The following is a 56,181-nucleotide window of genomic DNA, read 5'->3' as shown; positions in this document are numbered from 1 at the left end:
GATTATCATGCTGGAAGTTGAAGGTTATGTGGAAGTCCGTAAAGGCTCGGGTATTCATGTGATGTCAAATCAGCAGCGCCATCTGGTGGTGTCTGATAATGGCACAGAGTTTGGAACCGCCGGGCCGTTTGAGCTGCTTCAGGCACGCCAACTGATTGAAAGCAATATCGCTGAGTTCGCTGCGACGCAGATCACCAAGCAGGACATCATGAGCCTGATGAAAATCCAGGAGCACGCCCGCCAGGAGGATCGTTTCCGTGATTCAGAATGGGATTTGAAATTCCATGTGCAGGTGGCGCAGGCCACGCAGAATAATGCGTTGTCGACAATCGTTGAAAAAATGTGGAGCCAGCGGTTACACAACCCTTACTGGCATAAACTGCATGAACACATCGACGAAAGGTCGATCGAAAGCTGGTGTGAGGATCACGACCTTATCCTTAAAGCGCTGATTCGCCGGGATCCGTATGCGTCGAAACTCGCCATGTGGCAGCATCTGGAAAACACTAAACAAATGCTTTTCCGCGCGACAAGTGATGATTTCGAATTTAACGTAGACCGTTATCTCTATTCAGAAAACCCAGTAGTGCATCTGGATCCATCGCTGCTCAATACCAAATAACGGGTATATTCCCCTTAGTTATCCACTGACAGGCATGTTTTTCGGCGGTGCTAATCGGGAACGGCGTTTTAGCAGAGAACCTTGCGTTATGGTCTTTCCCTCGTAGCCGTTTAAATAAACGGCTGAAAGTGTGCTCGCCATAGCTGAAAACTGTGGCTTTTGTCGGTTGGGCAAGCCTAGCGCCGACCGGAAAAAACACCGCGCAAACGTTTATTGCTGCAGCCTTTAGCGATTATCAAACGTGTCGTTGCTACTATCATTATTCCCGGCAACGGAGATTTGTACCTCGCTAAAATTCAGGCCGTTAACTGCCACAATCCGGCCAAATTCGCTGGCTGCTATCCGACACTGCGAGAAGCTGACGTTTTGCATCGGTTTTTCAGTAAACGCCACCAAATCGAAAGCGCGGGAGGTCAGAGCATAATCTTTATCCAGCGTAGCCTCTACGTGGCAGACCCTGATATTGCGCACCTGTGTCATTTGCAGATGTGCCGGGATCTGTTTTGCTACCGCCTGCCAGGCCTCTGGTAGCGCCTCAATGCTGTCTACCTGTTTGCGGTTGTAAGCGTTATGCCAGTCCATGATCCACGAGAACGGGAACTGCACATTACGCATTCGCAGGTTTTCGACGTGGATATCTTCGATAATACCTCCGCGCTCTTTCGACGATTTCATACGCAGACCGCAGGCGGCATTTTCAAAGTCGATATCGTGAATACGCACGTTGCGGATCCCGCCACTGACCTCGCTTCCCAGCGTGATACCATAGCCTGACTTGACTGTGCAGCGGTCGATTTCTATATGTTCCGCTATTCTGCCAACCCGTAGGCCGTCACCGTCACGGCCCGATTTGATCGCGATGCCGTCATCTCCACAGGAGATATAACATCTGGTAACGCGAACGTGAGTCGAAGAATCAATATCAATCCCGTCCGTGCTGGGGCCGTGGTTATCACAAATTTTGACATTGCTAATTGACACATTGTCGGAGTAGACGATCTGCATATTCCAGAAACCTGCCTGCTGAAAGGTCAGATCCGCAATTTTGCTGTTTTTTGTGTTGTGGAGCAGGCAGGAGCGAGGGCGCTTAATCAGATAATCGGCAATCCAGCGCAGCCCCTGGCGGTCATACTCCTGGCGCAACCCACCCTTTTGATCCTCTCCCCAGTAGAGATTCCACCAGTACGGCCCCTGACCATTGATGACACCGTGACCGGCGATCTCAATATCCTGCACGTCGATGGCGTTGATGATCGCGGCGGGCCAATGCATCTCCACGCCAGCAACTCGGCTGTAAATTTCGGGGAAATCGCTGATGTCGGTGGAGCCAAGAAGCGTGGCACCCTCTTCAAAGCGCAGGCGGCTCCCGGATCTCAAGAACAGAGATCCGGTCAGATAGGTTCCGGTGGGAATAACGATTGTCAGTCCACGTTCGGCTCCCCGATTGATGGCCTGCTGAATCGCTGTTGTATCCTTGTGCCGGCCGTCACCCTTAGCGCCAAGAGCTTTTATATTCAGATGATCAGCGATCATGCTTGTTATCCTGTTGTTGTATTTCGGCAGATTGATTCTAAGAAGAAAGTTCACTATCGACCTTCATTCGAGTGACAGGACATTGCCGGGCGTGGCGCAGAGATTAAGATGATGGCGTAAGAGGTCACAGTCTGTGTTTTGGCGAGCTGTAGCTGTAGTGTCAATACCAACTGAATTCTGCCTCACTTTGCTAAAGCAAAACTTACCCTGTGCGACTGATTAAAATGCTGTCGTTGGGTTACCTCTTCGATATCCCCTCCGAGCACCGCCTCATGAAGAAGATGGCGATGTTTTATCTGCTGCTATTGGTGGGATAGGTGTGGATAAGGTACAGGGGACATTGGAGAAGGGCATTGAACGTGGTAATGGGCTGAAGGAAAAAATATCGCGCTTGCGGCCAGCGCTCGCGGATAAAGATAAAACAGAACCCCCACGAAAAAGCGAGTGGTTTGCCAGCACTCTGACAAGGGCCAGCAAGCTGGCCCTTTTGTACATTTATCGTCGGTTAGAACAGCTCATGGCTTTCGCCGCCGGGATCGGTCAGCGTGGTGCCGGCATCGTGCGTCGGGTACTCCGTTGGCTGAGTGCCTTCGATAAAGTACTCGGAACGGCTGCCGCCGCCACCGTTAGAAAGCTTGCCGCTGCTCTTGTCGATGGTGACGCTGATAATGCCTGGCGGCGGCGTAACTTTCTGCTCCGGAATGCCTTCCAGCGCGACTTTCATAAAGTCATCCCATGCCGGCTGGGCGCTTTTCGCCCCGCCTTCACCGCCGGCGATCTGATCTTCAATCGCGCCGGACGATGATGAACGGCCCAGGTTACGCCGGTGATCGTCAAAACCAATCCATACCGAGGTGGCCGTTTCGGGGCCATAGCCAGAGAACCAGGCGTCTTTGGAACTGTTGGTGGTGCCGGTCTTGCCGCCGATATCATGGCGCTTCAGATCGCGCCCGGCGCGCCAGCCCGTCCCCATCCAACCCGGTTCGCCGAAGATGTTGCTGTTCAGCGCATCGTGCATCAGGAACGCCAGCGGGGTGCTGATCACGTGCGGCGCGTACTGCTGATCGCCATCCTGTTGCAACTGTGCTGGGGTAACCTGTTCAAGCTGCGGCATGGGCACGCTGTTGTTGCTTTCCTGCGAGACCGCCACGTTTTCCACGTTATCGTCGGACAGCACCGCTGAGCGGTGGGTATCGCCGTAAATCACCGGCAGGTTGCAACTGTCGCAGACAATTTTGGGCTTGGCCTCAAACACCGCATTGCCGCTTTCGTCTTCAATCCGGGTGATAAAGTAAGGATCAACCAGGTAGCCGCCATTGGCGAACACGGCATAACCGCGCACCACTTGCAGTGGGGTGAAGGAGGCTGAACCTAACGCCAGCGATTCGGAGTGCACGATATTCTGCGCCGGGAAACCAAAACGCTGCAGGTATTCCGCCGCATAATCGATGCCCATGGCGCGCATGGCGCGGACCATCATCACGTTTTTGGATTGCCCCAGGCCCTGGCGCAGACGCAGCGGGCCGTCGTAGGTTGGCGGTGAGTTTTTCGGCCGCCAGTCGGTGCCGGCGCCGGCATCCCAACGGGTGATTGGCAGATCGTTCAGGATAGAGGCCAGAGTCAGCCCTTTATCCATTGCCGCGGTGTACAGGAACGGCTTGATATTGGAGCCCACCTGGCGCAGCGCCTGGGTCACGCGGTTGAACTTGCTCTGGTTGAAATCAAAACCGCCCACCAGCGCTTTAATGGCGCCGTCGTGCGGGTTGATAGACACCAACGCTGAGTTGACGTCCGGCACCTGTGCCAGCCACCAGTCTTCGTTCACTTTGCGCACCCACACTTGCTGGCCGGCCTGCACCACGTCGGTCACTCGTTTTGGCGTTGGGCCTTGCAGATTGTCGGATTTGTACGGCCGCGCCCAGCGCATACCGGCCATCGGCAGGGCGACGCTGCTGCCGTCGGCCAGCATGGCGGTGGCCTGTTCGGCATTGGCATCGGTGATCACCGCGGGCGCCAGTGGGCCATAGTTAGGCAGATTCTTTAATGAATCAACAATCTGTTTCTGGTTCCAGGCCGCTTCACCCACCTTCCACAGCACGTTCGACGGGCCGCGGTAGCCGTGGCGCATATCGTAGTTCAATACGTTATTGCGCACCGATTCTTGCGCCGCCAACTGCAACTTTTTGGTGATGGTGGTGTAAACCTTGTAGCCATCGGTATAGGCGTTTTCACCATAGCGCTTAATCATCTCCTGGCGCACCATTTCGGCAAGATACGGCGCGGAGAAGCTGATTTCCGGGGCGTGGTAGTTGGCGACCAGCGGCTCGCTGCGCGCCTGATCGTACTGCGCCTGAGTGATGTAGTGCTCGTCCAGCATGCGTGAGAGCACCACATTACGCCGGGCCACGGCGCGATCGTGGGAGTAGAGCGGGTTATACAGCGATGGGGCTTTTGGCAGGCCGGCAATGGTCGCCATTTCGCTCAGCGTTAACTGGCTGACGTCTTTGCCGAAGTAGACCTGTGCCGCAGCGCCAACGCCATAAGCGCGGTAACCGAGATAGATCTTGTTGAGATACAGCTCCAGAATTTCATCCTTGGACAGCATCTGTTCGATGCGCACCGCCAGGAAGGCTTCCTTGATTTTACGCATCAGCGTGCGTTCTGGGCTGAGGAAAAAGTTTCTCGCCAACTGTTGGGTTATGGTGCTCGCCCCTTGTGACGCATGGCCAGAGACCAGCGCAATCGAAGCCGCACGGAAAATACCCACCGGATCAACACCGTGGTGCTCATAGAAACGGCTATCTTCGGTGGCGATGAATGCGTGCACCATCACCGGCGGAACTTGCGCTAACTGTAGAGGAATACGGCGTTTTTCACCATATTGGGCGATCAGTTCGCCATCGGCGCTGTAAACCTGCATCGGGATTTGCAGCCGCACATCTTTCAGCGTTGCGACGTCGGGCAGCTGTGGCTCGACATATTTGTACAAGCCAAAAATCGAGGCTGCTCCCAGCACGATGCAACACACTGTAAGGATTAAAAAATACTTTACGAACTTCACCTTAAATTTCCCATTTCATGTCATTTGGGCAGTTTATAAACAACCGCGCAGTAGTATAAAGGCAAGCCTGCGACATGGATATGTTCTTTTATCATCTTGGCTACATGGAGGGCGGCGAAATGCGGTTGTCTCAAGTATGGCAGGTGGGGCTGGATATACAGCAAAACAGCGTGTGTGCCCTGGCGGCTTTGCGGCGGCGCGGCGGTTGGCAACTGCGCCACTGGTGGCAGCAACCGTTAGCGCAGCCGGTGTTGCGCGATGGTTATCTCGACCATCCGCAGGTGCTTATCGCGGCGCTTCGGCAATGGCGGGTGCGGTTGCCAAAACATATTTCGTTACGCATTGCTTTGCCTGCCCAGCGCATTTTGCAGCAGGCCATGCCGGTGCCGGATGTGCGTCTGCGTGAGCCGGTGCGCCATGACTATATTACCGCGCAAGGGGGCAAGCGTTTTCCGCTCGATCGTGAAATGCTCGCCCTGGATTATCGCCCGGCGGCGGCCCAGGCAACGTCGCTCCTGCTGACGGCGGCACGCCAGCAGGAGTTGCAGCAGTGGTTGCATTGCCTGCAGGCGGCGGGGCTGCATCCTGATGTGGTGGATATTACGCCCTGTGCGCTCGCCAGCGTGGCGGCCGCCTGTGGGCTGGCGCCGGAGGCGGGTCTGCTGCATCACCTGGAACAGGCGTGGTTATGGGTAGGGCCGCGCAGCGCACCTTTTACCTACGGCGTGCTGCGGGCCAGCGAGTGCCATCACGCGGAGCAGGCGTTGGCGGTGATGCGTCAGCACTGCCCCGCGCTTGGGGAAAAAGAGGTGTATTACAGCAGTATGTTGGCGGAAGGTCTGCCCGAAGGGGCGCTGTCCTGGTCGCCTTTTACCGCCTTTGCGCAGTTGTCGCCGCCGTTACCGGCCCTTACCGGCGCATTTGTGTTGGCCGCCGGGCTGGCGCTGCGCGAGGAGGATAGCTGATGTTTCGGGTGAACTTTCTGCCGTGGCGTGAGCGGGCGCAATGGCGGCGTTATCGTTTCTGGCGCGCGGTTTTCGCCGGCCAGGGGGGATTGGCGTTGGTGGCAGCCATCGCATTATTTGCCTTTTTGCACCAGCAACAGGTGCAGCAGGGCAAGGCGCTGGCACTGTTGGCGCAGCATAAAAGTGAACTGGCGCAGCGCTATCAACAGGTTCAACAGGCGATGGCGCGCTTAGCGCAACAGGCTGCTCGCGCGGCGCAGCTGGCACGCAATGGCGAACAAAACCGGCGCTATCTGCAACTGCTGCAGTATTGTTCCACGCTGGCGCCCGCGCCGTTATGGCTGGTGGCGCTGGAAGGAAACCCCCAGGGGCTGGTGCTGCGTGGCATGAGCTACCGCTATTTAGCCATTGCGCAGTTTGGCCACAAATTAGCCGCTTTATCCTTGCTGCAACAGCAACGCCTGGAGGAGGTGGTGCAACGTGACGATGGGCCGCTGTCATTTACGCTGAAAGCGCAATGGAGGGGGAATGGCTAAGCCTTTACCCCTTTGGCTGCAGGCCTGGTTGGCGCGGCCTGGATGGCAGTGGCTGATTGCGCAATGGGGGCTGCTTGGCCTCTGTCTGTTGCCGGGCGCATTGATGCTGCGCAATGAATGGCTGGCGTGCCGCGAACAGCAGGCGCAGCAGCGGCAACTGGCTACGCAGCTTAGCGAATTGCGCCAGCAATTGGCGCCGTTGCCCGCGTTAGCCGAGCTGGAAGCCCGCTTGCAATCATCGGCGGAACAGGGCGCTCCCGCCGATGTGGGCGAGTTGTTGCTAGACGCTGGCGGTACCCTGCAACGCTGGCAGCGGGGGGAGCCGGGCCGGCAACGTCTGCATCTGTTGATCGATTATTCCGGCTTGTTGCAACTGCTGGAAAACATCCCGGTGCAGTGGGGGATTGGCCAATTAACCATACAGGCGCATGGCGATGAACTGGCGGTACAGATGCTGCTGCAGGATAGCCTCGGGGAGCCGCATGATTAATCGCCTTGGGTTAGGGGTGCTGATGGCGCTCTGGGCGTGGCCTGCGGTTGCCGCAAATGTGCGCAACCCGTTCCAACCGCCGCTGGTGGCGGCGTGTGAGCAAACCGGCAGCACCCTGCAAGGTTGGCAACTAAAAGGGATTATCGGCAATGATGCCGCGCGTCATGCCTGGTTGGTGGCGCCCGATACGGGCTGGTTCCGTCTGGTGCCGGCGCAAATGCTGTTAGCCGGGCGCTGGCAGGTGCAGGCAATCGAACGGCGCCAGATCGCGCTGGGCCCTGCTACGGCAGAGGCCGCCTGCGCGCCTGCACCTGCCGGTGTGGTTTTGGCGCTGGGCAAATAATAAGGAAAGAAACATCGATGAAAGGATTCGCTTGGGCAGCCCTGCTGCTATGGAGCCTGTGCGCGCCGGCCGTGGCGGTGGTGCAGGAAGATATGCCCATCTCCATGGCGTTCCAGGATGCTCCGGTTAGCGTGGTGTTGCAGGCGTTGGCCGATTTCCAGCAGTTGAATCTGGTGACGGCGCAGGGCGTGGCCGGGAATTTGACGTTGCGGCTGGATAACGTGCCCTGGCAGCAGGCGCTGGCCGTCATTTTACGGATGGGCAAGTTGAGCATGACGATGGATGGCAATGTCATGATGGTGCTTCCCGAGCCGGATGAGCAGGAAAAACTGCGCCGGGCGCAGGCCGCGGTGCAGCAGCAACCCTTGCAAAGCATGGCGTTGGCGCTGAACCATGCCGATGCGGAACAAACCGCCCAAAGCCTTAATGCCCAGTTCGGCACGTTACTGAGCGAGCGCGGCAGCGTGCTGGCGGATAAACGCACCAATACGTTGATGATCCGCGATACGCCGCCAAGGCTGGCGGTATTAAAACGCTGGGTTGTTGCGATGGACGCGCCGCTTGAACAGGTTCAACTGGCCGCGCATATCGTGACCATCAGCAGTGATAGCCTGCGGGCGTTGGGCGTGCGCTGGGGCCTGGCTGCCGATGAGCGCCCGGCGAAAACCCTGCGTATCGACAGCTTCAACGTTGGGCTGCCGTTGGATTACAGCGCCGCCAACGTCGGGTTCCACCTGGCCCGTATCAGTGGGCGTTTGCTGGATCTGGAGCTCACCGCGCTTGAGCAGGAAAATGAGGTGGAGATCATCGCCAGCCCCCGGTTGTTGACGGCCAACCAGCAAACGGCGAGCATCAAGCAGGGCACCGAGATCCCCTATGCGGTGTCCAGCGGCGCCAGTGGCGCAACGTCGATCGAGTTTAGGGAAGCGGTGTTGGGGATGGAAGTCACGCCCAAGATCTTGCCGAACGGCCGTATCACCCTCACGTTGCAAATCAGCCAAAACATGCCCGGCCGTTCTATCGCGCAGGCCGAGGGTGAGATATTGACGATCGACAAACAGGAGATCAAAACCCAGGTCACGGTAACAAATGGCGAAACCATCGTGCTGGGGGGAATATTCCAGCGGGAGAACGCCAAAACCGCCGAAAAGGTACCGCTTCTTGGGGATGTCCCCTTATTGGGCGGTTTGTTCCGGCAGAGCACTCGGCAGCATAAAAAGCGTGAACTGGTGATCTTCATTACGCCGACGCTGATCAAGACATGAAGCGCTAAAAGTTGATACAGAGATACACTTTTTTCTCGCCAGAGGGGCATCTGCGTTTGACGCTGCGGCCGATTTAGCTTACAAGGGTTACCGAATTAGGCTCCGGGGTTTTTTTTATTAATGCCAAGACGCCGTTAAAAACATATGGTTTCCCTCCCGCGGCGTGGGCAGCAATTTATTCGGTTGCCAAACTACCAAGAGTGTTGAGATAATTTTCCGTCTGATCTCGCACTATCGCTCATGAGGTTTCAGTTTAGGTCCCGCCGCTAATTTGATTGGCGGGGCGGGTTATCATTAACGAATTGTCTTAGTAATACCGAAAAACATGGCAGAGAAACGCAATATCTTTCTGGTTGGGCCGATGGGTGCTGGCAAAAGCACTATTGGCCGTCAGTTAGCTCAGCAACTCAATATGGAGTTCTTCGACTCCGATCAAGAAATTGAGCGACGTACCGGAGCTGACGTGGGCTGGGTATTCGACGTAGAAGGCGAAGATGGCTTCCGCGATCGTGAAGAAAAAGTCATTAATGAACTGACGGAAAAACAAGGGATTGTGTTGGCGACCGGCGGTGGCTCGGTAAAGTCGCGTGAAACGCGTAACCGCCTGTCGGCTCGGGGTGTCGTAGTCTATTTAGAAACCACTATAGAGAAGCAGTTGGCGCGCACCCAGCGCGATAAAAAACGCCCGCTGTTGCAGGTGGATGCTCCTCCGCGTGAAGTACTGGAAGCGTTGGCGAAAGAGCGTAATCCGTTGTACGAAGAAATTGCGGATGTGACTATCCGCACCGACGATCAAAGCGCTAAAGTGGTTGCCAACCAGATCATTAATCTGCTGGAAAGCAACTGATTGCGGTTTCCGCATTAGCACCTGGCTAATGCGGTAAGACTGATTGTATTCCTTGTCAGGGCAAGGAAAAAAGAGGGCACTGGGCGGGCATGGAGAGAATTACCGTAACGCTTGGGGAGCGCAGCTACCCGATTACCATTGATGCCGGGTTGTTTAACGATCCGGCTTCTTTTATGCCGCTGAAGGCGGGTGAACAAGCGATGCTGGTCACCAACGAAACTTTGGCGCCGCTGTATCTGGCGCGCGTTCGGCGCGTGTTGGAGCAGGCAGGGGTAATAGTGGATCAGGTGATTTTACCTGATGGTGAGCAGTACAAATCTCTTGCCGTGCTCGAACAGGTGTTCTCGGCGTTGCTGGAAAAACCCCACGGTCGCGATACCACGCTGGTTGCCCTTGGCGGCGGCGTGATTGGCGATCTGGCGGGGTTTGCCGCGGCGTGCTACCAGCGCGGCGTGCGTTTTATTCAGGTGCCCACTTCACTGCTCGCGCAGGTTGATTCGTCCGTTGGCGGCAAAACGGCCGTCAACCACCCCTTGGGTAAAAACATGATTGGCGCGTTCTATCAGCCAGCCTCGGTGGTGGTGGATCTGGATTGCCTGCAAACCCTGCCCGCGCGCGAATTATCCTCCGGTCTGGCTGAAGTGATCAAATACGGGATTATTCTTGATGCGGATTTCTTCGTCTGGCTGGAAAATAACATTGATGCGTTAAGAGCGCTGGATATGGATGCCCTTGGGTACTGTATCCGCCGCTGCTGCGAACTGAAAGCCGAGGTGGTGGCCGCTGATGAACGCGAAAGCGGGCAGCGCGCCTTGCTGAACCTGGGCCATACCTACGGCCATGCTATCGAAGCGGAAATGGGCTATGGTGTATGGTTGCACGGCGAGGGTGTGGCGGCCGGCATGGTGATGGCCGCGCAAGCTGCCCGGCGCCTTGGCCAATTTTCCGCTCAAAACGTGGAGCGTATTAAGGCATTGTTGGTGCGTGCCGGGCTGCCGGTTACCGGGCCGCAGGAAATGGCGCCGCAAGCTTATCTGCCGCATATGATGCGTGATAAGAAAGTGCTGGCGGGCGAGCTGCGGCTGGTGTTGCCGAAAGCCATTGGTGAAGCGGAAGTCCGCGGCGGTGTGGCGCATGACCTTGTGCTGGCTTCGATCGCCGATTGCCTGCCGCAGTAGAATAAATGAAAAAATTTAGCTAATTAACAGTGGCTTAGAACTGATTTGCATCTATATTAATTAAGGTGCGGATGGGTTCGGCACATTGTTACTATTTCAGGTTAATGAGCTCTTGGCGCATCATATCGGCGTGGCGGGCTTTTACCTCTAGTTGGAGGGTTTCAGATGGATGAATTTAAACCGGAAGACGATTTAAGACCAGACAGCAGCGATCGCCCCACGCGTTCGCGCAAGCCGGCGCCATCAGGGCCGCGTTTCGCTGTTTCACGCCAGCATCTGATGATCGGCATAGGCATTCTGGTGCTGTTGTTGATTGTGATTGGTATCGGCGCCGCGCTGAAGGCCCCCACCAAGCATGAGGAAAATCAGGCGCAGCCTGGCGCATCCCGCGACATTAACCTGGCGGGATCATCTTCGCTGACCACCGCGAATCAGGGGGTTCCCGGCGGCACAACGGATACTCATGACGCGAATGGCGTCAGCACGTCCTCCCAGCCGCAGAATATCAGCGTGCCGCCGATCGCCAGCACCCCGACGGAAGCACAGCCTCTTCCCCCACAGGGCGGTGCGCAGCAGCGCGTTGAACTGCCAGGCAACATGACCGATGCCTTGTCCCAGCAGCAAGGGGCGGTTGATAGCGCGGCGCAAGGTGTCGTTTCCACGCTGCCGACCGCACCGGCGACGGTGATGAGCGGTGCCGCCGCGCGTGAAGCCACGCGCCCTGTTCATAGCAATGTGCCGCCACAGCCGCACAAGGCGCCGGCGAAGCCTGCCGGCAAGCCAGCGCAGGCCGCTGCGCCGCACCGGGCACCGGCAACGGTGGTGAATGCTCCAGCGCCAGCCCGTAAGCCGGCGCCTACGGTTGCCAGCACTGGCGGTAATGGTACGATCCAGTCCGCGCCAGGCAGCCACTTTACCCTGCAACTGAGCAGTGCATCACGCTCTGATACGCTGAACGCTTTTGCTCGCCAGCAGAAGCTGAAAAACTATCTGGTGTATGAAACCCAGCGTAATGGTAAACCGTGGTATGTGTTGGTGAACGGTGTCTATGCTTCTTCTGCGGATGCGAAGCGCGCTGTTGCGGCGCTGCCGGCGGATGTTCAGGCCCAAAAACCCTGGGCGCGGCCAATACGTCAGGTGCAGCAAGACATTAAAAAATAAATCATTTAACTTTGTGCGCTGATGTGCTGTCTGAAACAGAGTACAATCCGCCGCTCTGAATTCAATAAGTAGCTAACGACGGCATGAAGAAAAACCGCGCTTTTTTAAAATGGGCTGGTGGTAAATACCCGCTGGTGGACGAGATACGTCGTCACCTGCCAGCGGGGGACTGCTTAATCGAGCCTTTCGTGGGTGCGGGTTCAGTATTCCTCAATACGGATTACGAGTCCTACATTCTCGCCGACATCAACAGCGATCTTATCAACCTGTATAACATCGTTAAGCAGCGCACCGATGATTTTGTGCGCGATGCCCGCATCCTGTTCACCGACGAATTCAACAACGCCGATCAATTTTATCTGCTGCGCCAGGCGTTTAATGCGAGCCGTGAGCCTTACCAGCGCGCTCTGTTGTTTCTGTACCTGAACCGCCACTGTTACAACGGCCTCTGCCGGTATAATCTTAGCGGCGAATTTAACGTGCCGTTCGGGCGTTATAAAAAGCCCTACTTCCCAGAGGAAGAGCTGTATTGGTTCGCGGAGAAATCAAGCAACGCCACTTTTGTCTGTGAACATTACCGCGATACCATGTTGAAAGCGGCATCGGGCGCCGTGGTGTATTGCGATCCGCCCTATGCGCCGCTTTCGGCGACGGCCAACTTTACGGCTTATCACACCAACAGTTTCAGCATTGCCGATCAGCAAGGCTTGGCGCAAATTGCGCACCAGCTGGCGGTGGAAAGCCAAGTGCCGGTGCTGATATCCAACCATGATACCGAACTGACGCGCGACTGGTATCAGCATGCCTCGTTGTTTGTGGTGAAGGCGCGCCGCACCATTAGCCGCAATATACTTGGCCGCAGCAAAGTGAACGAACTTTTGGCGTTGTATCGATAATCTGGATCACGATCCATGGCGGGGCACCGCCTGTAAAGCCCCGGCATAGACAACCTCAAACCCTATGTTTGGAGAAGCGGATGAAACAGTTTTTGATTGCCCCATCCATCCTGTCAGCGGACTTCGCCCGTTTAGGTGAGGACACCGCCAAGGTTCTGGCCGCCGGCGGCGATGTGGTGCACTTTGACGTGATGGACAATCACTACGTGCCAAATCTAACCATTGGCCCGATGGTGTGCCAGGCGCTGCGTGATTACGGCATCACCGCACCGATCGACGTGCACCTGATGGTGAAGCCGGTTGACCGTATCGTGCCGGATTTCGCCAAGGCCGGCGCCAGCTATATCTCCTTTCATCCCGAAGCCTCTGAGCATGTCGATCGTACCCTGCAACTGATTAAAGAACAGGGCTGCAAGGCCGGGCTGGTGTTCAACCCGGCCACCCCGCTGAGCTATCTGGATTACGTGATGGATAAGGTCGATGTGATCCTGCTGATGTCCGTTAACCCCGGCTTTGGCGGCCAGTCATTTATCCCGGCCACGCTGGATAAGCTGCGCCAGGTGCGCAAGCTGATCGACGCCAGCGGCCGTGATATTCGCCTGGAAGTGGATGGTGGGGTGAAAGTGGAGAATATCGGCGCAATTGCGGCGGCGGGCGCGGATATGTTCGTTGCCGGCTCGGCGATTTTCGGCCAGCCGGACTATCGCGCCGTTATCGACCAAATGCGCAGCGAACTGGCGAAGGTGACCCATGGCTGATTTCAGCGCTGTTCGCGCTCTGGCTTTTGATCTTGATGGCACGCTGGTTGATAGTGTGCCGGGGCTGGCGGCGGCGCTCGATCGGGCTTTAGTGGAAATGGGCCTGCCGGCGGCTGGGGAAGCGCACGTGAGCACTTGGATCGGCAACGGCGCCGATATGCTGGTGCAGCGTGCGCTGCACTGGGCCGGGGTGGAAGCCACCCCGGCCCAGTGCCAGCAAACGCGCGGGCGGTTCGACCATTTCTATGCGCAAACCGTTGATAGCGGCAGCCGGCTGTTCCCGCAGGTGCGCGAAACGCTGACGAAGCTCGTCGCGCACGGTTACCCGTTGGCGCTGGTGACCAACAAGCCGACGCCGTTCGTGGCGCCGCTGCTGGCTGCCCTGGGGATTGCTGCCGATTTCACCCTGGTGATCGGCGCTGATGATGTGGTGGCGAAAAAGCCGCACCCGGCGCCGCTGTATCTGGTGCTCGGCAAGCTGGGCCTGCGGACCCACGAGTTGCTGTTTGTCGGTGATTCACGTAATGATATTCAGGCGGCGCAGGCGGCGGGCTGCCCCTGCGTCGGTTTGACATACGGTTATAACTACGGTGAAGCGATTGCCTTAAGCCAGCCTGATCTGGTGTTGGAACGCTTTGCTGATTTGTTGCCCGCTCTTGGGCTGTCATCTTTAGAGAATCAGGAAATTTAAACATGAGTAAGCCCATCGTATTTAGCGGCGCGCAGCCGTCTGGCGAACTGACCATTGGCAACTACATGGGTGCGCTGCGTCAGTGGGTCCAGATGCAGGATGAATATGACTGCATCTACTGTATCGTCGATTTGCACGCGATCACCGTGCGTCAGGACGCAGAAAAACTGCGCAAGGCCACGCTGGATACGCTGGCGTTGTATCTGGCCTGCGGTATCGATCCGCAAAAAAGCACGATCTTCGTGCAGTCGCACGTGCCGGAACATACCCAACTGAGCTGGGTACTGAACTGCTACACCTATTTCGGCGAGCTGAGCCGGATGACCCAGTTCAAGGATAAATCCGCCCGTTATGCGGAAAATATCAACGCCGGCCTGTTCGACTATCCGGTGCTGATGGCGGCGGATATTCTGCTGTATCAAACCAACCAGGTGCCGGTAGGCGAAGACCAGAAACAGCATCTGGAACTGAGCCGTGATGTGGCCGGCCGCTTTAACGCCATTTACGGCGACATCTTCCGGGTGCCAGAGCCGTTTATTCCGAAATCCGGCGCGCGCGTGATGTCGCTGCAGGATCCGACCAAGAAGATGTCCAAGTCGGACGATAACCGCAACAACGTGATCGGCCTGCTGGAAGATCCGAAAGCGGTGACCAAGAAAATCAAGCGTGCGATGACCGACTCCGACGAGCCGCCGGTCATCCGCTACGATTTGGCGAACAAAGCGGGGGTGTCCAACCTGTTGGATATTCTCTCTGGCGTAACCGGCAAAAGCATTGCTGAACTGGAAGCCGAGTTTGAAGGCCAAATGTATGGCCACCTGAAAGGCGCGGTCGCCGAGGCGGTTTCCGGCATGCTGTCAGAGCTGCAGGAGCGCTATCACCGCTTCCGCAACGATGAAGCCTTCCTGCAGCAGGTGATGCGCGACGGCGCCGCTAAAGCCCGCGCACGCGCGCAGGAAACGCTGGCGCAGGTCTATCAGGCCGTGGGCTTTGTAGCGCACCCCTGATTCATCGTTGTAAGCGCCGGCAGGCATTGGCTTGCCGGCGTACCGTTCTTTCCCTGGCGCCTTGCCCGTTTACTGCACGCCCTGCCGTTGCGATAGCGCATCCACGTTAACCGTTTGCTGCAGCTGCGCCTGGGTAGTAAACCAGTTCAGCTTGCTGCGCAGGCTGACCACGCTGCCGACAACGATCAGGCTGGGGCTGGCCGCCTGGCGTGCCAGGATGGCCAATTGGCCAAGTTGCCCCTCAATCACCCGCTGGCGGCAGGACGTGCCGTTTTCTACCAGCGCTACCGGCATGGTGGTGCTCATACCGTGCGCCAACAACTGGCATTGAATTTCCTCCGCCTGCGTCAGCCCCATATAAAACACCAGCGTCTGCTGCTCTTTGGCGAGCGTGCCCCAGGGCAGGCTGCCGCCCGTTTTGGCATGCCCGGTGATCAGGCGCACGCTCTGGGCATGATCGCGGTGGGTCAGCGGGATGCCGCTGTAAGCCGAGCAACCCGAGGCAGCGGTAATGCCCGGCACCACGGAGAAGGGGATGTTGGCCGCCGCCAGCGCTTCCAGCTCCTCACCGCCGCGGCCGAAGATAAACGGATCGCCGCCTTTCAGGCGCACCACGCGCTTGCCCGCCTGCGCCTGCGTAAGCAGGATCTGGTTAATTTGCTGTTGCGGCACGCAGTGGTGGCCGGCGCGCTTGCCGACGAAAATACGCTCGGCGTCGCGGCGCACCAGCGCCATGACGCCTTCTGATACCAGCCGATCGTAGACCACCACGTCGGCCTGCTGCAGTTCTTGCAACCCCTTGAGCGTCAACAGCCCGGCATCACCGGGCCCGGCGCCGACCAGCGTGACTTCCCCACGGGCTGCCAGCGGTTGGCTGAACAGCGCCTCAACCTGTTGCTCTACTTGGTCAGCGTCCTGATTGGCGAGCGCCTGCGCCAGCCGGTGGTGGGCGAACAACTTTTCCCAAAAGCGGCGGCGGGCGCCAGGTTCGGCAAAATGCCTTTTCACCCGTTGGCGCAGCGCACCGCCGAGCGCGGCCAGCTTGCCCAGATGCTGCGGCAGCATGGCTTCCAGTTTTTCGCGCAGCAGGCGCGCCAGCACCGGCGCTTTGCCGCCGGAAGAAACGGCCACCATCAGCGGGGAGCGATCGATAATCGACGGCATGATAAAGCTGGCGCGTTTCGGATCGTCCACCACGTTGCAGAAGATCCGCTGTTGGTTGGCGCACTGATAGACCAGCGCGTTGACTTCAACCCGATCGGTGGCGGCGATCGCCAGCCATTTATCCGCCAGCAGATCGGCATGGAAGGGGCCGCTGACTAGCGTTAACCGGCCCTGTGCCGCCCATGTGTGAAACTGCGGGCTAAAGGCGCAGGCGTTGACCGTCAGCGCCGCACCGGCATCCAGCAGCAGGCGCGCTTTGCGTTCAGCAACCTCACCGCCGCCCACCAGCAGGCAGGGTTTGTGTTGCAGTTGGCAGAAAATAGGCAGGTAGTCCATCGATCATCCTCGGGGTTAGTCGGCCGCCCTATTACTACGCGGTTTGGCGTGCGGGGGCCTTTTCTGCCCGTGGGCGTTGGGCGCGCGGCGTGGCGTACCAGTAGCCCAATCCCATAAACACGGCGCCGGCCAGCGTATTGCCCAGCGTTACCCAGAGCAGGTTATGGCCGATGCCGCCGAGCGTGTAGGCATCGCTGTGGTGGCCGAACCAGGAGAGGGCAAACAGCGTCATGTTGGCAACGGAGTGCTCGTAGCCTGAGGCGATAAATGCCAGCAGGCACCACCAGATGGCCAGGAATTTGGCCGCGCCCTCTACGCGCAGCGCCATCCAGAGCGCCAGGCACACCAGCCAGTTGCACAGTGCGCCCTTGAAAAACAGCACGCTGGCCGGCGCAGTGGTTTTCGCCAGCGCCGCAGTGTGCAGCAGGCTGGTATCGACGGGCAGCAGGCTGCCGCCGCCGTAGTTATACAGCAGCGCCACGAACACCGAGCCGATCAGGTTGCCGAGCCAGGTTTGCGGCAGTACGGCCCACATCTGGCCGGGGCGGATGGCGCCGGTCTTGACGCCGAAGGTCAGGAACATGGTGTGGCCGGTGAACAGTTCGGAGCCGGCGATCACCACCAGCGTCAGCGCGATGCCGAAGGTGGCTCCCATCACCAGCGGCCGCAGGGCCGGATCCAGCAGATTGCCGAGGGTGAATATCAGGATGATAGCCAGGCCAACATAGGCCCCGGCCATGGCCGAGCTGATCCAAAAGCCCAACGGGTTTTCTTTGGCCAGCTTAACGATGCGCGCCGCGTTGGCGGCGCATTTATTGATGGTGTCGGTGAACATACGTGATCCCAAAGGTTAACAATAACAAAGGTTATGCGGCGACCTGCACCATGCCGTTGGCCACCCGGCTGGCAAAGCTGGGCACCGAACGGCTTTCATCCTCGAGACAAAAGCCGTCATGCAGACGGAAATGCTGTTTTTTCAGCGGGCTGGCGACCCACAGTTCGCCCTGGTGTTCGGCGATCAGGCCGCGGGAAAGCACGCTGGCCTGGGCGAAAGGATCGATATTGCTGATGGCGAACACTTGTTCCTCCGCCGTGGGGCGGAATATCGCTACCTGTTGGCCGCCAATCAGGGCGCAGACGCCGGTGCCGGGCAGGATATCGGCGAGCGGGCAAACGGTAATCCACTGGCTCATGCGTTGTTCTCCTCGGTTGCAAGCCACTTCACGGGGATGCGCTCATCCGGGCGCGCCGGGCGGTGCTGTTCGCGCTCCGCGACCATCTGCACGTTGGGATCGCGTCGGCCGCTGTTGATAAAGTGGGCGAAACGCAACTGCGCCTGTGGGTGCTCGACGGTTTCTTTCCACTCGCAGCGGAAGGCGGCGCGCAGGGTGGTGATATCGGCTTCCAGCTGCGCGTTGATGCCCAGCTTATCGTCGATGACGACGCTGCGTAGGTAGTCGATGCCGCCCTCCAGGTTGTCCAGCCAGACGGAGGTGCGTTGCAGCTTATCGGCGGTGCGGATATAAAACATCATAAAGCGGTCCAGATAGCGTACTAGGGTTTCGCGATCCAGATCGGCTGCCAGCAGATCGGCGTGGCGCGGCTTCATGCCGCCGTTGCCGCACACGTAGAGGTTCCAGCCGTTTTCGGTTGCGATCACGCCAACGTCTTTGCCCTGCGCTTCGGCGCATTCGCGGGTGCAGCCGGAGACGCCAAACTTCATTTTGTGCGGCGTGCGGATGCCTTTGTAACGGTGTTCCAGCGCCACGCCAAAGCCGACGCTGTCGCCAACGCCATAGCGGCACCAGGTGCTGCCGACGCAGGTTTTCGCCATGCGCAGTGCTTTGGCGTAGGCATGGCCGGTTTCAAAGCCGGCGGCGATCAGTTTTTCCCAGATGGCCGGCAGATCGTCCTTTTGCGCGCCAAACATGGCGATACGCTGTGAGCCGGTGATCTTGGTGTACAGGTCGTATTCCTTGGCGATCTGCCCGATGGCCTGCAGCCCATCCGGAGTGATTTCCCCACCGGCGGAACGTGGGATCACCGAATAAGTGCCATCTTTCTGGATGTTGCCGAGGAAGTTGTCGTTGGTATCCTGCAACGGCGTAAGCTGCGGGTTGAGCACATACTCATTCCAGCAGGATGCCAGCAGCGAGCCGACGGTGGGTTTGCACACTTCGCAGCCGTAGCCGCTGCCGTATTTGGCTAGCAATTCTTCGAACGACTTGATGCCCTCCACACGGATCAAGTGGTACAGCTCCTGGCGCGAATAGGCGAAGTGTTCGCACAGGTGGTTGTTGACTTCAATGCCCTGTTTGCTTAGTTCGGCATTCAGCACTTGGGTAATCAGCGGGATGCAGCCGCCGCAGCCGGTGCCGGCTTTGGTTTGCGCTTTGATGGCGGCCACGGTGTGGCAGCCCATGTTCACCGCGTTAATGATATCGCCCTTGCTGACGTCAAAGCAGGAACAGATTTGGGCGGTTTCCGGCAGGGAATCCACGCCGATGGCCGGCTTGCTGCCGGCGTGTGCCGGCAGGATCAGGCTGTCTGGGTGTTCCGGCAGTTCGATGGCATTCAGCGCCAGTTGCAACAGGTTGCCGTAGTCGCTGGTGTCGCCTACCAGCACCGCGCCGAGCAGCGTTTTGTTGTCGGCGCTGACCACCAGCCGCTTGTAGATTTCTTTGCTTTCGTCGAGGTAAACATAGCTGCGCGCGCCTTCAGTGCGGCCGTGGGCATCGCCGATGCCGCCGACGTCGACGCCCAGCAGTTTCAGTTTCGCGCTCATGTCGGCGCCTTCGAAGGCGTTTTCACGCCCCAGCAGATGATCGGCCACCACCTGCGCCATCTTGTAGCCCGGCGCCACCAGGCCGAAGGTGCGTTCGTTCCACGAGGCGCATTCGCCGATAGCGTAGACGTCCGGATCCGAGGTTTGGCATTGATCGTTAATCACGATGCCGCCGCGGCGCGCGGTGGCCAGCCCACACTGGTGCGCCAGCTTGTCCTGCGCGCGGATGCCGGTGGAGAAGACGATGAAATCGACTTCTAACGCCGTGCCGTCGGCAAACTGCATGGTTTTGCGCGCGTTCTGCCCGTGGTGGATGATTTCCTGGGTATTTTTGCCGGTGTGTACTTTCACCCCCATGCGCTCAATCTTGCGGCGCAGCTGATCGCCGCCCATTGGATCGAGCTGTTCGGCCATCAACACCGGCGCAAATTCAATCACATGGGTTTCCACCCCCAGGCTTTTCAACGCGCCGGCGGCTTCCAGCCCCAACAGGCCGCCGCCGACCACCGCGCCGCGTTGGCTACGGCGGGCGCAGGCTTCAATGGCGTTCAGATCTTCAATGGTGCGGTACACAAAGCAGTCCTGGCCCTCCGCACCCTTAATCGGCGGCACCCACGGGTAAGAGCCGGTGGCGACGATCAGCTTGTCGTAGAACACCGTGCGCCCGGTATTTGAGTGTATGACCTTTTCGGTGCGGTTAATGGTGATGGCGCGTTCGCCCACCAGCACCGTCACCCCGTGTTTTTCATAAAAGCCTTCGCGCACCAGTGAAAGCTCTTCGGCGGTATGGTGAGAGAAATAGGAAGAAAGGTGCACGCGATCGTAAGCGACGCGCGGTTCTTCACAGAACACGGTAATCGCAAACTGGTCTTGGTCTGCTTTCTCTAACAGATCTTCGATAAACCGGTGGCCGACCATGCCATTGCCGATGACGGCAAGTTTGACTTTGCTCATTTTTGCCTCAATTTTTTCATTTTCTTGCCTTACCTTATTCTTCCCCGATAGCGGTTTATTGATACAAATCAAGCACGCTTCCATATACCTCCAAGGTGTTATATAGATGATTTTAAAAGATATTTTATAAGTTGTGGTTTTTATTCAACTTTAGCTGAAACGTTGCAGTTAATGAGAAAAGCACGCATTTGGCGGAAAAGTGGGGCCAGTGTGGCGTAAGCCACTTTGTCAGTAGCCTATCGCCCCCGTATGATGGAGAAAACGGTGTGGCAGAGCAGAGGTGAAAGGTGGCGAACAATCCCGTGAAGTTTATCGATAACCTGCGCCTGAGCGGGCATGAGGGGCTGTGGCAACTGGCGATTGATCAGGGGCGCATTGCCCACATTATCCCGCAGCCGGAAGGGCAGGAGTGGCGCAGCGACGTGCTGGACGCCGAAGGGGGCCTGGCGTTGCCGGCGTTTATCGAACCGCACATTCACCTGGACACCACCCAGACCGCCGGGCAGCCGGCGTGGAACCAGTCCGGCACGCTGTTTGAAGGCATTGAACGTTGGGCGGAGCGCAAGGCGCAGTTAACCCATGAAGATGTTAAGCAGCGCGCCTGGCAAACGCTGAAATGGCAGATTGCCAACGGCGTGCAGTACGTACGCACCCACGTTGACGTCTCCGATCCCACGTTGACCGCGCTGCGCGCTATGCTGGAGGTGAAGCAGGAGGTGGCGCCCTGGGTCACGATGCAGATTGTCGCCTTCCCGCAGGAGGGAATACTGTCATACCCCGACGGCGAGGCGCTCCTGGAAGAGGCGCTGCGGCTGGGGGCCGATGTGGTTGGCGCTATCCCGCACTTTGAATTTACGCGTGAATATGGCGTGGAGTCGCTGCATAAGGCGTTTGCGCTGGCCGATAAATACCAGCGGCTGGTGGATGTGCACTGTGACGAGATCGACGATGAACAATCGCGTTTTGTCGAAACCGTCGCGGCGCTGGCCCTGAAGCTGGGCATGGGCGATAAGGTGACGGCCAGCCATACCACGGCGATGCATTCCTATAACGGCGCCTATACCTCGCGGTTGTTCCGGCTGTTGAAAATGTCCGGCATCAACTTTGTCGCCAACCCGCTGGTGAACATTCACCTGCAGGGGCGTTTTGACAGCTATCCGAAGCGGCGCGGCGTTACCCGGGTGAAAGAGATGCTGGATGCCGGCATTAACGTCTGTTTTGGCCATGACGATGTGTTCGATCCCTGGTACCCGCTCGGCACCGCCAACATGCTGCAGGTGCTGCACATGGGCCTGCATATTTGCCAACTGATGGGCTACGGCCAGATTGACGACGGCCTGAAGCTTATCACCACCCACAGCGCGCGTACGCTGCATCTTGATGATTACGGGCTGGCGGCGGGCAACAGCGCCAACCTGGTGATCCTGCCGGCAGAGAGCGGTTTTGATGCGGTGCGGCGCCAAACGCCGGTGCGCTATTCGATTCGCCGCGGGGCCGTGATTGCCGAAACCCAACCGGCGCAAACCACCCTGCACCTGGCACAGGATGAGCAGGTGGATTTCCGTCGCTAAGCCGGTAGGGTGTAAGGGAACATGGCTGGTGGCGATAAAACAACAGGGCGCCTAGGCGCCCTGTTTCGTATGGCGGTAAACCGCAATCAGCGGGTTACGTGGCCGTGGCTGCGGTGTTTGGTGACAAAGCCAAGCAGCAGGCACATCACGAATACCGCCAGATACAGGCCGTTGGCGGTCACCAGCGCGGCATGGGCTCCGCCTTGCGCCACGATCGGCCCGGTCACGATAAAGGTCAGCATGGTGCCGACGGTGCCGCAGGTCAGGATAAAGTTGACCAGCTTCGGTGAGGACACTTTGGTTTGCAGCGAACCCAGGGTAATCAGCGTGGTGTAGATCGCGCTGGAGATAAAGCCCAGGCCCATGATGAAGTAGCCCAGATGTTCCGGGTTATCGGTGCTGACAAACAGGTACATGGCCGCCGTCGCCAGGGCTGCCAGCACGGTAACGATGCGCTGCAGATCGAAAAAGCGCAGGATAAAGCTGAACACCCACATGCCCACCATGTAAGAAGTCCAGAAATCGCTGACCAGCTTGCCGGCCTGGCCAATATCCATACCGAAAGATTTGGTGGCGTATTCCGGCACCCACTGGATAAAGCCCAACTGGCCCAGAATGTAGCACAGCGCGGCGATCGCCAGGAACAGCACGCCGATGCCCCATTTTTCTTTGACCACCGGCTCGCCGCTGGCTGGGCTTTTGTTGCCCAATACCGGGAATTCGGAGCACAGCGTCAGGATAAAGATCGCCACGTACAGCAGGCCGATGCAGGCGTAGACCCAATACCAACCGATGTGGCGCGCCAACAGCATGGCGGCGACGATCGGGAAAATCATCCCGGCCATACTGAAGAAGGAATCGGTGAACAGCAGGCGGGAGCCGCGCTGGCGGCCAGCGTACATATGGGTAATCAGGAAGGTGCCGATCGACATGGTGATACCGCTGACCACGCCGAGCACAAACATGCACAGGGAGAACACGGCCAGGCTTTTACCGACCATCAGCCCGGCAACGGCCAACACCATCAGAATAAAGCCGAAGATGAGTTGGCGTTTCAACGGGATGATTTCCATCAGCCAGGCGTTCAGGAAGATAGCAATCAAGATGCCGGCGTTAAGGAAAGTAAAGGTATTACTCATGCTGGAAATCGGCAGATTAAAGTATTCTGCAATATTTCCCATCACCATCCCTGTGACGATAACTAAGGCACCGGTCAGCGCGTAAGAAAAAAAACTGATCCAGGTTAGCCGGATGCGGTTGCTGTTATTCATTGACTATGAGCCCGATATGTCTGTTGAGGTTCAGAGCGCTGCCCAACAAACCTTTTATTACCACAGCTCGGAAATATTAGCGCCTGTATGCACAGCGCATACACAAAGCCCCGACGGGGGCCCGCAATAAAATTGCCGCAGCAAACAAGGCTATTGGAAGGCTCTTACAAACTGGCATTAAGGCCGCAGATTTTCCCCTGCAGGCGGAAAATCTCCACACGGCCCCCAGGCTAGGGATCCTAACATAGCTAACTGTCTTTTTTGTGATTACTATCTATTTTTTATGCAATAAGTCAGTAATTGGTAAATGTTTTTGTGATCTTTATTGGAGTGCAATGTCGCCGGCCGCCGGCTTAACACGCCGCCAGCGGCGGTCGCCCGGCCGAGTGGCGTACATCAGCATTAGGTGGCTGCGTAAATATAGGTAAATGGCTGGTACTCCCGGAAAGGGCACTTTAGAATCAATGCGCTTTCACGTTGTTTGTCTCTTAGAAGAAGGATCTGTGCATGTTCAAACGTACTTTAGTGACCCTTGTCGCCTTGTGTTCCTTGGTTGCCGCGGCGCCTGCTGCGCTTGCCGCCGGTGAAACCCACGTGATGTTGACCACCTCGGCCGGGAATATCGAACTGGCGCTTGATGGCCAGAAGGCGCCGGTGTCTACCAAGAATTTCATCGACTACGTGAACAGCGGTTTTTATAACAACACCACGTTCCACCGCGTTATCCCAGGCTTTATGATCCAGGGCGGCGGTTTTACCGCAGACATGCAACAGAAAAGCCCCAATGCGCCGATTAAAAACGAGGCGGACAATGGGCTGCGCAACCTGCGCGGCACCATCTCAATGGCGCGTACTGCAGATAAAGACAGCGCTACCAGCCAGTTCTTTCTGAACGTGGCGGATAACGCCTTTTTGGATCACGGCCAGCGTGACTTCGGCTATGCGGTGTTTGGTAAAGTGGTGAAAGGCATGGATGTGGTGGATAAAATCTCCCAGGTGCCGACCGGCAATGTCGGCCCTTACCAGAATGTGCCCAGCAAGCCGGTTGTCATTCTGTCGGCGAAAGTGCTGCCATAAGTTCTACTGCGCGCCGGCACCCCGCCTGGGGGCCGGCCTGTTGTTCCCCCTCCTTCCCGAAGCATTGCGTACATCACTTTTTTCTTCCGCACGGCATGGTTTAATGCGCGATGGGTAATCAGGTTGCTGATGGCGCTGCTATTATCTTTTATGGCGGCAGGCCATTGTGGCTGGCAACCCGGCGTTCATTGGCCTTCGTTCAGGATAAGCTGCAAAGATGTATGAATTTAATCAGGTGTTGCTGTTATTGCAGCAGATGTGCGTGTATCTCGTTATCGCCTACTTGTTAAGTAAAACACCCCTGTTTATTCCGCTGACCCAGGTCACCATCCGCCTGCCGCATAAGCTGCTGTGCTATGTGATCTTTTCGGTGTTCTGCATTATGGGCACCTATTTCGGCCTGCATATCCAGGACTCCATCGCCAATACCCGCGCCATCGGCGCCGTATTGGGCGGCTTGCTTGGCGGGCCTTCCGTTGGCTTTTTGGTAGGGCTGACCGGTGGGCTGCACCGCTATACGCTCGGCGGGATGACCGACGTCGCCTGCGCGGTTTCGACCATCACCGAAGGCCTGGTGGGCGGCATTGTGCACAGCATCGCCATGCGCCGCCGCCGTATCGATCTGTTATTCAATCCGCTTTTCGTCGCCGGGGTGGCGCTGGTGGCTGAAATGCTGCAGATGGCGATTATCCTCGCCATCGCCCGCCCATTCGGCGAGGCTCTGCGGCTGGTGGAATACATTGCGTTGCCGATGATGATCGCCAACACGCTGGGTGCGGCGATGTTTATGCAAATTCTGCTCGATCGGCGCGCGATGTTTGAGAAATACACCAGCGCGTTTTCTTCCAAAGCATTGAAGATTGCCGAACTGACGGAGGGCATCCTGCGCCAGGGCTTCGATCAGGAAAACAGCATGAAGGTGGCGCGGGTGATCTACCAGGAGCTGGGCATCGGCGCGGTGGCGATTACGGATCGCGAAAAGCTGTTGGCGTTCATTGGCATTGGCGACGATCATCATGTGCCGGGCACGCCGATCGCTTCGGCGCATTCTCATCACGCTATCGATCACAACCAGGTGGTCTATGCCGACGGGAATGAAGTGGCCTACTGCTGTTCGATCAACCCCAACTGCAAACTCGGCTCAACGCTGGTGATCCCGCTGCGCGGCGAAAACCAACGGGTGATCGGCACCATCAAGCTGTACGAACCAAAAAGCAAACTGTTCAGCACCATCAACCGCACGCTGGGGGAAGGGATCGCCAGCCTGCTTTCGGCGCAGATCATGGCTGGGCAATATGAGCGCCACAAACAGCTGCTGGCGCAGTCGGAAATCAAATTGCTGCATGCGCAGGTCAATCCACACTTTCTGTTTAACGCGCTGAATACGCTGGTGGCGGTCATTCGGCGCGACGGCGATCGCGCCTGCGAGCTGGTGCAGTACCTTTCCACGTTTTTCCGCAAGAATCTCAAACGCTCCGACGATGAGGTGAGCCTGGCGGATGAGCTGGAGCATGTAAACGCCTATTTGCAAATTGAAAAGGCGCGCTTTGCTGATCGGCTGGAGATCGCCGTTTCGCTGCCGCCAGAGCTGATGGCGGTGCGTCTGCCGGCATTCTCCCTGCAGCCGATCGTCGAGAATGCGATCAAGCACGGCACTTCGCACATGCTGGGGGTTGGCCGGATCGACATCGGCGCGCGCTGCGAAGCGGGGCACCTGTTGCTGCAGGTGACCGATAACGCCGGGCTGTTTCAGCCTCAGCCGCACAGCCAGGGGTTGGGCATGAATCTGGTGGATAAGCGCATCCGCGTGCGCTACGGCGAAGGCTACGGCGTGCAGGTGGTGTGTGAACCGGAAGCATTTACCCGTATTACGCTCAATGTGCCGCTGGGCGAGCCGTTGCTGGGGGCTGCATGACGTTGAACGTCTTGATTGTTGATGATGAACCTTCCGCCCGTGATAACCTGCGCCACCTGCTGGAAGAGCATGAGGGCATTACGGTGATTGGCGAATGCGCCAATGCCATCGAGGCGATCAGCGTGATCCACCGCCAGCAGCCGGACGTGGTGTTTCTCGATATCCAGATGCCGCGCATCAGCGGGCTGGAAATGGTCGGCATGCTCGATCCTAACCGTATGCCGTATATCGTGTTCCTCACCGCGTACGATGAATACGCGGTGCAGGCTTTTGAGGAGCATGCGTTTGATTACCTGCTCAAGCCTGCCGAGCCGCAGCGGTTGAACAAAACGCTGCAACGGCTGCAGCAAAGCCGTGCGCCGCAGGATATCGCCGCGCTGGAAGAGAGCGCCGGCTACCTGAAATATATCCCTTGCACCGGCCACAGCCGGATTTACCTGCTGCGCTTCGATGAAGTGATCGCCATTCGCTCGCGTCTAAGCGGCGTTTACGTGGTGCGCGACGACGGCATGGAGTGTTTCACCGAACTGACGCTGCGCACCCTGGAAAGCCGCACGCCTTTGGTGCGTTGCCACCGGCAATACCTGGTCAATCTGGAACAGGTGCGGGAAATTCGCTTCGAGGAAAGCGGCGCGGCGGAAATGATCATGGCGGTGGGGGAACCGGTGCCGGTCAGCCGCCGCTACCTGAAATCGTTGAAGGAAGAGCTCGGGTTGCGTGGTTAGCTGCCCCATTTCCGCTGCCGAGTATGCCGTGCTTGACGGGCTTACGCTGCGCTTATAGCTTTATCGCATTCACCGGCGCGTTTGCGCCCCGTCTGCGTTAAGGAACATGAAATGAGTGAAGCACGGATTATCGCCAAAGCGCTGCACGCCGGGAAGCCGGCGCAGGACTTGGCTATTTTACCCGCGTTGGCGAACCGCCACGGCCTGATCACCGGCGCCACCGGCACCGGTAAAACGGTCACGTTGCAAAGAATGGCCGAGCAGTTTTCCCGCATTGGCGTCCCGGTGTTCCTGGCGGACGTGAAGGGCGATCTGTCCGGCATCGGCGCTGCGGGCGAGCCTTCGGAAAAGCTGCAGGCGCGGCTTGCGGCGATCGGCGTAACCGACTGGCAGCCGCAGGCGTGCAACATCATCCCATGGGACATTTTTGGCGAAAAGGGCCACCCGATCCGCGCCACGGTATCCGATCTTGGCCCTCTGCTGCTGGGGCGGCTGCTGGATTTGAACGACATTCAGCAAGGTGTATTGCAACTGGTGTTCCGCATTGCCGATGACAACGGCCTGCTGTTGCTGGACATGAAAGATTTGCGCGCCATGGTGCAGCATGTTGGCGATAACGCCAAACAGTTCCAAACCCAGTACGGCAATATTTCTACCGCCTCCATCGGCGCCATCCAGCGTGGGCTGCTGGCGTTGGAAGATCAGGGCGCCAACCAGTTCTTCGGCGAGCCGATGCTGGATATCAACGATCTGATGCGTACCGACGGCAACGGCCACGGCGTGATCAACCTGCTTGCGGCCGATAAGCTGATTAATCAGCCGAAACTGTATGCCATCTTCCTGCTGTGGCTGCTGGCGGAGCTGTTTGAACAACTGCCGGAAGTTGGCGATCCAGAACAGCCGAAGCTGGTGTTCTTCTTCGACGAAGCACATCTGTTATTCAACGATGCGCCAGCGGCGCTGCTGAGCAAAATTGAACAGGTCGTGCGCCTGATCCGCTCAAAAGGCGTGGGCGTTTACTTCGTCACCCAAAACCCATTGGATATTCCAGACAGCGTGCTTGGCCAACTGGGCAACCGCGTGCAGCACGCGCTGCGTGCTTTTACCCCACGCGATCAAAAAGCCGTGAAGGCGGCGGCGCAAACCCTGCGCGCCAACCCGGCGTTTGATGCGGAAACCGCGATTACCGAGCTGGGCGTGGGCGAAGCGCTGGTGTCTTTCCTGGATGAAAAAGGCCGGCCTAACGTGGTGGAGCGCGCCATGGTTATCGCGCCGGAATCGAAAATGGGGATGCTGGGCGCCGAGGGGTTGAACAGCGCCATCAATAAATCACCGCTGTACGGCCGCTATGAGGATATGGTGGATCGTGAGTCGGCCTACGAGAAACTCTCTGCTGAAGGCTTTGCTACCGTGGGTAAACCGCAGCCTGGCCAGCCGGCGAGCAAACCGGCGCAGGAGGCGGCCGGCGGGGGATTGATGGGGGGGCTGAACGAGATCCTGTTCGGTTCAACCGGCCCGCGCGGCGGCAAGCGTGACGGCATCGTGCAGACCGCCGCGAAAAGTATGGCGCGCGATCTGGGCCGCCAAATCCTGCGCGGCGTGCTGGGTTCAATCATGGGCGGCCGCAAAAAGTAAGCGCCGGCCTCGTCAGCGCAAGAAAACACCGTTATTTTTACATAAGTTGATTTGAGTATGTTGCTGCTGATCGATAACTACGACTCCTTTACCTATAATCTTTATCAGTATTTCTGCGAGCTGGGCGCCGCGGTGCTGGTCAAGCGCAACGACGAACTGCAACTGGCCGACATCGAACGCTTGGCTCCGCGGCAACTGGTGATTTCCCCCGGCCCGTGCACGCCGAATGAGGCCGGCATTTCCCTGGCGGCGATCCGCCATTTTGCCGGCCGTTTGCCGATCCTCGGCGTTTGCCTGGGCCATCAGGCTTTGGGGCAGGCGTTTGGCGCCAGCGTCGTGCGCGCCCGCAACGTGATGCATGGCAAAACCTCCGCCATTCGCCACGACGGCCGCGGCGTGTTTGCCGGCTTGAATAATCCGCTGACCGTAACCCGTTATCACTCACTGGTGCTGGAGGCCGCTACGTTGCCGGATTGTTTTGAGGTGACGGCCTGGAGCGAGCGCGCAGGGGTACGTGATGAAATTATGGGGATCCGCCACCGCACGCTGCCGCTGGAAGGGGTACAATTCCATCCGGAAAGCATCCTTAGCGAGCAGGGGCATCAGCTTTTGGGCAATTTCCTTAAGAGTTAATCGGTTAGGTTTTTTTTACCCGCTTTTGACGATTTAGGTTTGCCCTTGAATGGTTTTTTATGCATATTTTGTGATTATATTTTCACTTAATGGCAACGATAAATTCTTATTGCGTACAGGGTGGGGCCCAAGAATGACCGAAAAATCCACAGTTAGCCGTAGTACATTTGATCAGGTAATTTTGCCCGTTTATGCACCTGCACAGTTTGTGCCGGTGAAAGGCCAGGGCAGCCGCGTGTGGGATCAGCAAGGGAAAGAGTATATTGATTTCTCCGGCGGTATTGCGGTGACGGCGCTTGGCCACTGCCACCCGGCGCTGGTCGCGGCGTTGAAAGAGCAGGGGGAAACCCTGTGGCATACCAGCAATGTGTTTACCAATGAGCCGGCGCTGCGCCTGGCCAGTAAGCTGATTGCGGCGACGTTTGCCGATCGGGTATTTTTCGCCAACTCCGGGGCGGAAGCTAACGAAGCGGCGTTTAAACTGGCCCGGCATTACGCAATTACCCGCCACAGCCCGTACAAGACCAAAATCATCGCGTTCTATAACGCTTTCCACGGCCGCACGCTGTTTACCGTTTCGGTCGGCGGCCAGGCGAAATACTCCGACGGCTTTGGGCCGAAGCCTGCCGACATTGTGCACGTACCGTTTAACGATCTGGCCGCCGTGAAGGCGGTGATGGACGATCACACCTGCGCGGTGGTGATGGAACCCATCCAGGGTGAGGGCGGCATTATGCCGGTGGACGCTGCGTTCCTGAAAGGGGTGCGCGAGCTGTGCGATCGCCATCAGGCGCTGCTGGTGTTTGATGAAGTGCAAAGCGGCATGGGGCGCAGCGGCAAGCTGTTCGCCTATATGCACTATGGCGTAACGCCAGATATCCTGACCACCGCTAAAGCGTTGGGCGGCGGTTTCCCGGTCAGCGCCATGCTGACCACCGAGGAAATCGCGTCGGTGATGCACGTGGGCACCCATGGCACTACCTACGGCGGCAACCCGCTCGCCTGCGCGGTCGCTGAAGCGGCGCTGGATGTCATCAACACGCCAGAGGTGCTGAGCGGCATTGAACAGCGTCACGGCCTGTTTGTGCAGGCGCTGCAACGGATTGGCGAGAAGTACGCGATTTTCTCCGAAGTGCGGGGGATGGGGCTGCTGATCGGCGCGGAACTGGTGCCGGGCTATCACGGCAAGGCGCGTGAGTTTCTGACTGCGGCGGCGGCGCGTGGGCTGATGATCCTCAACGCCGGGCCGGATGTGATCCGCTTTGCGCCTTCGCTGGTGGTGGAACTGGAAGATATCGACGCGGGGATGGCGCTGTTTGAACTGGCGGTGCAGGATGTGATAAACGCTTAAGCGATGGGCACAGCGAGCTAGCACCGTGCAAAATAAACGCCCCGTAGCCGGTTGGCCACGGGGCGTTTGCTATTTACTGGCGCCCCGCGTGTGATTAACGCGTGCCGTAAACCACGATGGTTTTGCCGTGGGCAGAGATGAGGTTTTGATCTTCCAGCATTTTCAGAATACGACCGACGGTTTCGCGTGAGCAACCGACAATCTGGCCGATCTCCTGGCGGGTGATTTTGATTTGCATGCCGTCCGGGTGAGTCATGGCATCCGGTTGTTTCGCCAGGTTTAGCAGGGTTTGTGCGATACGCCCGGTCACGTCAAGGAAAGCAAGATTGCCTACTTTCTCTGAAGTAACCTGCAGCCGGCTTGCCATCTGCGCAGACAGGCGCATCAGGATATCCGGGTTCACCTGAATCAACTGACGGAATTTCTTGTAGGAAATTTCAGCCACTTCACAGGCAGTTTTCGCCCTTACCCAGGCGCTGCGCTCCTGGCCTTCTTCAAATAACCCGAGTTCCCCGATAAAGTCCCCCTGGTTGAGGTAGGACAGGATCATCTCTTTACCTTCTTCGTCTTTAATCAGCACCGCGACGGAGCCTTTAACGATGTAGTAAAGCGTTTCGGCTTTTTCACCTTGGTGAATCAGCGTACTTTTGGATGGATATTTGTGGATATGGCAATGAGACAGGAACCATTCGAGAGTCGGGTCTGTTTGCGGTTTGCCGAGAACCATTCGCTGTTATCCTCTGTTGTAATCGCTGCCTTGTGTCACAGGGATCAGAGTTCCCTGTAGAACATGTTTTAGCCCACGTGCACGTGGTGGCTATCAACAGGTTTTGAGGCGTGCCATAAAATACGCTACTGCTTTAGCATATTGACTTGCCGGAAATGCTGCAAGCTACATTCTGTTAACATACCACGTCAGGCACCTTTCCTCGAACGTTTCCCTGGAGCCTGCTCATTGGAAAGGGGATTTTCAGACTGAGCCCTGCCATTAATCGTGGAGCCGGCAAAAAGACAACATACTGCCGCAAAACCCGCGATTGCCGCCGCATTCACGCGCAATGACAGGACACAGTCTAGTGTGGTTTTAGCACAGAGTGAGGCCAGTGTCTTGTATTGTCTCGCTTCAGCATGATTCACGTCAGGTTCCGTTGCCAGTTTTAGCGCGAAAGCGTAGTCTGGGCTGCATAAACCAAGCGGAGTAACGAGTATGCAGGCAAGAATCAAGTGGGTGGAAGGTTTAACGTTCCTGGGCGAATCCGCCTCTGGCCATCAGGTGTTGCTGGATGGCAACGCCGGGGAAAAAGCGCCAAGCCCAATGGAAATGGTGTTGATGTCTGTTGGCGGGTGCAGCGCGATTGACGTGGTCTCGATTCTGCAAAAAGGCCGTAACGATGTGCGTGATTGTGAGGTAAAACTGACCTCAGAGCGCCGTGCGGAGGCGCCGCGCATATTTACCCATATCAACCTGCATTTTATTGTTACCGGTAAAGGGCTTACCGATAACGTTGTTGAGCGTGCGGTGAATCTGTCGGCGGAGAAATATTGCTCGGTATCGCTGATGCTCGGTAAGGCCGCCAGCGTCACCCACAGCTTTGAAATCCGCGTGGTGGAATGACGCCCAACCTATTACTTGATTTTTTTCCCTTCCAGCAGGCGCTGCACCAGCGGCGCCATGATCAACTCCATTGCCAGCCCCATTTTTCCGCCCGGCACCACCAACGTATTGATATGCGAAATAAACGAGCCTTGCAACATCGCCAGCAGATAGGGGTAGTCAATCTGCTCCAGCCCGCGGAAATGGATCACCACAAAGCTCTCATCCAGCGACGGGATCGCTTTGGCGGCGAACGGGTTGGAAGTGTCCACCGTCGGCACCCGCTGGAAGTTGATATGGGTGCGCGAAAACTGGGGCGTGATGTAGTTAATGTAATCTTCCATCGAGCGAACCACGGAATCCATCACCGCTTCGCGTGAATGGCCGCGCTCGCCGGTATCGCGGATCAGTTTCTGGATCCACTCCAGGTTGACGATCGGCACCACCCCCACCAGCAAGTCGACATGCCTGGCGACGTCATGATGGTCGGCGACAACGCCACCGTGCAGCCCTTCATAAAACAGCACGTCGGTGGGCTCCGGCAGGGGTTCCCAGGGGGTGAAGGTGCCTGGCACCTGGTTGTAGGGCACCGCTTCGTCGTAGGTGTGCAGGTATTTGCGCGAACGGCCGGTGCCGTGTTTGCCGTATTCAATAAAGCTTTGTTCCAGCAGGCCAAAGTCGTTGGCTTCCGGGCCGAAATAGCTGATGTGGCGGCCAAGATCGCGTGCTTTGCGGATCGCGGCGTCCATCTCCGGCCGGGTATAGCGGTGGAAGCTGTCGCCTTCCAGCTCGGCGGCGCGGATATTCAACTGCTGGAATATTTTGCGAAACGCCACACTGGTGGTTGTGGTGCCGGCGCCGCTGGAGCCGGTCACCGCAATGACAGGATGTTTAGCTGACATAAATACCGTTCCCCGTGAGAAATCTGGCAATGTGGCCGTGCCCCGCCTTCAGGCTGGCGCCACAGCCTAGCATTGTTATCACGTTTCGCGCACCGGTGTCATCTTTGCGGCGGAGGGATGCGACATTTTGCCGGTTAGCCGTGGAACGAGGTGCGCGGCATAATGTTGATTGTTTCATGCAGCTCGGACCACACCAGCACCACTTCGCCGCTTTTCAGTTGGCGGCGCACGTCTTCCACTTTTTGCTCCAGCGTGCGTTCCTGTTCGCCGTAGTCGGTGCCTTCACGCAGCACAAAGGATTCAATCAGGTTGTTCAGGGTTTCCGTTGCTAATTCTTGCCAGGGGATAATCACTGTTTGGGTTCCAGATAAGGGGTAAGCCAGGCGGGAATGCGCGATTCCAGCCACATTTGCGGTTTTTTCAGCGTGCCGCCGACAAAGCCGACGTGGCCGCCAAACGCCGTCAGTTGATACTCGACGTTGGCCGGCAGGCGGCTGAGATCCGGGATCACCGCATCGGTCATGAACGGATCGTCCTTGGCGTGAATGATCAACAGCGGCGTACGGATCTGCGGCAGCAGCGGCAGGGCGCTGCAACGGCGATAATAATCGTCGGCGCCGCTGAAGCCATGGATGCGTGCGGTGATGGCATCATCGAAGTCGCGGATACGCCGCAGGCTTTGCAACTGCGGCAAGTCCAGCGGCAGAGTATTGGGGTAGCGCAGCAGCTTACGCATGGCGTTCTGCTTCAGTTGCCCCAGCAGATAGCGCTGATAAACGCGGGAAAACCCTTGCTCCATGCGCGCGGAGCAAGGCTCCAGCATCAGCGGCGCAGAGACGATCGCCGCGGCGTGCAACAGGCTGTTCTGGCCCTGCTGTGCCAGATAGCAGGCCAGCATATTGCCGCCGAGTGAAATGCCGACCGCGGCGGTTGCCACATCGCCATAAGTGGTGCGCAGCCAGCGCAGGAAGAAGCGGGCGTCTTCCGTTTCGCCAGAATGGTAAATACGTGCTCCGCGGTTGGGCACGCCGCTGCAGCCGCGGAAATGCATCACCACCCCAAGCCAGCCTTGTTCACGCCAGGCGTTCAGCAGGCCGTGACCATACGGGCTATAAAAACTGCCTTCCAGGCCATGAAACAGCACTACGCGGGGTTTAGCACGCGCCTGGCGTGGGTCTTCGCTCCAGGCCAGATCGAGAAAATCGCCGTCGGGTAATTCCAGCCGCTGCCAGTACGGTTCCAGCAATACCCGGCGGCGCACCAGTCTCGGCAGCAGGGTTTGCAGGTGCGGGTTTTTGGCGCCGGGCAACGGGTGAAATGTTTCATGCATAACGAATCAATATCTTTTGGGGAATCGGAGCCACTATATGCAAGCGGCGCGTGGGCGGCAACCGGAGCCTGCCCTCGGTGCCAGTAAACCGCTATGGTGGAAAACCCTACCGCGTTAGCGTGATTGATAAAGGACTTATTGTGTGATCAATCGCGTACTGATAACTTCAATGGCTTGAGCGAATAATAAATACGGCAAGAAATCCTTAGGGTGAGGAGCACCCGATTCATGGAATTAAGTTTATTTCTTTCAATGTTAGGCTTCCTGTGGGTGGCCGCCATCACGCCTGGCCCCAACAATATGCTACTGACCACCTCCGGCGCCAACTTCGGCTTTATGCGTTCGCTATGGCTGATGATCGGCATTATGCTCGGCATGCAGAGCATTTTGCTGCTGGTGGCCTTCGGCGTTGGCAGCCTGATCCTGGTTTATCCGTCTCTGCACCTGATCCTGAAGATCCTCGGCAGCCTGTATTTGCTGTGGTTGGCGTGGAAAGTGGCGACGGCGGCGTATGAAAAGCTGGAAACCGACGTCGCGCCGCCCAAACCGATTCGCCTGTACCAGGGCTGGTTGCTGCAGTTCCTCAACCCCAAAGCCTGGCTGATGGCGTTGGGCGCTGTGGCGAGCTTCAGCCTGGAGGGCGCGCGCTATAATCACTCTATCGTGGCGATAGCCTGCGGTATTTTTGCGGTGAATATGGTTGCCGGCGTCATTTGGCTGGGCTTTGGCACCGTGATTGGTCGCCTGCTGCGCAGTAAAAAAGCCTGGGTGATCTTTAACGTCTCGATGGGCGTATTGACGGCGGCCTGCGTCCTGCTGATTTGGCATTAAAGGGGGGAGCGATGACAGAGAACTATTTCCACGTTGATGCTTTTATCGGCGACGGGCTGCGCGGCAACCCGGCGGGGGTTTGCCTGCTGAAGCAACCGCTGCCGGGTGCGCAGATGCAGGTCATCGCCAATGAACTGAACCTGCCGGAAACCAGCTTTGTCTGGGACGACGGCGATATGTATGCCATCCGTTGGTTCACGCCAACGCGGGAAGTGGATCTCTGTGGGCACGCGACGCTGGCTGCGGCGCGCGTGCTGTTTAGCGAAGTGAACCCTGGGCTGAGCGATATGCGTTTTCGCTCGGCCAGCGGTGAGCTATATGTGAAGCGCGCCGCAGAAGACGGTGAGCGTTTGATTCTTGATTTTCCCTCCCGCCCACCGCAAAAAATCACCGTGCCAAAGCCCCTGCCGGCTTTGCTGGGGGCGGTGCCGGCCGAAGTTTGGCAAGCCAGGGCGATGCTGGTGGTACTGGAAAGCGAGGCGCAGGTGCGCGTGTTGCAGCCCAATATCCCGGCGCTGATCGACGAGCTGGGCTGTGGCGTGATCGTCACGGCACCCGGCGCCAAGGTTGATTTTGTCTCGCGCTATTTCTCTTTGGATCGCAGCGAAGACCCGGTGACGGGCTCCGCCCATTGTACGCTGATGCCTTACTGGGCCGCCCGCCTTGGTCGTCATGTGCTGCATGCCCAGCAGCTTTCAGCGCGTGGCGGGGAGTTGTTTTGCGAACTGCACGGCGATCGCACGCTGATTGGCGGATATGCGCACATTTTCCTGCGTGGTGAAATTACCCTCTGATCGTTGGCTGCGGCAATAACGTTTGCTGGGATAGACGCGGATGTTATATTTCTTTATAGAATAAAAGATATTTTTTTATTCTTTTATGCATTGGTCTTGCTTGGATAACACTGTGAATCACTCAACAGTTGCTATCAATGGAGCAGATCATGGCAGGCAAATTCCCTTTATTACGCGGCGTAACGCTGTTGTTGGCGTCGCTGATGGCCGCCGGCGCACAGGCTGTGGATGTGACCGTTGCGTATCAAACGTCGGCCGAGCCTGCCAAAGTCGCCCAGGCGGAAAACAGCTTCGCCAAGGCGTCCGGCGCGTCGGTTGACTGGCGCAAATTTGACAGTGGCTCCAGCGTGCTGCGGGCGATGGCTTCCGGCGACGTACAGATCGGCAATATCGGCTCCAGCCCGTTGGCGGTGGCCGCCAGCCAGAAACTCCCCATTGAAGTGTTTCTTATCGCCTCGCAGCTTGGCAGTTCCGAAGCGCTGGTGGTCAAGCCGGAGATTAAAACCCCACAAGACCTGATCGGCAAACGTATCGCGGTGCCGTTTATTTCCACCACGCACTACAGCCTGTTGGCTTCGCTGAAACACTGGGGCATCAAACCTGAACAAGTGCAAATTCTCAACCTGCAGCCCCCGGCGATTGTCGCCGCTTGGCAGCGCGGTGATATTGACGGCGCCTATGTGTGGGCGCCTGCCGTCAACGAACTGGCGCAAAAGGGGCGGGTGCTGACCGACTCTGAACAAGTGGGGCAATGGGGCGCGCCGACGCTGGATGTGTGGGTGGTGCGGAAAGACTTCGCCGAGCAGCACCCGGACGTGGTGACGGCCTTTGCCGCCAGTGCGCTGGCGGCGCAAAAAGCGTATTTGGCCGCGCCGGATCAATGGTTGCAGGACAAAACCCATCTGAGCACCCTGGCGCGCCTGAGCGGCGTGCCGGAAGCGCAGGTACCGGGGCTGGTCAAAGGCAACCGCTATTTGCCGGTGGCCGATCAAATCACGCAGCTTGCTCAACCGGTGGATAACGCCATTCGGGATACCGCCGAATTCCTTAAAGAACAGGGCAAGATCCCACAGGTTGACAGCGATTACAGCGCCTATGTGACCGACCGTTTTGTGAAACAGGTGCAGGCTGCGCCGCAGTCTTAGGGGGCGGAATGCTACAGGTTAATCATCTTTCGGCAGAGTATCAGGGGCGCCAGGCGCTGTGCGATGTGTCGTTCCAGATTGCCCCAGGGCAACTGGTGGTGGTTTTGGGGCCTTCGGGCTGCGGCAAAACTACGTTGCTGAACTTGATCGCCGGGTTTAACGCGCCTTCTGCCGGCAGCATTACGTTAGATGGCAACCCGGTCACCGGCCCCGGTGCTGAACGGGGCGTGGTGTTTCAACATGAAGGTTTACTGCCGTGGCGCAACGTGGTGGATAACGTCGAGTTTGGCCTGCAACTGGCGGGCATCGACAAGCCGGCACGGCAACGCGTGGCGCGCAAGATGTTGGCGCGCGTGGGCCTGAGCGGTTATGAGCAGCATTTCATCTGGCAGCTTTCCGGCGGTATGCGCCAGCGCGTAGGGATTGCCCGCGCTCTGGCCGCCGACCCGCGATTGCTGTTGCTGGATGAGCCGTTCGGCGCGCTGGACGCTTTTACTCGCGAGCAGATGCAGGAACTGCTGCTGACCATCTGGCGCGACACCGGCAAACAGGTGCTGCTGATCACCCATGATATTGAAGAGGCGGTGTTTCTCGCCAGTGAGCTGTTGCTGCTGTCGCCCGGCCCGGGGCAGGTTGTGGAGCGTTTGTCGTTGAGCTTTGGCCAACGCTATGCCGGCGGTGAGGCGTGCCGCGCCATCAAATCTGACCCCGAATTTATCGCCCAGCGCGAATATGTGCTGGGCAAAGTCTTCCAACAGCGTGAGGCGTTGCTATGAGCCTGGATTTTCCCCTGAAGGCGGCGGCCCGGCCCAAGGCCCTGGCCGCGCGCCGTTTTCACCTGCCGCGCACGCTGTGGCTAAGCGGCGCCACGCTGTTGGCGCTGCTGGCGGGATGGTGGGGCGTGACCGCGCTGGGGCTGATTAGCCCACTGTTTCTGCCGGCGCCGCAGCAGGTATTGCACCAGTTGATGGTCATCGCCAGCCCGCAAGGATTTATGGACGCCACCCTGTGGCAGCACCTGGCCGCCAGCCTGGGGCGTATTCTGGTCGCCCTGTTGGCGGCAGTGGTTATCGGTATACCGGTGGGCATCGCGATGGGGCTGAACGACACGGTGCGCGGCATTCTCGATCCCTTGATTGAGATTTACCGCCCGGTGCCGCCGCTGGCCTATTTACCGCTGATGGTTATCTGGTTCGGCATTGGTGAAACATCGAAGATTTTGCTGATTTATCTGGCGATTTTCGCGCCAGTAGCGCTTTCCGCCGTGGCCGGGGTGCGCAGCGTCGCGCAGGTTCGGGTGCGCGCTGCGCTGGCACTGGGCGCCAGCCGTTGGCAGGTGCTGCGCTTTGTGGTGTTGCCCAGCGCGCTGCCGGAAATCCTGACCGGCATTCGTATCGGGCTTGGCGTCGGTTGGTCGACGCTGGTGGCGGCCGAGCTGATCGCCGCCACGCGCGGCCTGGGTTTTATGGTGCAATCCGCCGGTGAGTTCCTGGCGACTGACGTGGTGATCGCGGGTATCAGTGTGATTGCGATTATTGCATTTGGTTTGGAACTGGGGCTGCGCGCCGTTCAGCGGCGATTGACCCCGTGGCATGGAGTACAACAATGAACGAACGCTTGAAAATCACCCCGCTGGGGCCATACATCGGTGCGCTGGTGGAGAATATTACGCTGGCGCGGCCGTTGGGCGACGGCCAGTTTGAACAGCTTTACCATGCGTTGCTCAAACATCAGGTGCTGTTTTTCCGCAACCAGCCGATCACCCCGTTGCAGCAGCGCGATCTGGCCGGGCGTTTTGGCGATCTGCACATCCACCCGGTGTACCCGCATGCCGGCGAGGTGGAAGAGATCATCGTGCTGGATACCCATAACGATAACCCGCCGGACAATGATAACTGGCACACCGACGTCACTTTTATTGAAACCCCGCCGCAGGGGGCGATTCTGGCCGCTAAAACGCTACCGGCCACCGGCGGCGATACGTTGTGGGCCAGTGGCATCGCCGCCTATGAGGCGCTGTCGGCGCCGTTCAAAACCTTGCTGGCCGGGCTGCAGGCGGAGCATGACTTCACCAAGTCGTTCCCGGAACATAAGCACCGTGGCAGTGCAGAAGAGCACCAGCGCTGGCAACTGGCGGTAGAGAAGAACCCGCCGCTGTTGCACCCGGTGGTGCGTACTCATCCGGTGAGTGGCCGGCAGGCGTTGTTCGTCAATGAAGGGTTTACCACGCGGATTGTCGATCTGGCGCCAAAAGAAAGCGATGCGTTGCTGAACTTCTTGTTTGCCCACATCAGCAAACCGGAGTTCCAGGTGCGCTGGCGCTGGCAGGAAAATGACGTGGCGATTTGGGATAACCGGGTTACCCAGCACTACGCCAATGCGGACTACCTGCCGCAGCGGCGCATTATGCACCGGGCGACCATTTTGGGGGATAAGCCTTTCTACCGCGCCTGAGGGCTAGTCCACCATCAGGTTACGGGAGAAGTTAATCATATCCACCCCTGCCTTTTTGCGGTACAGGCGCGCCTTGCGGGCGCCTGTCGCTGCCATCTCACCGGTTTCTTCAAACATCTCCGAGGCTTCAAAACGCCGCATCAGGCTTTTGCGCTGCACCGGGTGCGCCAGAATGATCTCAATCACTTCCTGTAGCTGGGCCAGCGTGAAGGCCGCCGGCAGGCAATAGACCGGCAGCATGGAATAGGTGGTTTTTTGCCGCAGCCGTTGCAGCGCCACCGCGATGATGCGTTGATGATCGAACGCCAGTTGCTCGGCCTGCAGTGCGCCAAGCGGCCGCCAAGCCACATCGTCCACGGCGGCAATGTGCGGCTGGCAATCGGCATGGGCAATCAGGGCAAAATAGACCGTCGTCAGGCTCCAGCCCCGCGGATCCCGGTCCGGGCCGGAAAAACTCTCCAACTGCGCCAGATAAGGCGGTTCCACGCCGGTTTTTTCCATTAGTTTACGCTTCGCCGTTGCCTGCGTGGAATCATCACGCTGCAGATCGATAAACCCGCCCGGCAACCCCCAACGGCCCAAAAAAGGGTGGTTGGCCCGTTTGGCCAGTAGAACGCATAGCTGCCCGCCGTGCACGGTAAACAACACGCTGTCTACCGTGACGATGGGGGAAGGGAAACGGCGAGGATCGTAGTTTTCCAGGTATTCGGTTTCTGTTGGCATGAGGGATTCGCAAAAAGAGTCTTTGAGACAAGATAACAATTCCCGGCCAAGGCAGCAAGCCGGTGTTTATACTTAAAATCAAGTATAAACATACGGTTATGTGATTTGCGCATGATTGGGTTATTTTTCACTTGCCAATTAATGTCTGTTGGACAATTATATAATTGTCTTAAGGACATTAATTGGCAAGATGAGGAACGGCAAATGAGCGCACAACTACAGCTATTTTTGGATTCGGTTCCGGTGGAGGTCATCACCGGCCGGTTTCCCGATGGGGCGGTGTATGCCCGTTTCCACCAGCCGGCGATAACCACGGCCACGCAGATGCGTATTCGCGCCACGGCAATGCGCAGCATGGATGATTTTATGCTGCTGGCGCAGTTGGTGGACGCCGTGCGCCACCGGTTCCTGATTAAAGAAAGCCTGCTTGAACTGCCTTATTTGCCGTATGCCCGCCAGGATCGCCATATGGGCGATGGCGACAGCTTTGCCCTGAAGGTGTTCGGCCAACTGTTGAATACGCTGGCTTTTGATCGTGTGACGGTGCTGGATCCGCACAGCGACGTGGCGGCCGCAGCGGTCAACCGGCTGCATGCCATTACGCAACAGCAGTGCATGCAGCACAGTGCCAGGCTGGCAGGCTTACTGGCGCAACAGCGCCTGATGCTCATTGCGCCGGACGCCGGCGCGTTGAAAAAAATCCACGCGGTGGCGGCGCATTTTGGCCTGGCGGAATACGGCACCATGACCAAGCATCGCGATGTGTTAACGGGTGAACTCACCGGTTTTGAACTGCTGACGGGGGATGTGCAAGGAAAAGACGTGCTCATTGTTGATGACCTGTGCGATGCAGGCGGCACGTTTATCGGCGCGGCCCAGGTATTGCGGCAGGCCGGCGCCCGCGCCGTCAGCCTGTATGTCACGCACGGCGTGTTTTCCCAGGGCACGGCGCGCCTGCTGGCGCAAGGTATTGATCATATCTATACCACCAGCTCTTATGCGGCGGCGGATATCGCCGGGGAACGCGTTGAACTGATTGATATTGAGCGTATTTACGCCCACTAAGGAGTTGATGATGTTAACCAATCCAATTTTGGCGATTGACGGCTATAAGGTTTCCCACCGTGAACAGTATCCGCAGGGCACCACGCGGGTGTACTCCAACTTCACGCCACGCAGCGATCGGTTCTTTGCCTCGCCGCAGGCCGATGGAAAACTGGTCTTCTTCGGTCTGCAGGGTTTCCTGCAATGGTTCATGGTGGACTTATTCAACCAACAGTTTTTTGCGCAGCCGGAAGAGAAAGTGGTGGGTGAGTATAAGGCGCTGATGGACAGCTATATTGGCCAGGATCGGGTCTCCGTCGAGCATATTCGCGCCTTGCACCGGCTGGGCTATCTGCCGCTGCATATCAAAGCGCTGGATGAAGGCAGCAAGGTCAGGATGAAAGTGCCGGTGCTTACCATCACCAACACGCGGGATGAGTTCTTTTGGCTGGTTAACTATCTGGAAACGGTGATCTCTGCCGAATTGTGGAAGGCATCGACCAATGCCACCATCGCCCATCACTACCGCAAAATTTGCCAGGCGTGGGCGGATCTCACCTGTGATGATATGGCGCACCTTGATTTTCAATGCCACGATTTCTCCTTCCGCGGCATGTCGGGCCTGCATGACGTGGCGCAGTCGGGCGTGGGGCACCTGTTGAGCTTTAAAGGCACCGATAATATCCCCGCCATCCTGTACGCGCAGCAGTATTACCCCACCGCGGGCGATTACTTTGTGGCGGGAAGCATTCCCGCGACGGAACACAGCGTGATGTGTATGGGCGAGCAGGCGACGGAGATCGAGACTTTTCGCCGGCTGATTGAAGATTTATACCCGAACGGCCTGGTGTCGATCGTATCGGATACCTGGGATTACTGGCGGGTTTTGACGGAGTTTACCCGGGAGCTGCACGGCAAGATCATGGCGCGCGATGGCCGCGTGGTATTCCGCCCGGACAGCGGCGATCCTTGCGATATTATTTGCGGCACCGGTGATGACCGCGATCATAGCCCGACGCGCAGCGCGCAGGAAAAAGGATCTGTAGAAGTGCTATGGGAAATCTTTGGCGGTACGATAAACAGCAAAGGCTACAAGGTGTTGGATCCGCACGTGGGGTTGATTTACGGCGATTCGATCACGCTGGCGCGGGCGCAGGAGATTCTTAGCCGCCTGGCGGCGAAGGGCTTTGCCAGCGCAAACGTGGTATTTGGCGTAGGCTCCTTTACTTATCAGTATAATACCCGCGATACGTTTGGCTTCGCGATGAAGGCGACCTACGGTGAAGTGAATGGGGTGGGGCGCGCCATCTTCAAACAGCCAAAAACCGATAGCGGCTTAAAGCAATCGGCGCGTGGCTTGTTGCGGGTGATACGTGACGAGCAAGGCGAATACCAATTGCGGGATAACCAAAACTGGCAGCAGGAGCAGCAGGGCGAGCTGAAAACCCGTTTCCTTGATGGCAAACTCTACCATCAGGATTCGCTGGCGCAGATCCGCCAGCGCCTTGGCCGCCCGTGCTGATAACCCGCCGCCGGCCTACCCAGGGCGCGGCGTTAATTTTCCGCTTCAAACGCCTGGGTTAACTGTTCCAACTGTTCCTGCGCGTCGAGCCAGGTCATCTCCGTTTCTTCCAGCGCGGATTTGGCCTGGCTTTGCTGTTGCAGGCAGTCGGTCAACTCGGCCTTACGGCTGTTGTCGTACAGTGCGGAATCCGCCAGTTTCTCTTCAATCGCTGCCAGATCGGCGCCCAGTTTTTCCATCTGCTGTTCCAGCTTGGCGATCTGTTTGCGCAGCGGTTGGGTTTGACTGCGGAATTCCGCTTCGCGCCGTTTCTGGTCTTTACGCGCCTGAGCGCTGTTGCCGTTATCTTGTTTCGGGGCGGCGTCCTGCTGCGCCTGCTGTTTTTGCAGATCGCTTAGCCATTGCTGGTAGTCTTCCAGATCGCCGCTAAAAGGCTCGACCTGGCCGTCGTGCACCAGATAGAGATCGTCGGTGGTGGAGCGGATCAGGTGACGATCGTGCGAAACCACCACCAGCGCGCCTTCGAAATCGATCAACGCTTCGGTCAGCGCCTGGCGCATGTCCAGATCCAGGTGGTTGGTTGGTTCATCAAGCAGCAGCAGGTTCGGGCGCTGCCAGACGATCAGCGCCAGCACCAGGCGGGCTTTCTCGCCGCCGGAAAAACGCTGCGTCGCTTCGGTGACTTTATCGCCCTGGAAGCCGAAGCCGCCGAGATAATCCCGCAGTTGCTGCTCCAGCACGCGCGGCGCCAGGCGGCTCAGATGCTGCAGCGGCGACTCATCCGCACGCAAAAACTCCAACTGATGCTGGGCGAAGTAACCAAGCTTGATGCCTTTCGCCAGGCCGATTTCGCCGCTCAATGGCGCCAGCGTGCCGGCCAACATTTTGATCAGCGTCGATTTACCGGCGCCGTTGCGCCCCAGCAGGCCGATGCGCGAACCCGGCACCAGGTTCAGCTTGATGGACTGCAGAATGACCTTGTCGCCGTAGCCGGCGCTGACCTTATCCATCCGCAGCAGCGGGTTGGGCAGGCTTTCCGGCTCGCGGAAGCTGAAGCTGAACGGGTTATCGACGAGCGCCGGGGCAATCAGCTCCATGCGTTCCAGCATCTTGATGCGGCTCTGGGCCTGCTTGGCCTTGGTCGCCTTGGCGCGGAAACGGTCAATGTAGTGTTGCAGGTGGGCCACTTTTTCCTGCTGGTGCTGATACAACGACTGCTGCTGCGCCAGCTTGGTGGCGCGCTGGCGCTCGAACGAGGAGTAGTTGCCGGTGTATTCGTTCAGCGTTTGCTGCTCAATATGCAGGATTTTATCCACGATCGGATCAAGAAAATCGCGGTCGTGCGAGATTAAAACCAGCGTGCCGGAATAGCTTTTCAGCCAGCGCTCAAGCCAGATGACCGCGTCCAGATCCAGGTGGTTGGTCGGTTCGTCGAGCAGCAGCAGATCGGAACGGCAAATCAGCGCCTGCGCCAGGTTGAGGCGCATACGCCAACCGCCGGAAAACGCCCGGACCGGGCTTTGCAGCTGTTCGTTGGAAAAACCGAGGCCGTGCAGCAGGCTGGCCGCGCGCGCCTGAATGGTCCAGGCGCCAATGGCATCCAGTTTGCCGTGCAGCGTGGCGATGGCGTTGCCGTCGTTTTTCTCATTCGCCAACTGCAATTCGGCCTCAAGCTGGCGATATTCGCGATCGCCGTCGATAACATACTCAAGCGCCGGCACGTCGAGCGCGGGCGTTTCCTGGTTAACCCAGGCCAGCGCCCAGTTGCTGGGAAAAGTGTAGCTACCGCCGTCCGCGGCGATTTCACCTTTCAGCAGCGCCAGCAAGGTCGACTTGCCGCAACCGTTTTTACCCACCAGCCCAACTTTCTGGCCCGGATTAACCGTAGCGGTGGCGTTATCCAGCAAGACGCGGGTGCCGCGTCGGATTTGTAGCGAGGAGAAAACAATCATAAAGCGCCGTAAGTTTAGAGTATGTTAAATTGAGATGGTGTAAACATTGACAGGGCAGATGCTGCCCTATTTTTAGTCTTTGCGCAGCATGGTAACGGAAAACCGCTATCATGACGACGCTTTGGAGGGGGAATGATGTCGCAGCCGCCCAAGGTTTTGCTGCTGTACGCCCATCCGGAATCCTAGGACTCGGTAGCCAACCGGGTTTTGCTGCAACCGGCACAGCAGTTGGAGCATGTCACCGTGCACGATTTGTACGCGCACTACCCAGATTTCTTTATTGATATCCATTTTGAACAACAATTATTGCGTGACCATCAGGTTATTGTTTTCCAACATCCTTTGTATACCTACAGTTGCCCGGCCCTGCTGAAAGAATGGCTGGATCGCGTGTTGTCCCGCGGCTTTGCCAGCGGCGTGGGCGGCGATGCGCTGGCCGGGAAATACTGGCGCTCGGTGATCACCACCGGGGAGCCGGAAGGAACGTACCGTAGCGGCGGCTATAATCGTTATCCCATGGAGGATGTTCTGCGCCCGTTCGAACTGACGGCGGCCATGTGCCATATGCATTGGCTGACGCCAATCATCGTTTACTGGGCGCGCCGGCTGAAGCCGGACGTGTTGGCCAGCCACGCCAAGGCCTATGGCGACTGGCTGCGTAACCCATTACCGCAGCAAGGAATGCAATAATGGAAGGAAATACCTTACTGACTGCCATCCTGCTGTTTCTGTTCGCGGCCGTCGTGACGGTGCCGATCGCGCGGCGGCTGGGCATTGGGGCGGTGCTCGGCTACCTGATCGCCGGGGTGGCCATTGGTCCGTGGGGGTTGGGGTTCATTCGCGACGTGGCGGAGATCCTGCATTTCTCCGAGCTGGGCGTGGTGTTCCTGATGTTCATCATTGGGCTGGAGCTGAACCCTGCCAAGCTGTGGGCGCTGCGCCGTTCTATCTTTGGCGTGGGGGCCGGCCAGGTATTGATTACCGCAGCGTTGCTGGCTGCGCTGCTTTGCCTTTCCCGTTTTTCCTGGCAGGCGGCGGTGATCGGCGGCATTGGCCTGGCGATGTCCTCAACCGCCATGGCGCTGCAATTGATGCGCGAAAAGGGGATGAACCGCAACGAAGGCGGCCAGCTCGGCTTTTCTGTCCTGTTGTTCCAGGATATGGCGGTGATCCCGGCGCTGGCGCTGATCCCGATCCTGGTCGGCGGCGGCACCAGCGATGACTGGCAGAAGATCGCGTTAAAAGTGGCGGCCTTCGCCGGTATGCTGATCGGCGGCCGTTACCTGCTACGCCCGCTGTTCCGTTATATGGCCGCTTCCGGCGTGCGTGAAATCTTTACCGCAGGGGCGCTGTTGGTGGTATTGGGCGCGGCGCTGTTTATGGACGCACTGGGCCTTTCGATGGCGCTGGGCACTTTTATCGCCGGCGTGCTGCTGGCGGAAAGTGAGTACCGCCACGAGCTGGAAATCGCCATCGAACCTTTCAAGGGGCTGCTGCTGGGGCTGTTTTTTATCTCGGTGGGGATGGCGCTCAATATGGGCGTGCTTTATACCCATCTGGCCGAGGTATTGATTGGCGTGGTGGCGCTGATCGCGATTAAATCCTGTGTGTTGTACGGGCTGGCGCGGGTGTTTGGGCTGCGTACCTCGGTGCGCCTGCAATTCGCCGGCGTGCTGAGCCAGGGTGGGGAGTTTGCGTTCGTGCTGTTCTCGGCCGCGGCGACCCAGCATCTGCTGGACGCGGATCAACTGGCATTGCTGCTGGTGGTGGTTACGCTGTCGATGATTACCACGCCGCTGTTGATGCAGATTATCGACCGTATCCTTGCCCGCCGCTACAACGCCGCCAGCGAAGATGAAGAGATCCCCTATGTGGAAGATGACGATCCGCAGGTGATTATCGTCGGCTTCGGCCGCTTCGGCCAGGTGATCGGGCGCCTGCTGATGGCGAATAAAATGCGCGTCACCGTGCTCGAACGTGATGTCAGCGCGGTTAGCGTGCTGCGCCGCTATGGTTATAAGGTCTATTACGGCGATGCGACCGAATTGGAACTGCTGCGCGCCGCGGGTGCGGAAAAGGCCAAATCGATTGTGATAACCAGTAACGGCCCGGAAGACACGATGGAAATCGTCCACCTGTGCCAGCAGCACTTTCCCCATTTGTCCATCCTGGCGCGCGCGCGTGGCCGCGTAGAGGCGCATGAGCTGTTGCAGGCCGGCGTGGAGCTATTCAGCCGTGAAACCTTCTCCAGTGCGTTGGAGCTGGGGCGCAAGGCGCTAATGACGCTGGGCATGCATCCGCACCAGGCATATCGTGCACAGCAGCACTTTCGGCGGCTGGATATGCGCATGCTGCGTGAGTTGATGCCGCCGCATCAGGGGGACGTCGCGCAGATTTCCCGGGTTAAAGAGGCCCGAAGGGAGCTTGATGAGCTGTTCTACCGTGAAATGCAGCAGGAAAAGCGGCAATTTAATGGTTGGGACGAATATGAATGATCAGGAGCGCAACAATGTCTGCAACGCGTAAGCGGTTTATCGCCGGTGCCGTATGCCCGGCCTGTAACGCGATGGATACCCTGGCGGTCTGGCGTGAAGATCAGGTGGAAGTTGTCGAATGCGTTAAGTGCGGCCACCATCAGCGCCAGCCTGAAGCACAGGTGGAAAAACACGTGCGGCCGCAGGAACAGGTGATAGGGATTTTCCATCCGGAGTAGCGTTATTTGCCGTGATTTCTTATGCTGAAGGGTACAGCGGTCCAGATTTCCGTTACAATCTGTCCGGTTTAGATTCCAACGGTAGGAGATATCATGAAAGTAGCAAAAGACTTGGTGGTCAGCCTGGCTTACCAAGTACGTACAGAAGACGGTGTTTTGGTTGATGAGTCTCCGGTGAGTGCACCGTTGGACTATCTGCACGGGCATGGTTCTCTGATCGCAGGTCTGGAAAAAGCGCTTGAAGGCCACGATGTCGGCGATCGCTTTGACGTGCATGTCGGCGCTAACGAAGCCTACGGCAACTACGATGAAAACCTGGTGCAGCGCGTACCGAAAGACGTTTTCATGGGCGTTGATGAGCTGCAGGTTGGCATGCGTTTCCTGGCTGATACCGATCAGGGCCCGGTTCCGGTTGAAATCACCGAGCTGGACGGCGACCACGTGGTGGTTGACGGCAACCATATGCTGGCAGGCCAGAACCTGAACTTCAACGTGGAAGTCGTGGCAATCCGCGCTGCCACTGAAGAAGAGCTGGAGCACGGCCATGTGCACGGTGAACACGATCACCACCACGAACACGGCGACGGCTGCTGTGGCGGTCATGGCCACGATCATGATCACGACCACGGTAAAGGCGGTTGTGGCAACGGCGGGTGCGGTTGCCATTAATCCGGCGCGCAGGTGTTTCAAAAGGTCGCTTAAGGCGGCCTTTTTTATCGCGCTTAGTAATGCGGCGGCGGCGTCTCTTCTGACTGCGGCGCAATCATCGAAGGTTGCGTGGCGCGCAGCTTATCCGTCAGCAGGCGCAAGTGATCGCGCAGTTTTAATATTTCAAGCTGCTGTTGCACCACGGTTTTGTTCAGTTCTTCGATGGTGACTTCCTGAAAGGCCTGGCGGCTCTCCAGTTCTTCAAGCCGCTGTAGCAGGCTTTGGTTGTCGGCATTGTGCATGATGCGGCCTCTGGGTCGTAAAGCGGAAAACAGGCGCTATGTTAACAGCTGGCGTGGGCTTTGCGTTGCGCTATTTCACGTTGTCGTTTCAACGCCGTGGTCAGGCCTGGCACAGTGGCGGCCGTTGCGCCGGTGAAAACCGCAGCGGTGCCCGCCATCGCTATGCTAAATGGCCGTGGGGGTGATTATTTCTGCGCGTAATAATCAAGAAATATCTGATTTATCATGCAGGTAGAAAATCAGACGAAACTTCTTCATGGATGCGTGGTCACATTTTGACTCGATTGGTTACCTGTACGGCTGTTTTGTTGTCTTGCGGGCGGCTATAGTAGCCTGGTTATCTTACTAAATGACGTTTTGGGGCTTTGCTTCAAATACGGGAGAAATGGATGAAATCTTTGTTTAAAGTTACGCTTCTGGCAACCACCATGGCATTTGTGTTGAACGCGACCCAGGCAATGGCGGCCGATGCGGCGAAACCGGCGGACACTTCAGCTTCACCAAGTACCGGTAATTTCAAGAACGATGACGAACAAGCCGCGTACGCACTGGGCGCTTCCCTTGGCCGTTACATGGACAATTCCCTGAAAGAACAGGAAAAACTGGGTATCAAGCTGGATAAGGATCAGTTGATTGCCGGTGTTCAGGACGCGTTCGCCAATAAGAGCAAACTGAACGATGCCGATATCGAAAAAACCCTGCAAGGTTTTGAAGCGCGCGTGAAGGCTTCCGCTCAGGCGAAGATGGAGCAGGACGCGAAAGATAACGAAGCGAAGGGTGCGAAATACCGCGAAGCCTTCGCCAAGGAAAAAGGCGTGAAGAAAACCGCCTCTGGCCTGCTGTATCAGGTAGAAAAACCGGGTACCGGCGAGGCGCCGAAAGACAGCGATACCGTGGTGGTCAACTACAAGGGTACGCTGACCGACGGTACGGAATTTGATAACTCCTACACCCGTGGTGAGCCGCTTTCCTTCCGTCTGGACGGTGTTATCCCAGGCTGGACCGAAGGCCTGAAACACATCAAGAAAGGCGGCAAGCTCAAACTGGTTATCCCGCCAGCGCTGGCCTACGGTAAAACCGGCGTTCCTGGTATCCCTGCCAACTCCACGCTGGTGTTCGACGTTGAACTGCTGGACGTGAAAGCCGCGCCGAAAGCCGATACCAAAGCGGAAAAACCGGCAGGCGAAGCCGCTGAAAGCAGCGCGCAATAAGCCCGTCCCTCTGAACGCTGCCCCGGGTTAACGCCCGGGGCAGTTTGCGTTTTGCTGCTCCAGCATCCCACCTGCAACGTTAGCCATGATGCTGACGGATCGCTTGACGCCCTGGGCCCTGTGGGCTTAACGTCAGAACCATGCGCAAATGCAAGGAATTTATGCCGGCGGTTTTGCTAAACTAGCTGTCCGGAATTACATGCCAGGCGCCTGCCCCTTAGGGCGTGTATCTAAAACTGTTCCCGGCCGATATGGCCTGTGGACGCTCGTCGTGCTGTTTCATACTGATGTCAGCCTGTTTATCGCAAAGGGATGCCGCAGCCGGTATTCGCCGCGTAAACGGGGCCTGAACGAGCAGTTTTAGCTGCGCCCCCTGGCACAGGCGATCTAGATTTATGAGGGTGGAATCTTTAATGTCTAATTCGCTTTTATCCAGCGAGGCCAGCGAAATGGATTTGCTGGACGAACGTCCGTTTAGCCAAACGGATCATGAAATTCTTAAGTCGTATGAATCGGTGGTCGACGGTTTGGCGATGCTCATCGGCAGCTACTGTGAAATCGTGCTGCACTCGCTTGAGGATTTGAAATGTTCTGCGGTGCGCATTGCCAATGGCGAACATACCGGGCGCAAGATTGGCTCGCCGATTACCGATTTGGCACTGCGTATGCTGCACGATATGGCCGGGGATGACAGTAGCGTATCCAAAACCTATTTCACGCGCGCCAAGAGTGGCGCCCTGATGAAATCGGTGACGATCGCTATCCGCAACCGTGAGCAGCGCGTGATTGGTTTGTTGTGCATCAACATGAACCTGGACGTGCCGTTTTCCCAGGTGATGCAAACCTTTATGCCGCCGCAAACCCAGGAGGACGTGCCTTCCCCGGTTAACTTCGCTTCTTCGGTCGACGAACTGGTGGCGCAAACGCTGGAGTTCACCATTGAAGAAGTGAATGCCGATCGCAACGTTGCCAACAACGTTAAAAATCGCCAGGTGGTGCTCAACCTGTATGAAAAAGGCATTTTTGATATCAAGGATGCGATCAACCAGGTGGCCGATCGCCTCAATATCTCCAAACATACCGTGTATTTGTACATCCGCCAGTTCAAAAATGGGGATCTGCTGTGAGTTCATCCCCCGTGCTGGACTATTGCCTGATGGTGACCGGCCCGGCATACGGCACGCAGCAGGCCAGCAGCGCCTACCAGTTCGCTCAGGCGCTGCTGGCGAAAGGCCATCGCCTTGGCAGCGTGTTTTTTTATCGGGAAGGGGTGTTGAACGCCAACCAACTGACATCACCCGCCAGCGATGAGTTTGATCTGGTGCGCGCCTGGCAGCAACTGGCGCAGCAGCATGGCATCGCGCTGAACGTCTGCGTGGCGGCGGCGCTGCGCCGTGGCGTGGTCGATGCCAAAGAAGCCGCCCGCCAGGATTTGCCGGCGTGCAATATGCAGCCGGGCTTTACCCTTAGCGGGCTGGGCGCGTTGGCGGAAGCGGCGCTCAGTTGCGATCGCATGGTGCAGTTTTAATGAGCAGGATGAAACGCATAGCCTTTGTCTTTACCCATGGCCCGCATGGCTGCAGCAGCGGCAGGGAAGGGCTGGATGCATTGCTTGCCACTTCGGCGTTAAGCGAAGACATCGGCGTATTTTTTATTGGCGATGGCGTCTTGCAACTGCTGCCAGGCCAGCAACCGGCAAAGGTGTTGGCGCGCGATTATATCGCCACTTTTGGCGTCCTGCCGCTGTATGACGTGGAGCAGTATTATCTGTGCGAAGCCTCTTTACAGGAGCGCGGATTGGCGCAGGAAACTGGCTGGGTGCTGGATGCCGACGTGTTGCCGCCGCAGGCGTTGCGCCAACGGCTCGCCGGCTATGATGTGGTGATGACCTTCTAGGAGCCCCCATGCTGTTTACCCTGAGCCATTCCCCCACCGAATGCGATCTGCCCGCGTTGCTGCGCCTGGCGCAGCCGGGCGATGCGTTGCTGCTATTGCAGGATGGGGTGTTGGCCGCCCTGGCCGGCAGCCTTCATCTGGCGCAGTTTCAGCAGGCTCCCGTTGTGCTGTTTGCCCTGCGGGCCGATGTGGAAGCGCGCGGTTTGTCTGGTTATATTTCACACAACGTGACGGTCATCGGTTATACTGAGTTCGTTGAGCTGACCGAAAAACACCCGGCTCAAACGGCCTGGTAGGCGCATGATGTTGTATATTTCTTGACACCTTTCCTGGTCAGCCATAAAATTCTGCGTCCTCGTACTTTGCCAGTCGTGCATACGAGGGGATTTATCACATGTTTACGAAGCAAGATACGAAGCAAAAACCAGGAGCTTTTTGAATGGCAACGATTAACCAGCTGGTTCGCAAACCACGCTCTGTGAAGGCTGCTAAAAGCAACGTTCCAGCGCTGGAAGCCTGCCCGCAAAAACGTGGTGTATGTACCCGCGTATATACCACCACCCCGAAAAAACCAAACTCCGCACTGCGTAAAGTTTGCCGTGTGCGTTTGACTAACGGTTTCGAAGTGACTTCCTACATCGGTGGTGAAGGCCACAATCTGCAGGAGCACTCCGTGATCCTGATCCGTGGCGGTCGTGTAAAAGACCTGCCAGGTGTGCGTTACCACACCGTTCGCGGCGCACTTGACTGCTCCGGTGTTAAAGACCGTAAGCAAGCACGTTCCAAGTACGGTGTGAAGAAGCCAAAGGCTTAATGGTTCTCCGTTAAGTAAGGCCAAACATTTTTAACTTTAATGTCAAAATAAACTCGTAGAGTTTTGGACAATCCTGAATTAACAACGGAGTATTTCCATGCCACGTCGTCGCGTCATTGGTCAACGTAAAATTCTGCCGGATCCTAAGTTCGGATCTGAGCTGCTGGCCAAATTTGTAAATATCCTGATGGTAGATGGTAAAAAATCTACTGCTGAAGCAATCGTCTATACCGCGCTGGAGACCCTGGCTCAGCGTTCTGGTAAAGCCGAACTGGAAGCTTTCGAAGTAGCCCTGGAAAACGTGCGCCCGACTGTCGAAGTTAAGTCTCGCCGCGTTGGTGGTTCTACTTATCAGGTACCAGTTGAAGTCCGTCCGGTTCGTCGTAATGCCCTGGCAATGCGCTGGATCGTTGATGCTGCTCGTAAACGCGGTGATAAATCCATGGCTCTGCGCCTGGCGAACGAGCTGTCTGACGCAGCAGAGAACAAAGGTTCTGCTGTTAAGAAGCGTGAAGACGTTCACCGTATGGCAGAAGCCAACAAGGCGTTCGCCCACTACCGCTGGTAATGACCACGCAGTAGTTATGCTAACCAAGCGGGCGCTTCAAGAAGCCGGCCCGCTTGGGTTAACTGAACTTGAACGCCCTAGGAATAGAGGAATCAAATGGCTCGTACAACACCCATTGCACGCTACCGTAATATCGGTATCAGTGCGCACATCGACGCCGGTAAGACCACTACTACCGAACGTATTCTGTTCTACACCGGTGTAAACCATAAAATCGGTGAAGTTCATGACGGCGCAGCCACCATGGACTGGATGGAACAGGAGCAGGAGCGTGGTATTACCATCACTTCTGCAGCAACGACTGCTTTCTGGTCTGGTATGGCCAAGCAGTTTGAGCCGCATCGCATCAACATCATCGACACCCCAGGGCACGTTGACTTCACCATCGAAGTAGAACGTTCCATGCGTGTTCTTGATGGCGCGGTAATGGTTTACTGTGCAGTCGGTGGTGTTCAGCCACAGTCTGAAACCGTATGGCGTCAGGCTAACAAATACAAAGTTCCACGTATTGCGTTCGTTAACAAAATGGACCGCATGGGTGCGAACTTCCTGAAAGTTGTAGGCCAGATCAAATCTCGCCTGGGTGCTAACCCGGTTCCTCTGCAGTTGGCCATCGGCGCAGAAGAGCATTTCACCGGTGTTGTTGACCTGGTGAAAATGAAAGCCATCAACTGGAGCGAAGCGGACGCAGGCGTAACCTTCACTTATGAAGAAATTCCTGCCGAGCTGCAAGATCTGGCTGACGAATGGCGCCAGAACCTGGTTGAGTCCGCAGCGGAAGCTTCTGAAGAGCTGATGGACAAATACCTGGGCGGCGAAGAGCTGACCGAAGAAGAAATCAAGAAAGCGTTGCGTCAGCGCGTGCTGAACAACGAAATCATCCTGGTTACCTGTGGTTCTGCATTTAAGAACAAGGGCGTACAGGCGATGCTGGATGCGGTTATCGAATACCTGCCGGCACCAACTGACGTTCCTGCAATCAACGGTATGCTGGACGACGGTAAAGACACGCCGGCTGTGCGTCACTCTGATGACAATGAGCCGTTTGCTGCTCTGGCGTTCAAAATCGCTACCGACCCGTTTGTGGGTAACCTGACGTTCTTCCGCGTGTATTCCGGCGTTGTTAACTCCGGCGACACCGTACTGAACTCTGTGAAAGCTCAGCGCGAGCGTTTCGGCCGTATCGTTCAGATGCACGCCAACAAACGTGAAGAGATCAAAGAAGTTCGTGCAGGCGACATCGCTGCGGCTATCGGCCTGAAAGACGTCACCACGGGTGATACGCTGTGTGACCAGGATTCCCCGATCATTCTGGAGCGTATGGAATTCCCTGAGCCGGTAATCTCCATCGCAGTAGAACCGAAAACCAAAGCTGACCAGGAAAAAATGGGTCTGGCTCTGGGTCGTCTGGCGAAAGAAGACCCGTCTTTCCGTGTATGGACTGACGAAGAATCTAACCAGACCATTATCGCTGGTATGGGTGAGCTGCACCTCGACATCATCGTTGACCGTATGAAACGTGAATTCAACGTTGAAGCGAACGTCGGTAAACCTCAGGTTGCTTACCGTGAAGCGATTCGCGCGAAAGTTACCGATATCGAAGGTAAACACGCCAAGCAGTCAGGTGGTCGCGGTCAGTACGGTCATGTTGTTATCGACATGTACCCGCTGGAGCCGGGTTCCAACCCGAAAGGCTACGAGTTCATCAACGACATCAAAGGCGGTGTAATTCCTGGCGAATACATCCCTGCCGTTGATAAAGGCATCCAGGAGCAGCTGAAAGCAGGCCCACTGGCTGGCTACCCGGTTGTTGATCTCGGTGTGCGTCTGCACTTCGGTTCTTACCATGACGTTGACTCCTCTGAGCTGGCGTTTAAACTGGCTGCGTCTATTGCCTTTAAAGATGGCTTTAAGAAAGCAAAACCAGTTCTGCTTGAGCCAATCATGAAGGTTGAAGTAGAAACGCCTGAAGAGAACACCGGTGACGTTATCGGTGACTTGAGCCGTCGTCGCGGTATGCTGCGCGGTCAGGAATCTGAAGTGACTGGCGTTAAAATTCATGCCGAGGTACCGCTGTCTGAAATGTTTGGTTATGCAACTCAGCTGCGTTCTCTGACCAAAGGTCGTGCATCATACACGATGGAATTCCTGAAGTATGATGATGCACCGAACAACGTCGCTCAGGCCGTTATCGAAGCCCGTGGTAAATAAGCTTTCAAGCTAGCTTTCGGGTTTAACACAATGATCCAGTGCTCCCCCCAGCAGGAGGGAGCACAAAAGTAAGGAATAAAGCCGTGTCTAAAGAAAAATTTGAACGTACAAAACCCCACGTTAACGTTGGTACTATCGGTCACGTTGACCATGGTAAAACCACGCTGACCGCTGCTATCACCTCCGTACTGGCTAAAACCTACGGCGGTGCTGCTCGTGCTTTCGATCAGATCGATAACGCACCAGAAGAAAAAGCTNTACGATACCCCGACTCGCCACTACGCGCACGTTGACTGCCCAGGGCACGCCGACTACGTGAAAAACATGATCACCGGTGCTGCACAGATGGACGGCGCGATCCTGGTAGTTGCTGCGACTGACGGCCCAATGCCGCAGACCCGTGAGCACATCCTGCTGGGCCGCCAGGTTGGCGTTCCTTACATCATCGTGTTCCTGAACAAATGCGACATGGTTGATGACGAAGAGCTGCTGGAACTGGTAGAGATGGAAGTGCGTGAGCTGCTGTCTCAATACGATTTCCCAGGCGACGACACCCCGGTAATCCGTGGTTCCGCACTGAAAGCGCTGGAAGGCGAAGCAGAGTGGGAAGCGAAGGTTATCGAACTGGCAGAAGCGCTGGACAGCTACATCCCAGAACCAGAGCGTGCGATTGACAAGCCGTTCCTGCTGCCAATCGAAGACGTATTCTCTATCTCCGGCCGTGGTACCGTGGTTACCGGTCGTGTAGAGCGCGGCG

General features: G+C 57.4%; 55 protein-coding genes and 2 pseudogenes (1 of these 57 only partly in view). 43 read left to right on the top strand and 14 right to left on the bottom strand.

All coding sequences use genetic code 11. The features are described from left to right. Positions 1-622, top strand: the 3' portion of a protein-coding gene (gene exuR / locus ABFX35_RS22520) for a transcriptional regulator ExuR (RefSeq protein WP_279028514.1). The gene continues 155 nt to the left of window position 1, outside the view; 622 of the gene's 777 nt are visible here — the last part of the coding sequence; its start codon lies off the left edge, out of view; it ends in the stop codon at positions 620-622. Positions 623-847: 225 nt separating this feature from the next. Here exuR and ABFX35_RS22515 read toward each other — a convergent pair whose 3' ends face one another. Together ABFX35_RS22515 and mrcA are read right to left on the bottom strand one after the other, a co-directional pair. Beyond that, positions 848-2,155 (bottom strand): glycoside hydrolase family 28 protein, encoded by a 1,308-nt coding sequence (locus ABFX35_RS22515; protein ID WP_279028516.1) that lies wholly within the window; start codon positions 2,153-2,155, stop codon positions 848-850. 505 nt (positions 2,156-2,660) lie between these two features. Beyond that, on the bottom strand, positions 2,661-5,216 hold the full coding sequence (mrcA, locus tag ABFX35_RS22510; protein ID WP_346082983.1) for a peptidoglycan glycosyltransferase/peptidoglycan DD-transpeptidase MrcA: 2,556 nt from the start codon (positions 5,214-5,216) through the stop codon (positions 2,661-2,663). An 80-nt stretch (positions 5,217-5,296) separates the two neighbouring features. On the opposite strand from mrcA, the gene pilM reads away from it, so the two are divergent. From pilM to trpS, 12 genes are all read left to right on the top strand, one after another. Next, positions 5,297-6,181: a type IV pilus biogenesis protein PilM gene (gene pilM, locus ABFX35_RS22505; protein WP_346083065.1), complete on the top strand. Its 885-nt coding sequence runs from the start codon at positions 5,297-5,299 to the stop codon at positions 6,179-6,181. Further along, positions 6,181-6,717 (top strand): PilN domain-containing protein, encoded by a 537-nt coding sequence (locus ABFX35_RS22500; protein WP_346082981.1) that lies wholly within the window; start codon positions 6,181-6,183, stop codon positions 6,715-6,717. Before pilM ends, ABFX35_RS22500 begins: the two co-directional genes overlap by 1 nt. Then, positions 6,710-7,207 carry a hypothetical protein gene (locus tag ABFX35_RS22495; RefSeq protein WP_279028015.1) on the top strand — a complete coding sequence of 166 codons (498 nt, stop codon included), beginning with the start codon at positions 6,710-6,712 and terminating at the stop codon, positions 7,205-7,207. Before ABFX35_RS22500 ends, ABFX35_RS22495 begins: the two co-directional genes overlap by 8 nt. Further along, a complete protein-coding gene (locus ABFX35_RS22490; RefSeq protein WP_279028017.1) occupies positions 7,200-7,550 on the top strand; it encodes a hypothetical protein in 351 nt (116 codons plus the stop codon). Before ABFX35_RS22495 ends, ABFX35_RS22490 begins: the two co-directional genes overlap by 8 nt. A gap of 17 nt (positions 7,551-7,567) precedes the next feature. Then, positions 7,568-8,815, top strand: coding sequence for a DNA uptake porin HofQ (hofQ, locus tag ABFX35_RS22485; protein WP_346082979.1), 1,248 nt, complete (start codon positions 7,568-7,570; stop codon positions 8,813-8,815). A gap of 325 nt (positions 8,816-9,140) precedes the next feature. Beyond that, entirely contained in the window at positions 9,141-9,662 is a 522-nt protein-coding gene (aroK, locus tag ABFX35_RS22480; RefSeq protein WP_095846749.1) for a shikimate kinase AroK, read from the top strand. An 89-nt stretch (positions 9,663-9,751) separates the two neighbouring features. Then, entirely contained in the window at positions 9,752-10,840 is a 1,089-nt protein-coding gene (gene aroB / locus ABFX35_RS22475) for a 3-dehydroquinate synthase (RefSeq protein ID WP_346082977.1), read from the top strand. A gap of 165 nt (positions 10,841-11,005) precedes the next feature. Next, positions 11,006-12,001 carry an SPOR domain-containing protein gene (locus tag ABFX35_RS22470; protein WP_346082976.1) on the top strand — a complete coding sequence of 332 codons (996 nt, stop codon included), beginning with the start codon at positions 11,006-11,008 and terminating at the stop codon, positions 11,999-12,001. A gap of 83 nt (positions 12,002-12,084) precedes the next feature. After that, positions 12,085-12,897: an adenine-specific DNA-methyltransferase gene (dam, locus tag ABFX35_RS22465; RefSeq protein ID WP_346082975.1), complete on the top strand. Its 813-nt coding sequence runs from the start codon at positions 12,085-12,087 to the stop codon at positions 12,895-12,897. A gap of 80 nt (positions 12,898-12,977) precedes the next feature. Next, a complete protein-coding gene (gene rpe / locus ABFX35_RS22460) occupies positions 12,978-13,655 on the top strand; it encodes a ribulose-phosphate 3-epimerase (RefSeq protein ID WP_346082974.1) in 678 nt (225 codons plus the stop codon). Then, positions 13,648-14,346 (top strand): phosphoglycolate phosphatase, encoded by a 699-nt coding sequence (locus tag ABFX35_RS22455; RefSeq protein ID WP_346082972.1) that lies wholly within the window; start codon positions 13,648-13,650, stop codon positions 14,344-14,346. Before rpe ends, ABFX35_RS22455 begins: the two co-directional genes overlap by 8 nt. Positions 14,347-14,348: 2 nt before the next feature. Further along, the gene (gene trpS / locus ABFX35_RS22450) at positions 14,349-15,353 is read left to right on the top strand and encodes a tryptophan--tRNA ligase (RefSeq protein ID WP_346082970.1); all 1,005 of its coding nucleotides are present in this window, start codon (positions 14,349-14,351) and stop codon (positions 15,351-15,353) included. Positions 15,354-15,422: 69 nt separating this feature from the next. On the opposite strand, the gene cysG is transcribed toward trpS, so the two are convergent. From cysG to nirB, 4 genes are read right to left on the bottom strand one after another with little or no spacing between them, the layout of a single operon-like run. Beyond that, positions 15,423-16,853 (bottom strand): siroheme synthase CysG, encoded by a 1,431-nt coding sequence (cysG, locus tag ABFX35_RS22445; protein WP_346082968.1) that lies wholly within the window; start codon positions 16,851-16,853, stop codon positions 15,423-15,425. Positions 16,854-16,887: 34 nt separating this feature from the next. Continuing rightward, positions 16,888-17,688, bottom strand: coding sequence for a nitrite transporter NirC (nirC, locus tag ABFX35_RS22440; RefSeq protein ID WP_346082967.1), 801 nt, complete (start codon positions 17,686-17,688; stop codon positions 16,888-16,890). A 31-nt stretch (positions 17,689-17,719) separates the two neighbouring features. Continuing rightward, positions 17,720-18,046 (bottom strand): nitrite reductase small subunit NirD, encoded by a 327-nt coding sequence (nirD, locus tag ABFX35_RS22435; protein ID WP_346082965.1) that lies wholly within the window; start codon positions 18,044-18,046, stop codon positions 17,720-17,722. After that, complete coding sequence (nirB, locus tag ABFX35_RS22430; RefSeq protein WP_346082964.1) at positions 18,043-20,592, bottom strand: nitrite reductase large subunit NirB; 2,550 nt, start codon at positions 20,590-20,592, stop codon at positions 18,043-18,045. The genes nirD and nirB overlap by 4 nt, the downstream gene beginning before the upstream one ends. A gap of 302 nt (positions 20,593-20,894) precedes the next feature. Between nirB and ABFX35_RS22425 the strand changes: the two genes are divergently transcribed. Further along, entirely contained in the window at positions 20,895-22,163 is a 1,269-nt protein-coding gene (locus tag ABFX35_RS22425; protein WP_346083063.1) for a cytosine deaminase, read from the top strand. A gap of 86 nt (positions 22,164-22,249) precedes the next feature. Here ABFX35_RS22425 and tsgA read toward each other — a convergent pair whose 3' ends face one another. After that, positions 22,250-23,434, bottom strand: a complete 1,185-nt coding sequence (gene tsgA / locus ABFX35_RS22420; RefSeq protein ID WP_346082962.1) for an MFS transporter TsgA — start codon at positions 23,432-23,434, stop codon at positions 22,250-22,252. Between the two features lie 507 nt (positions 23,435-23,941). Between tsgA and ppiA the strand changes: the two genes are divergently transcribed. The 6 genes from ppiA to argD all read left to right on the top strand — a co-directional run bounded on the left by ppiA (position 23,942) and on the right by argD (position 30,770). Further along, positions 23,942-24,511, top strand: coding sequence for a peptidylprolyl isomerase A (gene ppiA / locus ABFX35_RS22415; protein ID WP_279026177.1), 570 nt, complete (start codon positions 23,942-23,944; stop codon positions 24,509-24,511). Between the two features lie 217 nt (positions 24,512-24,728). Next, the gene (locus ABFX35_RS22410; protein WP_279026179.1) at positions 24,729-26,426 is read left to right on the top strand and encodes a sensor histidine kinase; all 1,698 of its coding nucleotides are present in this window, start codon (positions 24,729-24,731) and stop codon (positions 26,424-26,426) included. After that, positions 26,423-27,151 carry a two-component system response regulator BtsR gene (btsR, locus tag ABFX35_RS22405; RefSeq protein ID WP_279026181.1) on the top strand — a complete coding sequence of 243 codons (729 nt, stop codon included), beginning with the start codon at positions 26,423-26,425 and terminating at the stop codon, positions 27,149-27,151. Before ABFX35_RS22410 ends, btsR begins: the two co-directional genes overlap by 4 nt. Before the next feature lie 111 nt (positions 27,152-27,262). Continuing rightward, the gene (locus tag ABFX35_RS22400) at positions 27,263-28,786 is read left to right on the top strand and encodes a helicase HerA-like domain-containing protein (RefSeq protein WP_346082960.1); all 1,524 of its coding nucleotides are present in this window, start codon (positions 27,263-27,265) and stop codon (positions 28,784-28,786) included. Between the two features lie 57 nt (positions 28,787-28,843). Continuing rightward, positions 28,844-29,419, top strand: coding sequence for an aminodeoxychorismate synthase component II (locus ABFX35_RS22395; RefSeq protein ID WP_346082959.1), 576 nt, complete (start codon positions 28,844-28,846; stop codon positions 29,417-29,419). 133 nt (positions 29,420-29,552) lie between these two features. Beyond that, positions 29,553-30,770 carry a bifunctional acetylornithine/succinyldiaminopimelate transaminase gene (gene argD, locus ABFX35_RS22390; RefSeq protein WP_095846766.1) on the top strand — a complete coding sequence of 406 codons (1,218 nt, stop codon included), beginning with the start codon at positions 29,553-29,555 and terminating at the stop codon, positions 30,768-30,770. Positions 30,771-30,864: 94 nt separating this feature from the next. On the opposite strand, the gene crp is transcribed toward argD, so the two are convergent. Continuing rightward, positions 30,865-31,497 (bottom strand): cAMP-activated global transcriptional regulator CRP, encoded by a 633-nt coding sequence (crp, locus tag ABFX35_RS22385; protein ID WP_004090925.1) that lies wholly within the window; start codon positions 31,495-31,497, stop codon positions 30,865-30,867. 480 nt (positions 31,498-31,977) lie between these two features. Here crp and ABFX35_RS22380 point away from each other — a divergent pair, with 480 nt between their 5' ends. Continuing rightward, positions 31,978-32,385 (top strand): OsmC family protein, encoded by a 408-nt coding sequence (locus ABFX35_RS22380; RefSeq protein ID WP_346082954.1) that lies wholly within the window; start codon positions 31,978-31,980, stop codon positions 32,383-32,385. 11 nt (positions 32,386-32,396) lie between these two features. On the opposite strand, the gene ABFX35_RS22375 is transcribed toward ABFX35_RS22380, so the two are convergent. From ABFX35_RS22375 to ABFX35_RS22365, 3 genes are all read right to left on the bottom strand, one after another. Continuing rightward, a complete protein-coding gene (locus tag ABFX35_RS22375) occupies positions 32,397-33,266 on the bottom strand; it encodes a phosphoribulokinase (RefSeq protein WP_346082953.1) in 870 nt (289 codons plus the stop codon). 134 nt (positions 33,267-33,400) lie between these two features. Next, a complete protein-coding gene (locus tag ABFX35_RS22370) occupies positions 33,401-33,619 on the bottom strand; it encodes a YheU family protein (RefSeq protein ID WP_121554863.1) in 219 nt (72 codons plus the stop codon). Beyond that, positions 33,616-34,596 carry a hydrolase gene (locus ABFX35_RS22365; RefSeq protein ID WP_346082952.1) on the bottom strand — a complete coding sequence of 327 codons (981 nt, stop codon included), beginning with the start codon at positions 34,594-34,596 and terminating at the stop codon, positions 33,616-33,618. The genes ABFX35_RS22370 and ABFX35_RS22365 overlap by 4 nt, the downstream gene beginning before the upstream one ends. Positions 34,597-34,824: 228 nt before the next feature. On the opposite strand from ABFX35_RS22365, the gene ABFX35_RS22360 reads away from it, so the two are divergent. The 6 genes from ABFX35_RS22360 (at position 34,825) to tauD (ending at position 39,820) form a co-directional block, all read left to right on the top strand. Then, complete coding sequence (locus tag ABFX35_RS22360; protein WP_346082951.1) at positions 34,825-35,427, top strand: LysE family translocator; 603 nt, start codon at positions 34,825-34,827, stop codon at positions 35,425-35,427. Between the two features lie 11 nt (positions 35,428-35,438). Continuing rightward, positions 35,439-36,221, top strand: a complete 783-nt coding sequence (locus ABFX35_RS22355) for a PhzF family phenazine biosynthesis protein (protein WP_346082950.1) — start codon at positions 35,439-35,441, stop codon at positions 36,219-36,221. Between the two features lie 149 nt (positions 36,222-36,370). Continuing rightward, positions 36,371-37,366: a taurine ABC transporter substrate-binding protein gene (gene tauA, locus ABFX35_RS22350; protein WP_346082948.1), complete on the top strand. Its 996-nt coding sequence runs from the start codon at positions 36,371-36,373 to the stop codon at positions 37,364-37,366. An 8-nt stretch (positions 37,367-37,374) separates the two neighbouring features. Beyond that, positions 37,375-38,142 carry a taurine ABC transporter ATP-binding subunit gene (gene tauB, locus ABFX35_RS22345; RefSeq protein ID WP_346082947.1) on the top strand — a complete coding sequence of 256 codons (768 nt, stop codon included), beginning with the start codon at positions 37,375-37,377 and terminating at the stop codon, positions 38,140-38,142. Further along, positions 38,139-38,975: a taurine ABC transporter permease TauC gene (gene tauC, locus ABFX35_RS22340; RefSeq protein WP_346082945.1), complete on the top strand. Its 837-nt coding sequence runs from the start codon at positions 38,139-38,141 to the stop codon at positions 38,973-38,975. Before tauB ends, tauC begins: the two co-directional genes overlap by 4 nt. Next, positions 38,972-39,820 (top strand): taurine dioxygenase, encoded by an 849-nt coding sequence (gene tauD / locus ABFX35_RS22335; RefSeq protein ID WP_279026205.1) that lies wholly within the window; start codon positions 38,972-38,974, stop codon positions 39,818-39,820. Before tauC ends, tauD begins: the two co-directional genes overlap by 4 nt. Before the next feature lie 3 nt (positions 39,821-39,823). Here tauD and ABFX35_RS22330 read toward each other — a convergent pair whose 3' ends face one another. After that, entirely contained in the window at positions 39,824-40,543 is a 720-nt protein-coding gene (locus ABFX35_RS22330) for an NUDIX hydrolase (protein WP_346082943.1), read from the bottom strand. A 204-nt stretch (positions 40,544-40,747) separates the two neighbouring features. On the opposite strand from ABFX35_RS22330, the gene prs reads away from it, so the two are divergent. Together prs and ABFX35_RS22320 are read left to right on the top strand one after the other, a co-directional pair. Then, the gene (prs, locus tag ABFX35_RS22325; RefSeq protein ID WP_346082941.1) at positions 40,748-41,608 is read left to right on the top strand and encodes a ribose-phosphate diphosphokinase; all 861 of its coding nucleotides are present in this window, start codon (positions 40,748-40,750) and stop codon (positions 41,606-41,608) included. A gap of 10 nt (positions 41,609-41,618) precedes the next feature. Then, positions 41,619-43,109 (top strand): nicotinate phosphoribosyltransferase, encoded by a 1,491-nt coding sequence (locus ABFX35_RS22320; protein ID WP_346083062.1) that lies wholly within the window; start codon positions 41,619-41,621, stop codon positions 43,107-43,109. Positions 43,110-43,141: 32 nt separating this feature from the next. On the opposite strand, the gene ABFX35_RS22315 is transcribed toward ABFX35_RS22320, so the two are convergent. Beyond that, positions 43,142-45,061, bottom strand: a complete 1,920-nt coding sequence (locus ABFX35_RS22315; protein WP_346082940.1) for an ABC transporter ATP-binding protein — start codon at positions 45,059-45,061, stop codon at positions 43,142-43,144. A gap of 135 nt (positions 45,062-45,196) precedes the next feature. Between ABFX35_RS22315 and kefG the strand changes: the two are divergent. The 4 genes and pseudogenes from kefG (at position 45,197) to slyD (ending at position 48,443) form a co-directional block, all read left to right on the top strand. After that, positions 45,197-45,751, top strand: a pseudogene (gene kefG / locus ABFX35_RS22310) (glutathione-regulated potassium-efflux system ancillary protein KefG). Beyond that, complete coding sequence (kefB, locus tag ABFX35_RS22305; RefSeq protein WP_279027777.1) at positions 45,751-47,556, top strand: glutathione-regulated potassium-efflux system protein KefB; 1,806 nt, start codon at positions 45,751-45,753, stop codon at positions 47,554-47,556. Before kefG ends, kefB begins: the two are co-directional and overlap by 1 nt. Before the next feature lie 14 nt (positions 47,557-47,570). Further along, positions 47,571-47,774, top strand: coding sequence for a YheV family putative zinc ribbon protein (locus ABFX35_RS22300; RefSeq protein WP_095846789.1), 204 nt, complete (start codon positions 47,571-47,573; stop codon positions 47,772-47,774). 93 nt (positions 47,775-47,867) lie between these two features. Continuing rightward, positions 47,868-48,443: a peptidylprolyl isomerase gene (gene slyD / locus ABFX35_RS22295; RefSeq protein ID WP_279027782.1), complete on the top strand. Its 576-nt coding sequence runs from the start codon at positions 47,868-47,870 to the stop codon at positions 48,441-48,443. A 53-nt stretch (positions 48,444-48,496) separates the two neighbouring features. Here slyD and ABFX35_RS22290 read toward each other — a convergent pair whose 3' ends face one another. Beyond that, positions 48,497-48,724, bottom strand: coding sequence for a protein SlyX (locus tag ABFX35_RS22290; protein ID WP_095846791.1), 228 nt, complete (start codon positions 48,722-48,724; stop codon positions 48,497-48,499). A 38-nt stretch (positions 48,725-48,762) separates the two neighbouring features. On the opposite strand from ABFX35_RS22290, the gene ABFX35_RS22285 reads away from it, so the two are divergent. The 10 genes and pseudogenes from ABFX35_RS22285 to ABFX35_RS22240 all read left to right on the top strand — a co-directional run. Further along, positions 48,763-48,909, top strand: coding sequence for a hypothetical protein (locus ABFX35_RS22285; protein WP_346082938.1), 147 nt, complete (start codon positions 48,763-48,765; stop codon positions 48,907-48,909). A 204-nt stretch (positions 48,910-49,113) separates the two neighbouring features. Beyond that, complete coding sequence (gene fkpA / locus ABFX35_RS22280) at positions 49,114-49,935, top strand: FKBP-type peptidyl-prolyl cis-trans isomerase (protein ID WP_346082937.1); 822 nt, start codon at positions 49,114-49,116, stop codon at positions 49,933-49,935. A 413-nt stretch (positions 49,936-50,348) separates the two neighbouring features. Continuing rightward, positions 50,349-51,062 carry a helix-turn-helix transcriptional regulator gene (locus ABFX35_RS22275; protein ID WP_279027789.1) on the top strand — a complete coding sequence of 238 codons (714 nt, stop codon included), beginning with the start codon at positions 50,349-50,351 and terminating at the stop codon, positions 51,060-51,062. 11 nt (positions 51,063-51,073) lie between these two features. Continuing rightward, positions 51,074-51,463: a sulfurtransferase complex subunit TusD gene (gene tusD / locus ABFX35_RS22270; RefSeq protein ID WP_428832229.1), complete on the top strand. Its 390-nt coding sequence runs from the start codon at positions 51,074-51,076 to the stop codon at positions 51,461-51,463. An 8-nt stretch (positions 51,464-51,471) separates the two neighbouring features. Continuing rightward, positions 51,472-51,831 carry a sulfurtransferase complex subunit TusC gene (tusC, locus tag ABFX35_RS22265; protein WP_428832228.1) on the top strand — a complete coding sequence of 120 codons (360 nt, stop codon included), beginning with the start codon at positions 51,472-51,474 and terminating at the stop codon, positions 51,829-51,831. 8 nt (positions 51,832-51,839) lie between these two features. Then, on the top strand, positions 51,840-52,127 hold the full coding sequence (tusB, locus tag ABFX35_RS22260) for a sulfurtransferase complex subunit TusB (RefSeq protein ID WP_346082935.1): 288 nt from the start codon (positions 51,840-51,842) through the stop codon (positions 52,125-52,127). 143 nt (positions 52,128-52,270) lie between these two features. Next, on the top strand, positions 52,271-52,645 hold the full coding sequence (gene rpsL, locus ABFX35_RS22255) for a 30S ribosomal protein S12 (RefSeq protein WP_004930426.1): 375 nt from the start codon (positions 52,271-52,273) through the stop codon (positions 52,643-52,645). A gap of 97 nt (positions 52,646-52,742) precedes the next feature. Beyond that, the gene (rpsG, locus tag ABFX35_RS22250) at positions 52,743-53,213 is read left to right on the top strand and encodes a 30S ribosomal protein S7 (RefSeq protein WP_279027795.1); all 471 of its coding nucleotides are present in this window, start codon (positions 52,743-52,745) and stop codon (positions 53,211-53,213) included. A 96-nt stretch (positions 53,214-53,309) separates the two neighbouring features. Further along, a complete protein-coding gene (gene fusA / locus ABFX35_RS22245; protein ID WP_346082934.1) occupies positions 53,310-55,424 on the top strand; it encodes an elongation factor G in 2,115 nt (704 codons plus the stop codon). A gap of 83 nt (positions 55,425-55,507) precedes the next feature. Beyond that, positions 55,508-56,181: pseudogene (locus tag ABFX35_RS22240) on the top strand (GTP-binding protein); the annotation flags it as partial.

This window comes from Gibbsiella dentisursi, assembly GCF_039539505.1.
GTDB lineage: Bacteria > Pseudomonadota > Gammaproteobacteria > Enterobacterales > Enterobacteriaceae > Gibbsiella > Gibbsiella quercinecans.
Note: the sequence above shows the minus strand (reverse complement) of the source record. Positions and strands in the feature narration are given on the sequence as shown.

Bases quoted from the DNA above. Each gene is read 5' to 3' on its own strand.
- nirB (WP_346082964.1), bottom strand. From the start codon at position 20,592: ATGAGCAAAGTCAAACTTGCCGTCATCGGCAATGGCATGGTCGGCCAC.
- trpS (WP_346082970.1), top strand. From the start codon at position 14,349: ATGAGTAAGCCCATCGTATTTAGCGGCGCGCAGCCGTCTGGCGAACTG.
- ABFX35_RS22410 (WP_279026179.1), top strand. From the start codon at position 24,729: ATGTATGAATTTAATCAGGTGTTGCTGTTATTGCAGCAGATGTGCGTG.
- tauA (WP_346082948.1), top strand. From the start codon at position 36,371: ATGGCAGGCAAATTCCCTTTATTACGCGGCGTAACGCTGTTGTTGGCG.
- rpsG (WP_279027795.1), top strand. From the start codon at position 52,743: ATGCCACGTCGTCGCGTCATTGGTCAACGTAAAATTCTGCCGGATCCT.
- ABFX35_RS22315 (WP_346082940.1), bottom strand. From the start codon at position 45,061: ATGATTGTTTTCTCCTCGCTACAAATCCGACGCGGCACCCGCGTCTTG.
- ABFX35_RS22330 (WP_346082943.1), bottom strand. From the start codon at position 40,543: ATGCCAACAGAAACCGAATACCTGGAAAACTACGATCCTCGCCGTTTC.
- nirD (WP_346082965.1), bottom strand. From the start codon at position 18,046: ATGAGCCAGTGGATTACCGTTTGCCCGCTCGCCGATATCCTGCCCGGC.
- ABFX35_RS22455 (WP_346082972.1), top strand. From the start codon at position 13,648: ATGGCTGATTTCAGCGCTGTTCGCGCTCTGGCTTTTGATCTTGATGGC.
- btsR (WP_279026181.1), top strand. From the start codon at position 26,423: ATGACGTTGAACGTCTTGATTGTTGATGATGAACCTTCCGCCCGTGAT.
- hofQ (WP_346082979.1), top strand. From the start codon at position 7,568: ATGAAAGGATTCGCTTGGGCAGCCCTGCTGCTATGGAGCCTGTGCGCG.
- ABFX35_RS22380 (WP_346082954.1), top strand. From the start codon at position 31,978: ATGCAGGCAAGAATCAAGTGGGTGGAAGGTTTAACGTTCCTGGGCGAA.
- ABFX35_RS22470 (WP_346082976.1), top strand. From the start codon at position 11,006: ATGGATGAATTTAAACCGGAAGACGATTTAAGACCAGACAGCAGCGAT.
- pilM (WP_346083065.1), top strand. From the start codon at position 5,297: ATGTTCTTTTATCATCTTGGCTACATGGAGGGCGGCGAAATGCGGTTG.
- kefB (WP_279027777.1), top strand. From the start codon at position 45,751: ATGGAAGGAAATACCTTACTGACTGCCATCCTGCTGTTTCTGTTCGCG.
- ABFX35_RS22400 (WP_346082960.1), top strand. From the start codon at position 27,263: ATGAGTGAAGCACGGATTATCGCCAAAGCGCTGCACGCCGGGAAGCCG.
- tusC (WP_428832228.1), top strand. From the start codon at position 51,472: ATGAAACGCATAGCCTTTGTCTTTACCCATGGCCCGCATGGCTGCAGC.
- tsgA (WP_346082962.1), bottom strand. From the start codon at position 23,434: ATGAATAACAGCAACCGCATCCGGCTAACCTGGATCAGTTTTTTTTCT.
- ABFX35_RS22495 (WP_279028015.1), top strand. From the start codon at position 6,710: ATGGCTAAGCCTTTACCCCTTTGGCTGCAGGCCTGGTTGGCGCGGCCT.
- aroB (WP_346082977.1), top strand. From the start codon at position 9,752: ATGGAGAGAATTACCGTAACGCTTGGGGAGCGCAGCTACCCGATTACC.
- cysG (WP_346082968.1), bottom strand. From the start codon at position 16,853: ATGGACTACCTGCCTATTTTCTGCCAACTGCAACACAAACCCTGCCTG.
- ABFX35_RS22275 (WP_279027789.1), top strand. From the start codon at position 50,349: ATGTCTAATTCGCTTTTATCCAGCGAGGCCAGCGAAATGGATTTGCTG.
- ABFX35_RS22360 (WP_346082951.1), top strand. From the start codon at position 34,825: ATGGAATTAAGTTTATTTCTTTCAATGTTAGGCTTCCTGTGGGTGGCC.
- ABFX35_RS22320 (WP_346083062.1), top strand. From the start codon at position 41,619: ATGTTAACCAATCCAATTTTGGCGATTGACGGCTATAAGGTTTCCCAC.
- argD (WP_095846766.1), top strand. From the start codon at position 29,553: ATGACCGAAAAATCCACAGTTAGCCGTAGTACATTTGATCAGGTAATT.
- dam (WP_346082975.1), top strand. From the start codon at position 12,085: ATGAAGAAAAACCGCGCTTTTTTAAAATGGGCTGGTGGTAAATACCCG.
- ABFX35_RS22355 (WP_346082950.1), top strand. From the start codon at position 35,439: ATGACAGAGAACTATTTCCACGTTGATGCTTTTATCGGCGACGGGCTG.
- tusB (WP_346082935.1), top strand. From the start codon at position 51,840: ATGCTGTTTACCCTGAGCCATTCCCCCACCGAATGCGATCTGCCCGCG.
- tauB (WP_346082947.1), top strand. From the start codon at position 37,375: ATGCTACAGGTTAATCATCTTTCGGCAGAGTATCAGGGGCGCCAGGCG.
- tauD (WP_279026205.1), top strand. From the start codon at position 38,972: ATGAACGAACGCTTGAAAATCACCCCGCTGGGGCCATACATCGGTGCG.
- fusA (WP_346082934.1), top strand. From the start codon at position 53,310: ATGGCTCGTACAACACCCATTGCACGCTACCGTAATATCGGTATCAGT.
- ABFX35_RS22285 (WP_346082938.1), top strand. From the start codon at position 48,763: ATGTTAACAGCTGGCGTGGGCTTTGCGTTGCGCTATTTCACGTTGTCG.
- crp (WP_004090925.1), bottom strand. From the start codon at position 31,497: ATGGTTCTCGGCAAACCGCAAACAGACCCGACTCTCGAATGGTTCCTG.
- nirC (WP_346082967.1), bottom strand. From the start codon at position 17,688: ATGTTCACCGACACCATCAATAAATGCGCCGCCAACGCGGCGCGCATC.
- ppiA (WP_279026177.1), top strand. From the start codon at position 23,942: ATGTTCAAACGTACTTTAGTGACCCTTGTCGCCTTGTGTTCCTTGGTT.
- aroK (WP_095846749.1), top strand. From the start codon at position 9,141: ATGGCAGAGAAACGCAATATCTTTCTGGTTGGGCCGATGGGTGCTGGC.
- ABFX35_RS22490 (WP_279028017.1), top strand. From the start codon at position 7,200: ATGATTAATCGCCTTGGGTTAGGGGTGCTGATGGCGCTCTGGGCGTGG.
- slyD (WP_279027782.1), top strand. From the start codon at position 47,868: ATGAAAGTAGCAAAAGACTTGGTGGTCAGCCTGGCTTACCAAGTACGT.
- rpe (WP_346082974.1), top strand. From the start codon at position 12,978: ATGAAACAGTTTTTGATTGCCCCATCCATCCTGTCAGCGGACTTCGCC.
- ABFX35_RS22395 (WP_346082959.1), top strand. From the start codon at position 28,844: ATGTTGCTGCTGATCGATAACTACGACTCCTTTACCTATAATCTTTAT.
- tauC (WP_346082945.1), top strand. From the start codon at position 38,139: ATGAGCCTGGATTTTCCCCTGAAGGCGGCGGCCCGGCCCAAGGCCCTG.
- ABFX35_RS22375 (WP_346082953.1), bottom strand. From the start codon at position 33,266: ATGTCAGCTAAACATCCTGTCATTGCGGTGACCGGCTCCAGCGGCGCC.
- ABFX35_RS22300 (WP_095846789.1), top strand. From the start codon at position 47,571: ATGTCTGCAACGCGTAAGCGGTTTATCGCCGGTGCCGTATGCCCGGCC.
- prs (WP_346082941.1), top strand. From the start codon at position 40,748: ATGAGCGCACAACTACAGCTATTTTTGGATTCGGTTCCGGTGGAGGTC.
- ABFX35_RS22365 (WP_346082952.1), bottom strand. From the start codon at position 34,596: ATGCATGAAACATTTCACCCGTTGCCCGGCGCCAAAAACCCGCACCTG.
- ABFX35_RS22290 (WP_095846791.1), bottom strand. From the start codon at position 48,724: ATGCACAATGCCGACAACCAAAGCCTGCTACAGCGGCTTGAAGAACTG.
- ABFX35_RS22515 (WP_279028516.1), bottom strand. From the start codon at position 2,155: ATGATCGCTGATCATCTGAATATAAAAGCTCTTGGCGCTAAGGGTGAC.
- rpsL (WP_004930426.1), top strand. From the start codon at position 52,271: ATGGCAACGATTAACCAGCTGGTTCGCAAACCACGCTCTGTGAAGGCT.
- ABFX35_RS22500 (WP_346082981.1), top strand. From the start codon at position 6,181: ATGTTTCGGGTGAACTTTCTGCCGTGGCGTGAGCGGGCGCAATGGCGG.
- fkpA (WP_346082937.1), top strand. From the start codon at position 49,114: ATGAAATCTTTGTTTAAAGTTACGCTTCTGGCAACCACCATGGCATTT.